Origin of the sequence: Microbacterium awajiense (assembly GCF_039536545.1) — a bacterium.
Lineage (GTDB): Bacteria > Actinomycetota > Actinomycetes > Actinomycetales > Microbacteriaceae > Microbacterium > Microbacterium awajiense.
Map to the genome: position 1 here is coordinate 1,373,681 of NZ_BAAAYU010000005.1, position 57,671 is coordinate 1,431,351.

Annotated in this window: 49 protein-coding genes (2 of these 49 running past the window's edge); 36 read left to right on the top strand and 13 right to left on the bottom strand. The window is 66.7% G+C overall.

All coding sequences use genetic code 11. The features are described from left to right. Both ABD663_RS13055 and ABD663_RS13060 read right to left on the bottom strand, forming a co-directional pair. On the bottom strand, positions 1 to 530 hold the 5' portion of the coding sequence (locus ABD663_RS13055; RefSeq protein WP_344739244.1) for a sulfatase family protein. The gene continues 889 nt to the left of window position 1, outside the view; the window shows 530 of its 1,419 coding nt (coding positions 1-530); its start codon is at positions 528 to 530; the stop codon falls past the left edge of the window. Next, the gene (locus tag ABD663_RS13060; protein WP_344739246.1) at positions 530 to 1,561 is read right to left on the bottom strand and encodes a LacI family DNA-binding transcriptional regulator; all 1,032 of its coding nucleotides are present in this window, start codon (positions 1,559 to 1,561) and stop codon (positions 530 to 532) included. The genes ABD663_RS13055 and ABD663_RS13060 overlap by 1 nt, the downstream gene beginning before the upstream one ends. Positions 1,562 to 1,838: 277 nt before the next feature. Here ABD663_RS13060 and ABD663_RS13065 point away from each other — a divergent pair, with 277 nt between their 5' ends. From ABD663_RS13065 to ABD663_RS13140, 16 genes are all read left to right on the top strand, one after another. Then, a complete protein-coding gene (locus ABD663_RS13065; protein ID WP_344739248.1) occupies positions 1,839 to 3,164 on the top strand; it encodes an ABC transporter substrate-binding protein in 1,326 nt (441 codons plus the stop codon). A gap of 68 nt (positions 3,165 to 3,232) precedes the next feature. Further along, a complete protein-coding gene (locus tag ABD663_RS13070) occupies positions 3,233 to 4,234 on the top strand; it encodes a carbohydrate ABC transporter permease (RefSeq protein WP_425561782.1) in 1,002 nt (333 codons plus the stop codon). Continuing rightward, positions 4,231 to 5,049: a carbohydrate ABC transporter permease gene (locus ABD663_RS13075; RefSeq protein ID WP_344739251.1), complete on the top strand. Its 819-nt coding sequence runs from the start codon at positions 4,231 to 4,233 to the stop codon at positions 5,047 to 5,049. Before ABD663_RS13070 ends, ABD663_RS13075 begins: the two co-directional genes overlap by 4 nt. Next, positions 5,046 to 7,520 carry a glycoside hydrolase family 2 protein gene (locus tag ABD663_RS13080; RefSeq protein ID WP_344739254.1) on the top strand — a complete coding sequence of 825 codons (2,475 nt, stop codon included), beginning with the start codon at positions 5,046 to 5,048 and terminating at the stop codon, positions 7,518 to 7,520. Before ABD663_RS13075 ends, ABD663_RS13080 begins: the two co-directional genes overlap by 4 nt. After that, positions 7,517 to 8,479 carry a glycoside hydrolase family 113 gene (locus ABD663_RS13085; protein ID WP_344739256.1) on the top strand — a complete coding sequence of 321 codons (963 nt, stop codon included), beginning with the start codon at positions 7,517 to 7,519 and terminating at the stop codon, positions 8,477 to 8,479. Before ABD663_RS13080 ends, ABD663_RS13085 begins: the two co-directional genes overlap by 4 nt. Then, the gene (locus tag ABD663_RS13090; protein ID WP_344739258.1) at positions 8,476 to 9,420 is read left to right on the top strand and encodes an N-acetylglucosamine kinase; all 945 of its coding nucleotides are present in this window, start codon (positions 8,476 to 8,478) and stop codon (positions 9,418 to 9,420) included. Before ABD663_RS13085 ends, ABD663_RS13090 begins: the two co-directional genes overlap by 4 nt. 81 nt (positions 9,421 to 9,501) lie before the next feature. Next, positions 9,502 to 11,535 (top strand): cellulase family glycosylhydrolase, encoded by a 2,034-nt coding sequence (locus ABD663_RS13095; protein WP_344739260.1) that lies wholly within the window; start codon positions 9,502 to 9,504, stop codon positions 11,533 to 11,535. Between the two features lie 63 nt (positions 11,536 to 11,598). Next, entirely contained in the window at positions 11,599 to 12,642 is a 1,044-nt protein-coding gene (locus ABD663_RS13100) for a LacI family DNA-binding transcriptional regulator (RefSeq protein ID WP_344739262.1), read from the top strand. Positions 12,643 to 12,905: 263 nt separating this feature from the next. Beyond that, positions 12,906 to 14,333: a glucuronate isomerase gene (uxaC, locus tag ABD663_RS13105; protein WP_344739264.1), complete on the top strand. Its 1,428-nt coding sequence runs from the start codon at positions 12,906 to 12,908 to the stop codon at positions 14,331 to 14,333. Positions 14,334 to 14,338: 5 nt separating this feature from the next. Further along, positions 14,339 to 15,670 carry a mannitol dehydrogenase family protein gene (locus ABD663_RS13110; RefSeq protein ID WP_344739266.1) on the top strand — a complete coding sequence of 444 codons (1,332 nt, stop codon included), beginning with the start codon at positions 14,339 to 14,341 and terminating at the stop codon, positions 15,668 to 15,670. Further along, a complete protein-coding gene (gene manD, locus ABD663_RS13115; RefSeq protein WP_344739268.1) occupies positions 15,651 to 16,889 on the top strand; it encodes a D-mannonate dehydratase ManD in 1,239 nt (412 codons plus the stop codon). Before ABD663_RS13110 ends, manD begins: the two co-directional genes overlap by 20 nt. Before the next feature lie 160 nt (positions 16,890 to 17,049). After that, positions 17,050 to 18,135, top strand: coding sequence for a LacI family DNA-binding transcriptional regulator (locus ABD663_RS13120; RefSeq protein WP_344739272.1), 1,086 nt, complete (start codon positions 17,050 to 17,052; stop codon positions 18,133 to 18,135). 193 nt (positions 18,136 to 18,328) lie between these two features. Then, a complete protein-coding gene (locus tag ABD663_RS13125) occupies positions 18,329 to 19,168 on the top strand; it encodes a sugar phosphate isomerase/epimerase family protein (protein WP_344739274.1) in 840 nt (279 codons plus the stop codon). Further along, positions 19,165 to 20,205: a Gfo/Idh/MocA family protein gene (locus ABD663_RS13130; RefSeq protein WP_344739276.1), complete on the top strand. Its 1,041-nt coding sequence runs from the start codon at positions 19,165 to 19,167 to the stop codon at positions 20,203 to 20,205. The genes ABD663_RS13125 and ABD663_RS13130 overlap by 4 nt, the downstream gene beginning before the upstream one ends. A gap of 15 nt (positions 20,206 to 20,220) precedes the next feature. Continuing rightward, complete coding sequence (locus ABD663_RS13135) at positions 20,221 to 21,414, top strand: Gfo/Idh/MocA family protein (protein WP_344739278.1); 1,194 nt, start codon at positions 20,221 to 20,223, stop codon at positions 21,412 to 21,414. Continuing rightward, positions 21,411 to 22,268, top strand: coding sequence for a sugar phosphate isomerase/epimerase family protein (locus ABD663_RS13140; RefSeq protein WP_344739280.1), 858 nt, complete (start codon positions 21,411 to 21,413; stop codon positions 22,266 to 22,268). Before ABD663_RS13135 ends, ABD663_RS13140 begins: the two co-directional genes overlap by 4 nt. Here ABD663_RS13140 and ABD663_RS13145 read toward each other — a convergent pair whose 3' ends face one another. Genes ABD663_RS13145 through ABD663_RS13155 form a run of 3 tightly spaced genes read right to left on the bottom strand, consistent with a single transcriptional unit; the run spans position 22,269 to position 26,655 of the window. Then, entirely contained in the window at positions 22,269 to 24,071 is a 1,803-nt protein-coding gene (locus tag ABD663_RS13145; protein ID WP_344739282.1) for an ulvan lysase-like protein, read from the bottom strand. Positions 24,072 to 24,085: 14 nt separating this feature from the next. Next, a complete protein-coding gene (locus tag ABD663_RS13150; protein ID WP_344739284.1) occupies positions 24,086 to 25,168 on the bottom strand; it encodes a LacI family DNA-binding transcriptional regulator in 1,083 nt (360 codons plus the stop codon). Then, positions 25,165 to 26,655: a sulfatase family protein gene (locus ABD663_RS13155; protein ID WP_344739286.1), complete on the bottom strand. Its 1,491-nt coding sequence runs from the start codon at positions 26,653 to 26,655 to the stop codon at positions 25,165 to 25,167. The genes ABD663_RS13150 and ABD663_RS13155 overlap by 4 nt, the downstream gene beginning before the upstream one ends. Between ABD663_RS13155 and ABD663_RS13160 the strand changes: the two genes are divergently transcribed. The 6 genes from ABD663_RS13160 (at position 26,645) to ABD663_RS13185 (ending at position 33,197) form a co-directional block, all read left to right on the top strand. Next, positions 26,645 to 26,803, top strand: a complete 159-nt coding sequence (locus ABD663_RS13160; protein ID WP_344740277.1) for a hypothetical protein — start codon at positions 26,645 to 26,647, stop codon at positions 26,801 to 26,803. The genes ABD663_RS13155 and ABD663_RS13160 overlap by 11 nt on opposite strands. Before the next feature lie 106 nt (positions 26,804 to 26,909). Further along, positions 26,910 to 28,457 carry an ABC transporter substrate-binding protein gene (locus tag ABD663_RS13165; protein WP_344739288.1) on the top strand — a complete coding sequence of 516 codons (1,548 nt, stop codon included), beginning with the start codon at positions 26,910 to 26,912 and terminating at the stop codon, positions 28,455 to 28,457. An 85-nt stretch (positions 28,458 to 28,542) separates the two neighbouring features. Beyond that, positions 28,543 to 29,484 (top strand): ABC transporter permease, encoded by a 942-nt coding sequence (locus tag ABD663_RS13170; RefSeq protein WP_344739290.1) that lies wholly within the window; start codon positions 28,543 to 28,545, stop codon positions 29,482 to 29,484. Next, entirely contained in the window at positions 29,481 to 31,334 is a 1,854-nt protein-coding gene (locus ABD663_RS13175) for an ATP-binding cassette domain-containing protein (protein ID WP_344739292.1), read from the top strand. Before ABD663_RS13170 ends, ABD663_RS13175 begins: the two co-directional genes overlap by 4 nt. Then, the gene (locus ABD663_RS13180) at positions 31,327 to 32,181 is read left to right on the top strand and encodes an ATP-binding cassette domain-containing protein (protein WP_344739294.1); all 855 of its coding nucleotides are present in this window, start codon (positions 31,327 to 31,329) and stop codon (positions 32,179 to 32,181) included. The genes ABD663_RS13175 and ABD663_RS13180 overlap by 8 nt, the downstream gene beginning before the upstream one ends. Further along, positions 32,178 to 33,197 (top strand): hydroxyacid dehydrogenase, encoded by a 1,020-nt coding sequence (locus ABD663_RS13185; RefSeq protein ID WP_344739296.1) that lies wholly within the window; start codon positions 32,178 to 32,180, stop codon positions 33,195 to 33,197. Before ABD663_RS13180 ends, ABD663_RS13185 begins: the two co-directional genes overlap by 4 nt. Positions 33,198 to 33,240: 43 nt before the next feature. Here ABD663_RS13185 and ABD663_RS13190 read toward each other — a convergent pair whose 3' ends face one another. After that, positions 33,241 to 34,863, bottom strand: a complete 1,623-nt coding sequence (locus ABD663_RS13190) for a sulfatase family protein (protein ID WP_344739298.1) — start codon at positions 34,861 to 34,863, stop codon at positions 33,241 to 33,243. Positions 34,864 to 35,058: 195 nt separating this feature from the next. Between ABD663_RS13190 and ABD663_RS13195 the strand changes: the two genes are divergently transcribed. Further along, positions 35,059 to 35,613 (top strand): gluconokinase, encoded by a 555-nt coding sequence (locus ABD663_RS13195; RefSeq protein WP_344739300.1) that lies wholly within the window; start codon positions 35,059 to 35,061, stop codon positions 35,611 to 35,613. A gap of 62 nt (positions 35,614 to 35,675) precedes the next feature. Here ABD663_RS13195 and ABD663_RS13200 read toward each other — a convergent pair whose 3' ends face one another. The 3 genes from ABD663_RS13200 to ABD663_RS13210 form a co-directional block, all read right to left on the bottom strand. Next, positions 35,676 to 37,913 carry an LLM class flavin-dependent oxidoreductase gene (locus tag ABD663_RS13200; protein ID WP_344739302.1) on the bottom strand — a complete coding sequence of 746 codons (2,238 nt, stop codon included), beginning with the start codon at positions 37,911 to 37,913 and terminating at the stop codon, positions 35,676 to 35,678. 87 nt (positions 37,914 to 38,000) lie between these two features. Beyond that, positions 38,001 to 38,429, bottom strand: a complete 429-nt coding sequence (locus tag ABD663_RS13205) for a nuclear transport factor 2 family protein (RefSeq protein WP_344739304.1) — start codon at positions 38,427 to 38,429, stop codon at positions 38,001 to 38,003. Between the two features lie 27 nt (positions 38,430 to 38,456). Further along, on the bottom strand, positions 38,457 to 39,290 hold the full coding sequence (locus ABD663_RS13210; protein WP_344739306.1) for an SDR family NAD(P)-dependent oxidoreductase: 834 nt from the start codon (positions 39,288 to 39,290) through the stop codon (positions 38,457 to 38,459). Positions 39,291 to 39,405: 115 nt separating this feature from the next. Between ABD663_RS13210 and ABD663_RS13215 the strand changes: the two genes are divergently transcribed. The 9 genes from ABD663_RS13215 (at position 39,406) to ABD663_RS13255 (ending at position 50,418) form a co-directional block, all read left to right on the top strand. Further along, on the top strand, positions 39,406 to 39,855 hold the full coding sequence (locus ABD663_RS13215) for a MarR family winged helix-turn-helix transcriptional regulator (protein WP_344739308.1): 450 nt from the start codon (positions 39,406 to 39,408) through the stop codon (positions 39,853 to 39,855). Between the two features lie 146 nt (positions 39,856 to 40,001). Further along, positions 40,002 to 41,045 (top strand): LacI family DNA-binding transcriptional regulator, encoded by a 1,044-nt coding sequence (locus ABD663_RS13220; protein WP_344739310.1) that lies wholly within the window; start codon positions 40,002 to 40,004, stop codon positions 41,043 to 41,045. 86 nt (positions 41,046 to 41,131) lie between these two features. Further along, a complete protein-coding gene (locus tag ABD663_RS13225) occupies positions 41,132 to 42,079 on the top strand; it encodes an ROK family protein (RefSeq protein ID WP_344739312.1) in 948 nt (315 codons plus the stop codon). Further along, entirely contained in the window at positions 42,076 to 43,893 is a 1,818-nt protein-coding gene (locus tag ABD663_RS13230; protein ID WP_344739314.1) for a class I mannose-6-phosphate isomerase, read from the top strand. Before ABD663_RS13225 ends, ABD663_RS13230 begins: the two co-directional genes overlap by 4 nt. A gap of 167 nt (positions 43,894 to 44,060) precedes the next feature. Next, positions 44,061 to 45,341 (top strand): ABC transporter substrate-binding protein, encoded by a 1,281-nt coding sequence (locus tag ABD663_RS13235; protein WP_344739316.1) that lies wholly within the window; start codon positions 44,061 to 44,063, stop codon positions 45,339 to 45,341. Between the two features lie 134 nt (positions 45,342 to 45,475). Further along, positions 45,476 to 46,285 (top strand): carbohydrate ABC transporter permease, encoded by an 810-nt coding sequence (locus ABD663_RS13240; protein ID WP_344739318.1) that lies wholly within the window; start codon positions 45,476 to 45,478, stop codon positions 46,283 to 46,285. 2 nt (positions 46,286 to 46,287) lie between these two features. Next, complete coding sequence (locus ABD663_RS13245) at positions 46,288 to 47,100, top strand: carbohydrate ABC transporter permease (RefSeq protein ID WP_344739321.1); 813 nt, start codon at positions 46,288 to 46,290, stop codon at positions 47,098 to 47,100. A 10-nt stretch (positions 47,101 to 47,110) separates the two neighbouring features. Further along, on the top strand, positions 47,111 to 49,240 hold the full coding sequence (locus tag ABD663_RS13250; protein WP_344739323.1) for a glucosidase family protein: 2,130 nt from the start codon (positions 47,111 to 47,113) through the stop codon (positions 49,238 to 49,240). Then, positions 49,237 to 50,418 carry a GDSL-type esterase/lipase family protein gene (locus tag ABD663_RS13255; RefSeq protein ID WP_344739325.1) on the top strand — a complete coding sequence of 394 codons (1,182 nt, stop codon included), beginning with the start codon at positions 49,237 to 49,239 and terminating at the stop codon, positions 50,416 to 50,418. Before ABD663_RS13250 ends, ABD663_RS13255 begins: the two co-directional genes overlap by 4 nt. Here ABD663_RS13255 and ABD663_RS13260 read toward each other — a convergent pair. Together ABD663_RS13260 and ABD663_RS13265 are read right to left on the bottom strand one after the other, a co-directional pair. Continuing rightward, a complete protein-coding gene (locus ABD663_RS13260; RefSeq protein ID WP_344739327.1) occupies positions 50,405 to 51,454 on the bottom strand; it encodes a DUF4185 domain-containing protein in 1,050 nt (349 codons plus the stop codon). The genes ABD663_RS13255 and ABD663_RS13260 overlap by 14 nt on opposite strands. A 56-nt stretch (positions 51,455 to 51,510) precedes the next feature. Beyond that, entirely contained in the window at positions 51,511 to 52,689 is a 1,179-nt protein-coding gene (locus ABD663_RS13265) for a glycoside hydrolase family 183 protein (RefSeq protein WP_344739329.1), read from the bottom strand. A 184-nt stretch (positions 52,690 to 52,873) separates the two neighbouring features. Here ABD663_RS13265 and ABD663_RS13270 point away from each other — a divergent pair, with 184 nt between their 5' ends. From ABD663_RS13270 to ABD663_RS13285, 4 genes are read left to right on the top strand one after another with little or no spacing between them, the layout of a single operon-like run. Beyond that, the gene (locus tag ABD663_RS13270; protein ID WP_344739331.1) at positions 52,874 to 53,812 is read left to right on the top strand and encodes a DUF4432 family protein; all 939 of its coding nucleotides are present in this window, start codon (positions 52,874 to 52,876) and stop codon (positions 53,810 to 53,812) included. A 34-nt stretch (positions 53,813 to 53,846) separates the two neighbouring features. Further along, the gene (locus ABD663_RS13275) at positions 53,847 to 54,719 is read left to right on the top strand and encodes an SMP-30/gluconolactonase/LRE family protein (RefSeq protein ID WP_344739333.1); all 873 of its coding nucleotides are present in this window, start codon (positions 53,847 to 53,849) and stop codon (positions 54,717 to 54,719) included. A 22-nt stretch (positions 54,720 to 54,741) separates the two neighbouring features. Then, the gene (locus tag ABD663_RS13280) at positions 54,742 to 55,539 is read left to right on the top strand and encodes an SDR family NAD(P)-dependent oxidoreductase (protein WP_344739335.1); all 798 of its coding nucleotides are present in this window, start codon (positions 54,742 to 54,744) and stop codon (positions 55,537 to 55,539) included. Continuing rightward, on the top strand, positions 55,536 to 56,570 hold the full coding sequence (locus ABD663_RS13285; RefSeq protein ID WP_344739337.1) for a mannonate dehydratase: 1,035 nt from the start codon (positions 55,536 to 55,538) through the stop codon (positions 56,568 to 56,570). The genes ABD663_RS13280 and ABD663_RS13285 overlap by 4 nt, the downstream gene beginning before the upstream one ends. 27 nt (positions 56,571 to 56,597) lie before the next feature. Here ABD663_RS13285 and ABD663_RS13290 read toward each other — a convergent pair whose 3' ends face one another. Together ABD663_RS13290 and ABD663_RS13295 are read right to left on the bottom strand one after the other, a co-directional pair. Continuing rightward, positions 56,598 to 57,146, bottom strand: coding sequence for a Pvc16 family protein (locus tag ABD663_RS13290; RefSeq protein ID WP_344739338.1), 549 nt, complete (start codon positions 57,144 to 57,146; stop codon positions 56,598 to 56,600). Continuing rightward, positions 57,147 to 57,671 carry the 3' portion of a class I SAM-dependent methyltransferase gene (locus ABD663_RS13295; RefSeq protein WP_344739340.1) on the bottom strand. 816 nt of this gene lie beyond the right edge of the window, so only the last 525 of its 1,341 coding nucleotides appear in the window; the start codon falls outside the window, past its right edge — the gene reads right to left on this strand; it ends in the stop codon at positions 57,147 to 57,149.

Below are 57,671 nucleotides of genomic sequence, written 5' to 3' on the forward strand. Positions count from 1 at the left end.
TGGACGATGTCACTCTCCACTGACATGGCCTGCTGCCACGTGTCCGCGGCCGGCGGTAGCCCACTGCTCAGCTCATCCAGTGCCGCGGGGCAGGTGGCACGCACCCACGCGCGGTAGTCATCTTCGTACACGCCCGGTTCGTCGGACAGCGCGAGCACGTCGAAGCCGTAGCGAGGGTGCGGAAGCGAGTGGTCGCGGTTGGCGTGGGGCAGAAAGTGAAGCTTGCCGACGTTGGCCGTGTGCCATCCGCGTCGCGACAAGGTCGAAGCCACCGTCTCGATCGACTCGGGAACAGGTACGCCCATGTGCGTGATGCCGAGATTCGACGGGTAGCGGCCGGTCAACATCGACACACGGCTGGGCATGCACACCGGGGACTGCACGAATGCGTGGTCGAAGAGCGTTCCGCGCGCGGCGAGCGCATCCAGATGGGGGGTCTGGGCAGGCGAGCCCATGCTCCCGAGGGCGTCCCAACGCCACTGGTCGGTATAGATGACGAGGACATCGCGGATCGGCATGTTGTGCTGCATCAGAAGTTCCTCCATGAGGGTCGGAGTCGGTGCGGTGCGCGTTCACCCGTGCCGCGTTCGATGACACGGGTGGGCAGCACCAGCTGACGGGACGTGCCCGTGAGGTCCGTCATTCGCTCGAGGGCGACGCGAGCAGCCTGACGGCCGAGTTCGTGCGGGTCGTAGGTGATGACGCTGACATCGAGGACGTCGGCGGTGTCGAAGTCGTCGAAGCCGATGAGCGCGGTGACGGTGTCCGCGTTTCGGCGCATCGTGCGCAGCGCGCCTATGGTCATGCGATTGTTGCCGCAGATGATTGCGGTGGGTGGCTCCGAGAGCGCGAGCAGATCGGCGATCAACTTCTCTGGCGCGAGCGATCGGTCGTCCTCGAGGCGTTCCCAAGGCGTGGGGTCGGTGCCGTGATCTCTCATTGCGCGGCGATAGCCGGCGATGCGTTCAGCCTGCGAGTAGATCGAAGCGGGGTTGCACACGTACGCGATGTGGCGGTGCCCGCGCTGAAGCAGACGTCGGGTTGCGTCATGAGCGCCGGCGCCGTTGTCGAGCACCACGGAGTCGGCGACGAGGTTGCTCGCCGGGCGGTCGATCGAGACGATCGGAGTACCGAGCTGGCGTTCACCCTCGAGATAGGACTGATCGTCGGATACCGGGATGATCGCCAACGCGCTGATCCGCTGTGAGAGCAGGATGTCGGCGACCCGCTGTTCGCCTTCGACGGTGTCGTCTGTCGTTGCCACCACCAGTCCATAGCCATGCTCTGCCAGCTCGCGCTCGAGGCCGGAGGCCACCTTGTAGTAGAACGGGTTCCCCAGTTCGCCCACGATCAGTCCGACCGTGTTCGTCCCGCCGCCGCGGCGAAGCCCGCGCGCGAGGGTGTTCGGACGGAACCGGAGGCGTTTGGCCGCTCTCATCACTCGCTCCGCCGTTTCGGGGTGCACGAGTTCCCGCTGATTGAAGACACGCGACACGGTCTTCGCGCTGACTCCCGCGAGCGCGGCGACGTCTTCGGCGGTGGCGCGAAGCTGCCCGGCCATGGGGGTTCCTCTCTGGACGACTCGCACCCTCACAGGCACGACGGGCTGATGTCGACGATGGACATTCGGTGGACATCGACGGTGATGACTTCGTGAAGCGTGGGCGGAATCCCGGGAACCTCCGCGAAGTCCGGTACGGGACAACCCTGGACAGACTTTACTAAAGCGCTTTACAAGATCGCAAGACCTGTCCTACGCTGACATCCGCTACCCCAACGGTGAGGGCACTTCGCCGGGACTTGGCTGGGGAGCTTGATTCCAATGAGGGAGTAATCACATGGCTACACGAAAGGCGATGATCGGCCTCGGTGCCATCGCGGCGACAACCACGCTGTTGCTGACAGCGTGCGCGGGTTCGTCCGGAGAAGCATCCGGAGGCGACAGCGACGAGGTGTCCGGCGACATCACGTTCCTGACCAACCGCACCGATCTCGAGACCGACGGCACGTGGGACGCTTACATCGAGGAGTTTCAGCAGACCTATCCCGATGTCAACGTCACGGTCGAGGCCCTGACGGACTATGCCGGCGACGTGACGACGCGCATGAGTACGCCGAACGGCTACGGCGATGTTCTGCTCATCCCCGACAGCGTGCCGGCGGATCAGTTCGCCGACTTCTTCGAGCCCCTCGGCGACGTGGATGAGATGGGAGAGACCTATCGGTTCCAGGCCCCGGCGAGCTTCGACGGGGCGCAGTACGGCATCGCGCTCGGCGGCAACGCCAACGGCGTCCTCTACAACACCGCCGTGTTCGAGGCGGCGGGCGTCGACGAGTTGCCGAAGTCCGAGGATGAGTTCCTCGACGCGCTCCGCGCCATCGATGCGAACACGGACGCCACCCCCTACTACACCAACTACAAGGACGGCTGGCCCCTCGGCGGTCAGTGGTCGAACAACATCGGCGCCGTCACCGGAGACCCCGACGCCCAGAACCTCATGGCCAACGACGAGTCGCCGTGGGTGGAAGGCACCGACATCTATGCCATCGACTCGCTGATGTACGAGATCGTGTCGGAAGGACTCAATGAGGCCGACCCGCTGACGACGAACTGGGAGCAGTCGAAGAACGACTTCGCCACGGGCAAGATCGGTGCGATGGTGCTCGGCTCCTGGGCCATCTCGCAGTTCCAGGATGCTGCGACGGCCGCTGGTGCGTCCGAAGACGTCGTCGGCTTCATGGCCTTCCCCGCGAACGTCGACGGTCAGCAGTACGCCACGATCGGCGGCGACTACAACCTTGCGATCAACAAGAACTCCTCCAGCAAGGCCGCTGCGCGGGCGTGGATCGACTGGCTCGTCGAAGAGTCCGGATTCACCGAAACCCAGGGGATGATCTCGGCGGTGAAGTCGGCACCGCTTCCCTCGAACCTCAGCTCGCTCTCGGACGAGGGCGTGGAACTCATCGAGTCGACGCCCGCGCCGCTCGGCGAGGAGGGGTTGTTCAACAGCGTGGCTGATGAAGCTCAGATCGACATCTGGGGGAACATCTACCGCCAGAAAATGATCGATATCGCCCGCGGCCAGGCCGACGGCGACAAGGACACGTACTTCGCGTCCCTCAACGAGCGCTGGGGTGCGGCGGTAGCCGAACTCGCCGGCTGACGCACCCGTCGTCCGACGCCACTGCAGTACTGCCCCCGGCGGGGGCCGGAGATCACCCAAGGAGCATCGTGTCCGTATCAAGCGCAGGACCCGACCCCGTGGGCATCTCCGGCCCCCTTCACGGCGTGGCACGCGACAACCGGGCAGCGCGCAAGCCCCGCAGCGTCCGCCGCGACCGGGGCCGCAGCGGCGGACCGGTGGGGCAGCGATGGCTCGGCCGGATCAGCCCGTACCTGTTCATCGCCGCGGCCGTCGGCCTGTTGTTGTTGCTGACCTACCTCCCCGCGGCGAACATGCTGTGGTACAGCCTGAACGACTGGAACGGCTTCGGACCGGTCGAGGACTTCATCGGCGTGGACAACTACATCGAGGTCTTCACGAACCCGGAGATCTTCTCGGTGTTCTTCGTGAGCTTGTACTACTTCGCGGGCGCTTTCGTGCAGATGGCGATCGCCTTGTACTTCGCAACCATCTTGAGTTTCAGCACACGCTTCTCCAACTTCTTCCGCGGGGTCATCTTCTTCCCGTATCTCCTCAACGGCGTCGCGGTCGGCTTCGTGTTCCTCTATCTCTTCCAGCCCGGCGGAACCCTGGACACCGTGCTCGGCTGGTTCGGCCTGGCCGACCCGCCGCAATGGCTCGGGGACGCATCCGTCGCCAACTTCTCGCTCGCGGCGACGTCGGTGTGGCGCTTCACGGGACTGAACTTCATCCTGTTCCTGGGTGCGATCCAATCGATCCCAGCCGAGCTGTATGAGGCCGCCGACATCGATGGAGCCAACCGGTGGCACCAGTTCCGGTTCATCATCCTTCCCGGCATCCGCCGCATCATCGGCCTGTCGTTCATCCTCGCCGTCGCGGGAAGCCTGTCGGTGTTCGAGATCCCGTTCATCATGACTTCGGGCGCCAACGGCACCGCGACGTTCGTCATCCAGACCCTGCAGACCGCATTCAGCTATCGGCAGGTCGGGCTCGCCTCAGCGATGGCCGTCGTGTTGTTGGTGATCGTGCTGGTGGTCACGTGGATACAACGACGAATCTTCCCCGACGAAAAGGTTGACCTGTCATGACCCGCGCAATGCCCGGCGTCCTCAAGTACGGTTCGCTCGCGATCGCAGCCGTCGTGGTGCTGCTGCCACTCTCGGTCGTCCTGTTCGCGAGCTTCAAGTCACGCGAAGAGTATGCGACGACCGGGCCGCTCACCCCGCCGCAGAACTGGCTCAACTTCGACAACTTCATCGATGCCGCCGTCCAGGGCGACATGGTCGCCGGCTTCGTCAACACGACGATCGTGCTGGTCATCTCGCTCGCAGGCACGATCATGATCGGCACGATGGCCGCCTACGCGGTGGACCGGTTCGCGTTTCGAGGCCGACGCCTCGTCTTGGCGCTGTTCCTCATCGCCACGCTCATCCCGAGTGTGACGAGCCAGGTCGCCACGTTCCAGATCATCAGCGGGCTGGGACTCTACAACACCAAGGCCGCTCTCGTGCTGTTGTTCATGGGCACCGACATCATCGCGATCTACATCTTCATCCAGTTCATGCAGTCCATCCCCGTGTCACTCGACGAGGCCGCGATGCTGGACGGCGCGAACCGCTGGACCATCTACTGGCGCATCGTGCTGCCTCTGCTCAAGCCGGCCATCGCGACCGTGGTGATCATCAAGGGGATCGCGATCTACAACGAGTTCTACCTGCCGTTCCTCTACCTCCAATCCGAGTCGGTGATCTCCACCGCGCTGTTCCGATTCAAAGGACCGTTCGGCGCGCAGTGGGAGCTCATCGCCGCTGCCACCATCCTCGTCATCGTCCCGACCGTCATCGCCTTCGTCTTCCTCCAGAAGTGGATCTACAAGGGCCTTGTTGCAGGAGCAGTCAAATGACCGCGATCGTCCCTCTCTCAGCGCCCCTGACGCGCCGCACCCTCGACGACGGCTGGCACGCCCGGGCGGCTGCCGGGCCCACCGAAGTGGGCGCGAACCCGGTGCCCGCTACGGTCCCGGGCGTCATCCAACTCGACCTCATGGCGGCCGGGCTCATCCCCGATCCCTACCTCGACGAGAACGAAGCCAGACTCGCGTGGATCGGGCTCGTCGACTGGACGTACGAGACGACGATTCAGGTCACCGATTCCGACCTCACCGCCTCTGATCGCCACGAGCTGGTTTTCGAGGGGCTGGACACGGTCGCGTCGGTGTCGATCAACGGGGCGAAGCTCGCCGATGTGGCGAATCAGCACCGCTCCTACCGCTTCGACGTCACTGACCGACTGCGCTCAGGAGAGAACACGCTGACGGTCGAGTTCCGCAGCCCCATTCGTCACGCGAACGCGCAGAGTCTGGTGCTGGGCACGCGGCCGCGGCCCTATCCGCTGCCATTCGACGCCATTCGGAAGTCTGCCTGCTCCTTCGGATGGGACTGGGGCATCGCGACGTTCGCAAGCGGAATCTGGCGCCCGGTCCATCTCGAATCGTGGTCGGTCGCGCGTCTCGGGGCCGTCCAGGTTCACGCCTCCGCGAACGGCACCGGAGGCAGCGTCACGGTACGAGCCGACATCCTGCGCGCGGAGAACGCCCCCGCAACCGTGACAGTGACGGTCGCGGGCCACAGCGAACTGGTCGAGGTCGGCGCCGACTCGGACTCGGCCACCGTCACGGTCGAACTCGACAGCGTAGACCGGTGGTGGCCGACCGGCTACGGCGACCAGCCTCTCTATGACGTGCGGGTAGAGCTCGGCGTCGAGTCGACGGTGATCGATCACGCAACCCGCCGAGTCGGGTTCCGGACACTGCGCTGGGACACGACCCCGGATGCCTCAGGCACGCCGTTCCAACTCGTCGTCAACGATCAGCCGATCTTCGTCAAGGGCGTCAACTGGATCCCCGACGACGCGTTTCCGAGTCGAGTGGATGCTGCTCGCTATCGCCGCCGCCTGGAACAGGCGAAAGCTGCGAACGTCAATCTCATCCGCGTCTGGGGCGGGGGGATCTACGAGGCAGAAGCGTTCTACGACGCCTGCGACGAACTCGGCCTGCTGACCTGGCAGGATTTCCTATTCGCGTGCGCGGCCTACTCCGAGGATGAGCCGATGCGCTCCGAGATCGAGGCGGAGGCTCGCGAGAACGTGGGTCGGCTCGGCCATCGTACGTCCCTCGCCCTGCTGACCGGCAACAACGAGAATCTCTGGGGCTACGAGGACTGGGGGTGGAAGGAGCGGCTCGACGGCAAGTCGTGGGGAGCCCACTACTATTACGAGCTCCTCCCGCAGATCGTCGCCGAGGTCGCTCCCCATGTGCCCTACGCACCGGGAAGCCCCTTCAGCCCCGGCGGACAGCATCCGAATGCACAAGACCACGGTTCCATGCACCTCTGGGAACAGTGGAACCGGCGCGACTGGCTGACATACCGCGAGCACACCCCACGGTTCGTCGCCGAGTTCGGCTGGCAGGGACCACCCACCTGGACCACCCTCAATCGGGCTGTCCACGATGAGCCCTTGACCCCTGAGTCGCCGAGCATGCTCGCCCACCAGAAGGCCGTCGACGGAAACGTCAAGCTGACCACCGGGCTGGTCCCGCACTACCGGGTGCCCGAAGACATGGAGACCTGGCACTGGGCGATGCAGCTGAACCAGGCGAATGCCGTGAGTTGCGCGCTCGAATGGTTCCGCTCGCGGTCGCCGCATACCGCCGGCGCCGTCGTCTGGCAGCTGAACGACTGCTGGCCGGTGACCTCGTGGGCGGCGATCGACGGGGATGGGCGGGAGAAGCCGCTCCTGCTGGCAATGAAGAGGGCGTTCGCCCCCCGAGCGGTGTCGATCCAGCCGTGCGGGGACGGCCTGAGCGCAACCCTCATCAACGACACCGCCCAAGAGTGGCGCGGCGAAGTGCTGTTGCAGCGCCGGCGGTTCGATGGTGCCTTGCTCGCCGAGCACTCCGTCTCGATCGGCGTGAAGGCGTACGCCAGCGCGACCGTCGACATCCCTGACGCGGTGGCCGTTGCGGATACCCTCGCGGCGGAGCTGCTCACCGTTTCCGCGCTCGAGACACGGGCACACTGGTTCTTCGCCGAGCCACGTGACAGCGATCTCGTCGCGCCTCGGCTCACAGCAGATGTCTCACGGGTCGACAACGGTGTGTTCGACGTCCAGATCACTGCCGGGACGCTCGTACGGGACCTCACGCTGCTCGTCGACAAGCTCGATCCGGCGGCGACCGTCGATGTGGGGCTGGTCACACTCCTGCCCGGCGAGTCGACTGTCTTCCGGATCGCCGGCATCACGGACATCCGCGCGCACGACATACTGCGCCCCGAGGTCGCTCGCAGCGGCAACCAGCTGGTGTCTGACGCATGACCGCGGCGACGATCACTGGTGCGCCGGTGTGTGGAATGACCTGGGGGTGGGTGGGCACGCGCGGCACGTGGAACACCCCGGGGGCGGCGGAATCGATGCGCGTGATGGCCGAGCACTCGGTCACCTGGACTGCGCTGGCCTACGCGGCGCTGCAGCCCACCCCGTTCTCGACCGATATCGCGTTCCGTGATGAGCCCACCGTCACCGACGACGAGCTCGTCTGGGGAATACGGCAAGCGCACTCGCTCGGACTCAAGGTGTGTCTCAAGCCGGTCGTGAACGTCGCCGACGGAACCTGGCGCGCCCACATCGGCTTCTTCGACTGGGATGTGCCGGGGGAGCCGTCGTGGACGCAGTGGTTCGCGTCGTACACCCGCTTCATCCTGCACGCGGCGCAGATCGCCGAGGCTGAAGGATGCGAGATGCTCTGCATCGGATGCGAGATGGTGCGCGCCGACGGTCAGGAGGAGCACTGGCGTCGACTCATCACCGACGTCCGAGCGGTCTACCGCGGTCTGATCACCTACAACTGCGACAAGTACCAAGAGGACCACGTCACCTGGTGGGATGCGGTCGACGTCATCGCATCGAGCGGTTACTACCCGATCGACAGCTGGGAGCATCAACTCGACCGCATCGAATCGGTCGTCACCGCCGCCGACAAGCCCTTCATCTTCATGGAGGCGGGATGTCCGTCCAGGGAGGGATCACCCGCCCTCCCCAACGACTGGACCCTCGAAGGCGCGCCCTCGGAAGACGCGCAACTGGCGTACTACCAGGAGATGTTCCGCGCCTGCCGGAATCGGCCCTGGATCGAAGGGCTCATGCTCTGGGACTGGCCGGCGGAGTTGTACGACGAGCATCGCGCCGCCGACGATGACGACTACTGTCCCTACGGCAAGCTGGCCGCACCCTTCATGGCACAGCAGTACGCGGCGTGGAGCGGCAGCAACCGATGATCGCCGAACAGAGGCGAGCAGGCACGACCCTCGCTCTCGACGCCGGACAGACGGCGATCAAGGTCCACCTGACGCGGTCAGGTGGCGACACGATTCAGAACGTGTTCCCCGGAATCAGAACGAGCCAGCGGCTGCTGCCGCAACTGGCAGGCGTCGTCGCCGCCGTCGGAGCCGAGCTGTCGGACCCCATAGATGTCGTCACGCTCGGAGTCTCCGGGCTCGCCGAATCCGACGCGGATGCCGCCGAACTGCTCGCACTCTTCCCATCCACCCGTGTGCGGGAAGTGCACCTCGCCCACGACTCTGTGACCTCGTTCCTCGGTGCGCTCGGCGACCGCCGAGGGGCGGTGATCGCATCCGGCACCGGGGTCGTCACTCTCGGAGTGGGCGCCGCACGCGTAGCGCGCGTCGACGGCTGGGGCAACATCATGGGCGATGCGGGCAGCGGATACTGGATCGGCCGACGGGGGCTGGAATCGGCGATGCGCTCGTACGACGGCCGTGAGGCACCCACGGCGCTCGTCGATGTCGTGCGCAGCAGGTGGCCCGACCTCGAGAATGCCTATGTCGATCTGCAGTCCGACCCGGATCGCGTTCGCGTCGTCGCATCGTTGGCAGAAGCCGTCACCCAGCTTGCTCCGACCGATGCTGTCGCGGCGCAGATCACGCTGCACGCAGCTCGCGAACTCGCCCACTCGGTGATCACGGCGCTGCGCCGGGTGTCAGACGCAGAGGATCATCACGAGGAAGTCGTAGCCGCGATCGGCGGCGTCTTCCGCTCTGACAGCGTTCGTAGGCGATTCGAGGAGCTCGTCACGGAGGCGCGACCGAACGCCCGGATCGAGCCTGCGCACGGAACAGCCCTCGACGGCGCTCGGAGCCTCTCGGCGCTCGCCGAGCAGCACCCGTTGAAGGCACACGTCTTCGTCGCTGCCACGTAGCGCGTCGACCACAACCGTCTCGGCGCCGAAGCCGAGCACCGCTCCGCGAGAACCGCGGAGATCCATGACAGGAGGTCAACGATGACACGAAAGCCCTCGATCGCCCGCAGATGGGGCGCCATTCTCATCGCCGCCGGGGTTGCGGTCGGCATGGTGTCGGCGATCACGCCTGCGCATGCGTCACCTGCGTCGCACTTCGTCACCGCGAAGGGCGGAAAGCTGCAGCTCGCCGGCAAGACGTACGAGTTCGCAGGCACGAACAACTACTACCTCGGCTACAAGTCCGAGTCGATGGTCGACGCCGTGCTCGACGATGCCGCGGAGGCCGGGTTCGATGTCATCCGCACCTGGGGGTTCCAGGATTACCAGAACGCTGACGGATCGGGATCCGTCCATCAGAACTTCGAGGGCACGTGGTACCAATCCTGGGACGAGAGCGCGGGCCGACCTGTCGTCAACGAGGGGGAGAACGGGCTGCAGAAGCTCGACTATGTGATCGCCGCGGCGGAACAGCGCGGGCTTCGGCTCATCATCCCGTTCGTGAACAACTGGAACGCTTTCGGCGGGATGGACCAGTACGTGCGGTGGGCTGGACTCGACGAGCACGCCGACTTCTACACGGACCAGAGAATACGCGCGTGGTACAAGGACTGGGTTGCCACGTTGCTCAACCGGACGAACTCCGTCTCCGGGATCGCATACAAGGACGACCCGACGATCATGGCGTGGGAACTGGCCAACGAACCGCGCTGCACCAGCGCCGGCGCCTACCCGGACGGGGCGTGCGACACCCAGACCGTCACTTCCTGGGCCGATGAGATGAGCCGGCACGTGAAGTCGATCGACTCGAACCACCTGCTGTCGGTCGGGGACGAAGGATTCTTCTGCCGAGACGAGAGCGCGTGGTCTCTCACGAAGAAGTACGGTGCGTCGGGATACGGGCCGGGATTCGGCGAAGACTGCGCCGACGGCGTCGACACCGTTGCGCTGGCCTCGCTCGACAACATCGACATGATGTCGATGCACCTGTACCCCGACCACTGGAAGGTCTCGGTCGACTGGGGCACGGGCTGGATCAAGGAGCATGCGCTGGCGGCGCTGAAGATCAGGAAGCCGGTCTATCTGGGTGAGTTCGGCATCGTCGACAAGTCGATGCGCATGCCTGTCTACGCGGACTGGCTGCGCACCATTCGGCTTACCGGGGTGGACGGCGCACTGTACTGGATCCTGTCCTCCGAGCAGGATGACGGCACGATGTACGCGGACTACGACGGGTTCACCGTCTACTGCCCGAGCCCTGTCTGCTCGTTGGTCAGTGCACATGCTGCGCTGGTGCCCGTCTCGATGAGTGGTGCGAGGACGTTGCGGCTCACGATCGCTGACAACGACGCGGTCACCATCGAGCGTGACACCGCGGTCGAAATCGACGTCCTCGCCAATGACGTCTCGCTGTCGTCGCCGGTACACGCCTCGACGCTGGATCTGGATCCGGCCGCGCACGGACGGCAGACGAGCATCACTCTGCCGGGCGGAACAGCCACCATAGTCTCCTCCGGACGCGTGTCCTTCGTACCGTCGGCCGGCTTCACCGGAGTCGTCGCGTTCCCCTACTCGGTCAGCAACAAGCTGACGACATCTGAGGCGACCGTCAGGATCACGGTGCGTCCCGCGCCGGGCGACCCGGTGGTGCTCGCCTCCTGGGAGGACGGTGTCGCGGGGTGGACGCCGGCGAACTGGCAATCCGATCCGGGGACTCTCGCCACCGGCGAAGCCGGGGCAACAGATGGAGAATCCGCGCTCCAGATCACATCCAACGGGGCGTGGTTCGGGTCACCCGCGGACAGCCCGACCCTCGATCTCGCGGCGCGCGCATCCGTGGAGTTCGACATCACCACGAGGGCGACCGGCACCAGCGTCTCGATCGCCGTCAGGTACGGGGACTCATGGACGTGGTGCCAGTCGCCGTGGACGTGGATTCCCGAGCACTCGTCTCAGACGGTATCCGTTCCGCTGGACACCTTCGGATGCGCGGCGGCCGACCTCACGGCTGTGCACGACGTGTTGATCTACTTCAACGCCGGCAGCTACAGCATCGATCGCCTCACCATCAGATAGGAGTGGAGTGGATGCCGTGCCTGCGCCCGGCATCCACTCTGTTCGAAAGCGTAGGGTGCAGAGGTGACCTCAGTCTCGGACGGACCGTCTCGTGTGACGATCAGCGACATCGCGGAGCGTGCCGGCGTCTCGATCGGGGCCGTGTCGTTTGCGCTGAACGGTCGGAAGGGCGTCTCCGACAAGACCCGGGAGCGCGTTCTGCGCATCGCCGATGAGATGGGATGGGCGCCAGCGAGCGCAGCCCGATCGCTCGCTGAGTCGCGGACCGAGACTTTCGGGATGGTGCTCGCTCGAGACCCGCGCAACCTCGGTGCGGAGTCGTTCTACATGCAGTTCCTCGCAGGTCTCGAGACCGAGTTGGCGCAGCGAGGCTACGGTCTTCTGCTTCAGGTCGTCCCTTCCCGTGAAGAGGAACTCGCCACCCTGCAGAAGTGGCGTCGCACGCGCCGCGTCGACGGGGTGCTGCTGATGGATGTCACGCTCGACGACCCGAGAGTGGAGCTGCTGGCTCAGCCGAACGCGCTCCCCGCTCTGGTCGTGGGTGACCCGAGCGTTGCCGGCACGTTGTCGTGTGTCTGGACCGACGATGCGTCATCGATGGAGGAGGCGGTGCGCTATCTCGCCGGGCTCGGTCACACCGCGATCGCGCGAGTCGGCGGGCTGGCACACTTCGCCCATACGCGTATTCGTGACGACGCGTTCACGAAACAGATGAGTCGGCTGGGACTCTCGCCCACCGTGCTGCGCACCGACTACACGGCTGCCGAGGGTGCGCGCGCGACGCGAGAGGCTCTGGCCTCCAGTGTCGCCCCCACCGCATTCGTCTATGACAACGACATCATGGCAGTGGCGGGACTTGCCGTCGCGATGGAGCTTGGGCGCCGCGTACCCGACGAGATGTCGCTGATCGCCTGGGACGACTCCGTGCTCTGCGAGCACACATTTCCGCGGCTGACCGCGCTCAGCCATGACGTGGTCGCCTTCGGGTCGCACGTGGCCAGACGACTCTTCGGCGTCGTGGATGGCGCCGAGCCCGGCCACTTCAAAGACTCGACGCCAGTACTGATCCCGCGCGCTTCGACAGCCCCCGCGCCTGGGTCGGCGTAAACGGTCGAGCGGGCGCATTGCCGCCGGCCGCGTGCCACGTTTCTGCCACGAATCGAACTCGGCCCACCTGATCGCGGGGGCGCGCACTCGACGTCAGAACCCGTGACAGCGAGGCTCATGTCTCGCAGGGCCCTGCTCGCCCCCGCCATGGGCGAGCAGGGCGGGGAGGCCGCGACGTCCGGGGCAATCGGTTGCCATCGTCGGTCAGTTGTGATTGACTTCTCGGCGGCTGGCGGACGCAATGTGGCGAGGAGAAGATCAGAGTGCTGAGGCAGGATTCCCCAGACGCGCCTTCGAGCACCGAGGTGGGCCCGGACGGCGATCGACTCTTCCCGGGTGACCCGAGCACCCGTGCGATCGCGCGGGCACTGTACGAACGGATCGCCGACGCGCCGATCGTGTCGCCGCACGGCCACGTTCCCGCCGAGTGGATCGCTCGCGATGTGCCCTTCACGGATCCGGCGTCTCTGCTGGTCACCCATGACCACTACGTCACGCGGCTGCTGCACGCGTCGGGCGTCGACCTCGACGATCTCGGGGTCGGCGGCAACGCCGTCGATCCCCGGCAGGCGTGGCGGGAATTCGCGTCACGCTGGCACCTGTTCGCGGGCACCGCGTCCGGGTACTGGATCGAGGACGAGCTGCGGCACGTCCTCGGCATCGACGCGACCTTGTCGGCCGAGACGGCCGACAAGGTCTACGACGCCGTGCGGGCGAGACTCGCCGAGCCCGCGTTCCGACCGCGCGCGCTGTTCGAGCGCTTCGCGATCGAGGTGCTAGCGACGACCGATGACCCGCTGGACGATCTGCACTTTCACGACGAGATCGCCCAGAGCGGTCTGCCCGGTCGCGTGCTCCCCACGTTCCGCCCGGACCGGTACCTCGATCCCGACTGCTCCACCTTCGACTCCGATCTCGCGGCTCTTCTGGGCGCCACCTCGCAGCCCGGGACGTTCGACGGGTATCTCAGCGCTCTCAGGGAGCGTCGTGCCCACTTCATCGAGCACGGCGCGACGTCGGCTGATCACGGGATCGAAGACCCAGCGACCGTCGACATGACCGATGACGACGCGCGAGACCTCTTCCAGGTGATCGTGGCAGGACGTGCGACCGCCCGGCAGCGCGCAGCCTTCCGAGGGCACATGCTCGTCCGGATGGCGGAGATGAGCGTCGACGACGGACTGGTCATGACCATCCATGCCGGGGTGGTGCGAAATCACAGCACCGCGACACTCCGGCGATTCGGGCCCGATAGCGGTCACGACTTCCCCCGCTCGACGGACTTCGTTCGCGGGCTGCGGCCTCTCCTCGAGCGGCACGGTCTGGCGAGGGGTCTCCACTTGGTGCTCTTCGCAGTCGATGAGACGGTCTACTCGCGTGAAATCGCACCGATGGCGAGCTTCTACCCATCGGTGTTCATTGGGGCGCCGTGGTGGTTCCTCGATGCACCCGACGCCATGATGCGATTCCGGGCGGCGGTCACCGAGTCCGCCGGGTTCAGCCGGGGATCCGGGTTCATCGACGATACGCGGGCGTTCCTGTCCATACCGGCACGCCACGACACAGCCCGGCGAGTGGATGCGTCATTCCTCGCCCGTCTCGTGGTTGAAGGTCGCATCGGTGAGCAGACCGCGGGCACGATCATCGACGACATCGTCGGACCGCAGCCTCGCCGGGTATTCAAACTGTGACCCCCGTGCGCACACGACCCGCGCCCCCCGTCCGCATCGTCCACGTCGGCCTCGGCGCGTTCAGCCGCGCCCACACCGCGTGGTACACCGCGCGGGCGGAGGATGCTTCCGAGTGGGGGATCTCGGCGTACGCCGGTCGCAGCTCCGATCTCGCCGACGCGCTCACGGCGCAGGACGGTGTCTACACGCTGGTGGTCCGCGACGAGGACGGCGACCACATCGAGCAGATCGAGAGCATCGTCCGCGCCCACCCGGGGGCCGATGTCGCGCAGCTCGTCGAAGAGATCGCCGCATCCACCACTGCGATCGTCACGCTCACGATCACTGAAGCCGGCTACCGCACGACGATGGCGGGAGAGATCGACCGCGACGACCCGCTCGTTGCCGCCGACCTCGAGAGGCTGGCTCGGCTCGATGCCGCCCCGAGCCTGGCAACGCTCCGGCCCGCGACCGCGCTCGGTCGGATCCTGCTCGGTCTGGAACTGCGTCGTCGCCGAGACGGCCGCCCGGTGGCGATCGTCTCGTGCGACAACCTTCCTGACAACGGCGGCCACCTTCGTCGGGGACTGTCTGCGCTCGCGTCGGAGACGTCGCCGACAACTGCTCGGTGGATCGACGAGAACGTGTCGTTCGTGTCGACATCGATCGACCGCATCACGCCGCGGGTTTCCGCTGACGAGTTGCGGCGGCTTTCGGACGAGTACGGCGATCGTGTACCGGTGGTGACGGAGCCGTTCCACGACTGGGTCATCGCCGGAGAGTTCCCTGCAGGACGCCCGAAGTGGGAGAGCGCGGGCGCGCGATTCACCGATGATCTCGAGCCGTGGGAAGTGAGGAAGCTGTGGCTTCTCAATGGTGCTCACACACTTCTCGCCTGCCTCGGTCCCCTTCGCGGTCACGCGACCGTCTACGAGGCGATCTCCGACCCGGAGTGTCGAGAAGCGGTTGACGCGTACTGGGACGAGGCGGCTCGGCATCTGCCCGCTGAGCTCGGCATCCCGGCGTATCGGGCGGCGCTCGTGGACCGGTTCTCCCGCCGACGCATCGTGCACCATCTTGCCCAGATCGCCCTCGACACGGCGACGAAGCTCCGCGTGAGGATCGTTCCTGTGGCAAAGCGGGAACGGCAGGCGGGACGCACAGCGACGGGGTGCGCGGCGGTCTTCGCGGCATGGATCGCATCGCAGACCGACGTCGTCGGACGCGATGGCATGCGCTCTGCAGTGGCCCCGATCAGTGAGCGACTTGCCGCCGACGACGGCTTCCTGGACCAGATCGAGCGGGCGACGGAACGGCTTCGGAAAGAAGGAATCACTCATGATCATCGAAAAGGCTGAGGTCATCGTCACCAGCCCCGACCGTAACTTCGTCACGCTGAAGCTGACGACCGACGAGGGCCACACGGGGCTCGGTGACGCGACGCTCAACGGCCGTGAGCTCTCCGTGGTGGCCTACTTGACCGAGCACGTGGTGCCGCTGCTGATCGGCTCGGATGCCGGGAAGATCGAGGACACCTGGCAGTTCCTATACCGCTCGGCGTACTGGCGTCGGGGACCCGTGACCATGGCGGCATCTGCTGCGGTCGACATGGCGCTCTGGGATATCAAGGGCAAAGCGGCAGGGATGCCTGTGTACCAGCTGCTCGGCGGCGCCTCCCGTACGGGTCTGCTCGCGTACGGACACGCGTCGGGTAAGGAGCTGCCCGAACTGTTCGACTCGGTGCGCTCGCACCTCGAGCAGGGGTACAAGGCGATCCGCATCCAGACCGGCGTGCCGGGGTTGAAAGCGATCTACGGCATCGCGTCGCAGTCCTCCGACACCGGCGGCGGCGAATCCCGCTACGACCATGAGCCGGCGCGCCGCGGTGCGAAACCGGTGCAGGAGGATTGGGACACGCGGGCGTACCTGCGGCACCTACCCGGGGTGTTCGAGGCAGTCCGCAACGAGTTCGGCCCCGAGATCCCGCTACTGCACGACGGGCACCACCGGATGACCCCGATTCAGGCCGCCAAACTCGGCAAGTCGCTCGAGCCCTACGACCTGTTCTGGCTGGAGGATTGCACCCCCGCCGAGAACCAGGAAGCTCTCCGCTTGGTGCGCCAGCATACGACGACCCCGCTCGCTATCGGCGAGATCTTCAACACGGCGTGGGACTTCAAGGACATCATCCGTGACCAGCTCATCGACTACGTCCGCGGGGCGGTGACGCACATGGGCGGCATCTCGCCGCTGAAGAAGACCCTGGACTACGCGGCGATGTACCAGATCAAGTCGGGCATGCACGGTCCGACCGACATCTCACCGGTCGGTATGGCAGCCGCCATGCACTTGGGCCTCAGTATCCACAATTTCGGAATCCAGGAGTACATGAAGCACGGTGCGAAGACCGACCAGGTCTTCGAGCAGTCGTTCACCTGGAAGGGTGGCCTGCTGCATCCTGGCGACAAGCCCGGCCTCGGCGTCGAACTCAATGTCGACGAAGCCGGGACGTACCCGTACGAGCAGGCCTACTTGCCATACAACCGCCTCGCTGACGGTACGGTGCACGACTGGTGAGATCGGGGCGACACGAGTCGCAAACGATTGACAGGCGGATTCTCGCGGTATTCAGTGGGGAGTGATTCCTCGCCTCGCATCCGGCGGCGATGGGCTCCACGCGCTGGCGTGGGAGAGACCGCCGGTACCGCCGGGATGAAGGATGTCACCGAGGAGAGGAATGGCGCGCGTGCCGATGGGAGAGGTCCAACCTTCCGAACCGAGCCCCGAGGCCTCCGAGATCCCCGGGGAACTCGCGGAGCGCATTCGTCGTCGCGGAGGGCGGGCGACGATCTACGACATCGCCGAACTCGCGGGTGTCAGCCCGTCGACGGTGTCCAGAGCGCTCTCCAAGCCCGGGCGCATCAGCGCGAAGACGGAAGCACGAATTCGCGACGCGGCGAGTCGACTGAGCTTTCGCATCAATCCGATGGCGCGCGCCCTCCCTACCGGTCGGAGTCAGACCCTGGCGCTGCTGGTCGCGGACATCACGAATCCCGTCGTGTTCGGGATCGTCAGAGGTGCCGAGCACGAGGCAGCTCGAGCCGGCTACACCCTCGTCGTGGCGGAGTCGCAGGAGTCAGGCGAGACTGAGGCGGAGACCACGTCACGTCTCATGCCGAGCGTGGACGGCATCATCCTCGCCTCTACGCGCCTCAGCGACGACGCCATTCGGCTCACCGCGGCGCGCACGCCCGTCGTGCTCATCAATCGCGCGGTCTCCGAGGTCGACAGTGTCCTGCCCGACGTCGAGAAGGGCGTCGCCGAGCTCCTGAATCATCTGCACGCCCTCGGCCACAGGTCCATCGTCTACCTCGCCGGACCGCAGATCTCATGGGTGAGCGGCCGACGATGGGAGAGCCTGCTCGATTCATCCGAGGCGCTGGGGATGGCGATCGTCGAGATCGGCCCCACCACCCCCACGATCGACGGTGGTCGTGGAGCGCTGCGCAGGGTTCTCGCCTCGAAGTCGACGGCGGCGGTCGCGTTCAACGATCTCATCGCGATCGGGCTCATGCAGGCTGCTGCCCGACAGGGCGTCGAGATCCCGGGGGAACTGAGCGTCGCGGGCTTCGACAACGTGTTCGGCAGCGAGCTGATGTGCCCTTCCGTCACCACCGTCGGTTCGGAACTCGAACAGGCCGGACGTCGAGCGGTGCGTGTGCTGCTCGCTCGACTCGGCGGAGACGACGTCGAAGACGCATCGGAGCTGCTCGACACCGAGTTGATCGTCCGCGAGTCGACGGGCCCGCCTCGCGACGTCTGATCGAGGGCATCGCTCCCGTCGGCTCGCTCTGTTGGCTGGCGGCAGACTGGCAATCGGTTGACATTTGAGGTGATCCGCTGGAGACTCGAGAAGCGGTTCCGTTGCCACGCCGCCGATGACGAGGGTCGCCTCGATCGCGAAGGCGAGGCAGCCGGTCACGCTCCAGCCCCCAGCGACGAGAGGTCAGGCATCCATGGGTCACGCGAGTTGGACTCTGTCCGGGTTCGGAGACGAGATCGACCCTGATCCGTCGGTGCAGATCGCCGTGCTGCAGGCACTCGGTGCCTCGAACCTCGAGGTGCGAAGCGCCTGGGGCGTGAACGTCGCCGATTTCGACGACGCACAGGCTCAGGAGCTCGCACGGCTTCTCCGCGAACGCGCGATGACCGTTTCCGCCGTCGCGTCGCCCATCGGCAAGGTCAGCTCCGACACTCCGATCGACGACGAACTCACCCGCCTGCGCCGGGTCATCTCCCATGCGCACGCACTCGAGACAACGTACATCCGGATCTTCTCGTTCTATCCACCGGCAGGACACTCGGCGGACTCGGCACGCGACGACGTGCTGGCGCGGCTGCGGGCCCTGGCCACCCTGGCGGAGCGCGAAGGCGTGGTGCTTCTCCACGAGAATGAGAAGGGCATCTACGGAGACACCCCGCAACGTGTACTGGACCTGGTCGAGTCCGTCGGATCATCGGCCCTCCGTCTCGCGTGGGACAACGCGAACTTCGTGCAGGTGGGGGTGATCCCGTACACCGACGGCTGGGAGCTTCTGAGCTCGTACGTCGACTATCTCCAAGTCAAGGACGCGCGAGCTGCAGATGGCGTAGTCGTCCCCGCCGGCCACGGCGATGGGCAGCTGCGCGAGACCATGATCGCACTCCGCGACTCGGGGTACCGAGGCTATGCATCGCTCGAACCGCACCTGGCTTCGGCGCACGAGCTGGGAGGCTACTCCGGCCCGGTAGCCTTCGGCGAGGCGGCCCGCGCCTTCCGCGCCCTGGCCGACGAACTCGGGGTCACGCTCTCGTGAGTCGGCGCCGCGTTGCCGTGATCGGATGCGGAGACGTCTCATCGGTTCACTTCGCCGCGATCGCGGCGAACCCCGGCGTGGAACTCGTGGGCGTATGCGACACCGACGACAGCCGTCGGTCGCAGGCCGAAGCATCGACCGGAGCTCCCGGCTTCGCCGACCACCGCGCGCTGCTCGAGTCCGTCCAGCCCGACATCGTGCATGTCTGCACCCCGCATCATCAGCACGCCGAATGTGCGGTCGCCGCTCTCGACAGCGGCGTCCATGTTCTCTTGGAGAAGCCGCTGGCGGAATCGTCGGCTGGGGTCGACACGGTCATCGCGGCGGCAGAACGGTCGTCTGCGACACTGGGCGTCTGCTTCCAGAATCGATACAACCCTCCCGTCCAACGGCTCCATGAACTGCTGTCCTCCGGCCAGGCGGGCGAGATCCGCGCGGTGAACGCGACGGTGATGTGGAGCCGATCCGGCGACTACTACGCCGCGCGGCCATGGCGGGGTCGATGGGAGACAGCCGGAGGCGGCCTGCTCATGAATCAGGCGATCCACACGATCGATCTGCTGATCTGGATGTTCGGCGATCCGGTGTCGGTGCGCGGCGGTGTCGCGACCCGCGTGCACCCCCAGATCGAGGTCGAAGACACAGCCGACATGGTGATCACACACGACGGTGGTGTGCGCTCTGTGTTCTTCGCGACGGTGGCGAACGGCGACAATGATCCCGTCACACTCAACATCACCGCAGAGAACGCGACCTTCCGGCTGGCAGGGGGGCTGCAGGTGAGCTGGGCGGACGGGCGCGTCGAGAGCGTCGACGCGGATCCCGCGTCGGGTGCGCGCTCGTACTGGGGCTTGTCGCACCGTGCCCTGATCGACGACTTCTACCGCAGCATCGACGCGCAGATCCCGTTCTGGATCGACGGTGCGGCTGCCCGCACGTCGGTCGACGTCATCCAGGAGGTCTACCGCCAAGCCAGGCGCAACCAGGATCCGAGCCTCGCGCCCCGTGAGGCCGACACGCACGACGTTCGCGCATAGAGAGGATTCACATCAATGAGCGACAAAGTCAGACTCGGGATCATCGGGTACGGCACCCAGGGATCCATCTATGCGCAGCTCATCGCGCAGGGCCTCGTCCCCAGCATGGTCGTCGCAGCCATCGCCGATCCCGACCCCCGCAAGCGTGAGCAGATCGCCTCCGAGCATCCAACCGCCCACGTCTTCGCGCACTACATCGACATGCTCGACAGCGGCGAGGTCGATGCCGTGGTCACGTGTGTCCCCCACTATCTGCACCCCGAGCACGGGATGGCGGCGCTCGAGCGCGGCATCCATGCCTTGGTGGAGAAGCCGGCGGGGGTCTTCACCCGGCAGGTGGCCGAACTCAACGCGTTCGCCGCACGTCGTCCGGAACTGTCGTTCGGCATCATGTTCAACCAGCGCAACAATCCGCTGTACCGACGCCTGAAGGAGATCGTCGACGCGGGCGATATCGGCAGAGTGCTGCGCACCAACTGGATGATCACGACGTGGTGGCGGCCGCAGGGCTACTACGAATCGAGCGCCTGGCGGGCGACGTGGGGCGGCGAAGGCGGGGGCGTCCTCGTCAATCAGGCCCCGCACCAACTCGATCTGTGGCAGTGGATCTGCGGGACCCCCGAGAAGGTCTTCGCCAAGGCCGCGTACGGATTCCAGAGGGACATCGCGGTCGAGGACGAGGTCACCGCTCTCGTCGACTTCGGCGGAGGTGTCACCGGCACCTTCACCACGTCGACGCACGATCTGCGCGGCACGGATCGCCTGGAGATCGTCGGAGAACGGGGCAAGATCGTCGTCGAGGGCAGCCGCGTCGCCGAGGTCACGCGCTACGAACGGTCTGAGAGGGAGATCAGCGCCTCCATCGACGCCGACGCCGTCAAGCGAGTGTTCTCCGGGGAACTGGATCCGGCCCGGTTCTACACGACCGAGAGGATCGAGTTCACGTCGAAATGGGGTGAGCAGCACGCGGGCGTGCTCGAGAACTTCGCCCGCAACATCATCGACGGCACGCCGCTGATCGCTCCGGGATCGGATGGGATCGCGGGTGTGCGTCTCGCCAACGCGATCCACCTGTCGAGTTGGCTCGGCGTGGAGGTGGAGATGGACTTCGATGAGGACGTCTACCTCGCCGAGCTGAGCCGGAGGATCGACGCCGAGGGTGATGACGCCCCGCTGGGACGCGCAGCGATCGAAGGAGCGAAGCGATGATCATCGGGGCGCAGGCGATGATGCTGAAGGAGGAGTTCGCGGCCGACGGTGTGTTCGCGACCCTCGAGAAGCTGAGCGCGATCGGGTACAGGTCCATCGAAGTGAGCCAGGTGCCCATGGTGCCCGAGACGGTCGCCGAGCTGTCCCGAGCGCAAGTGGAGCTCGGGATGGATGTGACCGCGATCTCGTGCCTGCTCTCCGCGCCCGAGGACTCTCCGTTCGACGCGCTGGACGCTGACTACGACAAGATCGTCCGGGACGCGCACGCACTCGGTGCCGCACACGTCCGCATCGGGATCCTCACCTACGAGGCTCTCGCTTCCCGGGCCGACCTCGAGGACTTCTGCGACACGATCGAGGCCCATGGGCGCCGTCTCGCCGATGCGGGACTCACTCTCAGCTACCACAACCACCACGTCGACTTCATCCGATTCGAGGGGCAGACGGTGCTCGACGTGATCGTCGAACGCTGCCCGAGCGTGTCGTTGGAGATCGACGTGCACTGGGTGCAACGCGGTGGTCTGGATCCTGTGCGTACCCTCGCCATGTACGACGATCGGGTGGCGCTGGTTCACCTGAAGGACTACCGCATCGGCCATGTTCCCGAGGAGGCGTTCGCCCGGTACCACGCCGGCGAGAGAGGTGCGGTCCACGAGACGTTCTCGACCCTCGTCCAGTTCGCCGAGGTCGGTGAGGGATCTCTCGACTTCCCTGCCATCATCGCCGAGGCGGAGCGGATCGGAGTGCGGCATGCGTTCGTCGAACAGGACCAGCGATACGGGCGCACACCGCTCGAGGCACTCGAGACGTCCTACGCGAACCTCACGAAGATGGGATTCGGCGACAGGTTCTGACTAGCTCGTCAGGACGCTCATCCGGAGGGTGACCGTCGCCCCGGCGGAGCCGGCGAACTCCATCCGCAGCGGCACCGCTTCAAGCCCCGGCACCATGTTGAACACGCGCGGCGACACCGACATCGGGCACGAGCTCTCCAGGACGAGCGTGCCCCCCAGCCTGTCGATCTCCGTCCGCCGGGTCGACACCCGGCGGACGCGTTCGCCGGATGCGGAGATCACGGGCACCACCAGTGCGAGATCCATGAGCGGGTCGACCTGGTCGCGTGATGCGGTGATCGTGAGAGTGTCGGCGTCGAGACGGTAACCGATGGCGATCGCGGCGCTCGGCCCGGCGAGGTGCGTGCGGTCGGCTGTCTGGAGCGTCGCGCGCGCGTCCATCACGATGGTCGATCCATCGTCGGTCCAGGTCACATCCGCGAGCGGGTCGTACAGATGGGTGTACCACGCGCCGTCTGCGAAGCATTCGACGCGGGGCGTGAGGGCGTCGTCCTCGGCGGGATTCGGCTGCTGATTGCGCGGCTCGAACACGACGTATCGCGGCATGCTCCCCGCGGCGACCAGGCCGAGATCCTGATGATGGACCACGCCGAGTGCGCCGCCCATGGTGTGCAGCACCTCGTCGTGCGCGACCTCCGACAGGTATGCCCCGTCATATGCGGAGACCGTCGCGCGCCAGGGTCCCCGTGCGGCGAGCCAGACCGCCAGCTCCGGGAACTCGCGCACCCCGTCTGCGTCTTCGCGCGGCAGCACCGACTCCGCGCTGATGCCGGGCGCGTCAAGGGCGTTGTCCACCACGAAGGCAAGGGCCTTTGCATGGGCGAAGGTGTGGTGGACGCAGGGGGCGATGCCGGCTGACTGATAGTGCGGGCCGCCGTGCAGCAACCCCCCGTGCGTCAGGGATGCCAGCAGCTCCAGGTTGCGCATGGCGGCGAGTCCGAAGGTCGGGTTGCGCGATGCCAGGGCGAGGTACGCCGGCTGGCAGCCGTCGGACGTTCGGCTTCCCCAGTACGTCCACTTGAATTGTCGGGTCCCCCAGCTGTTGTCCCAGCCGCCGTCGGGCAGCATGAACTCCAGGTGGCTCGCCATCGAGGCGCTGAGTGCCGACAGCAGCGGCTCGTCGCCGTTCGATAGGGCGTACAGCACGACTCCGTTCAGGCTCTCCTCGACGTTGTAGCCGAGGTCGACCGGCCGCAGGCCACGTTCGCTCGTGTTCCGAGCGGGTTTTCCCTCCCCGAACAGCAGACCGTTGGGCTCGGTGAGGAACCCCGTGACCTCCCTCGACAGAACGTGCGCCCGCTCTCGCAGATCATCGCGCTCCAGAAGTCGTCCGATGAGGTCGAAGGCGTAGATCGCGGAAAGTCCGTAGTTGACATTGGTCACGTCGACCGACGTGAAGGTGTTCCACAGGTAGCCGTCGGCCGCCAGCGTCAGCCTCGTCGTCCACTCCGATCGCTGCGACGGGGTGAGCAGGTCACCGTGATGGTGAAGAGCCTCTGCGAGAGCGATCGCCCCGAAGACCGTCGTTCCTCGCCACGAGGCCGGGTCGAGATCGTTGGACCACGCCCCATCGGGCGTGCTGACGTTCGCGGACCACTCGTACAGCCGCACCGCCGCAGCGACCCATCGTTCGTCGCCGGTGATGCGTGCGCGCGAGAGGAACGGATAGAGCGCTTCCCAGCAGCGCCCGTGGATCCGCGGGCACGCGGGGCACACAAGCGCGCCGTCGCGCCGCGCGTCCTCGGGGTCGGTGATCTGGAGGGCGATCAGCCCTTCGCACCACTCGGCGAGAAGGGACGTCACCTCTGACGGCGCCGTCACTGTGAGTGCCCGCCCGCTTCCGCAGGCACGACGAGCGGGTCGCCGATGCATCCGCAGGACTGACGGACCACGAGCGTCGGGGTGACGGGGGAGAGGTCGTCGGCGCGGGCGGGTTCGCCGGCGATCGCGTCGAGGAGGATGGCGCCGGCTCCGCGTCCCAGTTCATCGGTGCCGATGGCGATCGTCGTCAGCCCGGGCGTGGTCATCGCCGAGGTGGCCAATCCGTCTATCCCGACGACCGCACATTCCGACGGCGACGCATCGACCTCGTTCAGGGCCTTCAACACGCCGATCGCGATGCTGTCGCTGTGGCAGACGACCGCGTCGGGCGGCGGCCCCTGCGTGAGAAGTTCACGGAACGCGCGATACCCCGCTTCGGCGGTCGGTGCGGTCGGCCTGCTCCACGGCTCGAGGTGGGTCACTTCCCGGCCGCTGATGATCTGCTCGAACCGTGTCCGGCGAGCGAGGTAGGGCGAGGCGGAGGCGATTCCGCCGAAATAGGCGACCGTCTGCGGGTGATGGTGATCGAAGAGGTGCGCGAGAGCCAGATCGACGATCTTCTCATCAGCCGCACCGACATAGGGTGCGGTTGCACCTTCTATCGATCGGTTGAGGATGACCAGGGGAACCGCCGCCGACGCGGGGATCGCCAGATCTTGGCGCTTCGTCTCCAACGCCGGGATGAGGACGATCCCGGCGGCGCGATCCTCGGTCAGCGCGCGGAGGACCGCGTGTTGCGCGTCGACACTCTCCAGCGTCGACGTCGACACGACGAAGAGGCCCTCGCTCGCGACCGAGGACTGCAGGCCAAGCGCGATGTCGGCGACGACGGGGTTCGCCACGTCGGGCACGACGAGACCGACCAGGTGACGCCGTTGCGTGCGCAGGTTGGCCGCTGCGCGATTGTAGACGTATCCGAGCTGCTCAGCCTTCGTGACCACTCTGGCGCGGGTGGCCTCCGAGATGACTGAGTGGCCCCGCAGGGCGAGTGAGACAGTCGATACCGAGACCCCGAGTGATGTGGCCAGATCCTGCATCGTCGGCGCTGCGGCGACCTCGCCGGGCGCGCTTCGTCTCATCGCTCCACCGTACTGGGGGCCCAGGGGCCTCCCCGTACGACGAGTGTCGATGACTCGGGGTCGCGCTCCAGGGCCTGCAGTGCCCGGGTGAGGTCGACGCTAGGCCTCTCACCGAGGCGGAGCGGCACGTTCGAGCTCAGGGCCGCGAAGTCCGTGGCATGCAGATCTTCGAAGTGCTCGCTCGCGAGCGCCCTCATGGTCGCCAGCACGTCAGCGCGGCGGGGGTTGTAGGCGACATTCATCGTCTCGCGGGAGTCATGGACGCGGTCGACGAGGAACTCCGCCCGATCGAACGCCGACCAGATGTACTTCCACTCGGCCGTGATGACCGCGTACAGGCCGAGCTCGCCGTCCTGGAACTGGCCGTAGACCGCGCGGTTCTGTGGGGGATTCGGCAGTAGAGTCGCGCCATCGCGAGTCTCGTGTTCGACACCCGCGAGGCTGAGCAGCGTCGGGCGGACGTCGAGCAGCGTCACCGGCTCCTGCCGGGACTCGTGCGCGATACCGGGCCCGCTGATGACGAGGGGGATCCGCGCGGCGGCGTCCAGGAACGATCGCTTGCCATAGGCGCCGTAATCGCCGAGGAACTCGCCGTGATCGGCGGTGACCACTACCACGGTGTTCTCTCGGAGGCCGGCGCGGTCCAACTCCGCGGTGATTCGTGCGATCTGCGAGTCGAGATAGCTGACAGACGCGTAGTAGTACGCCGCGCGAAGCTGTTCGAGGCGTCGATCGGTCCCGCCGTCGCGGTACTTGTAGCGATTCTGGAGACGATTGAACACCGTGAGCAGACTGTCGCTGCCTTCAGGGATGAACGGTGCCGGCATCACCGACGGTTCGAATCGCCGGTGCCACGGTGATGGCGGCGCGAAGGGCGGGTGCGGGGCGATGAAGCTCGACCAGAGCAGGAACGGCTGATCGTGGTCGTGCCCCGCGAGGAACTCGATGCTCTTGTCGGCCACCCAGTGGGTGTGGTGGAGGTGCTCGGGAACGGGGGACAGTTGCGGGACGTAATACATCTCGTCGCGCAACCCGTGGGGGTGTTCCACGTGCTCGAAGCCGTGGGATGCCACGAACCCGAGGTAGTCATCGGTCTCGGAGGTCCCGAACTCCTCACCGGTGTCGCGCGTCTGGAATCCCCTCAGCGCAGAGCCGTCCGGCGTGAAGTGCATCTTGCCGACCCCGTGCGTGCGGTACCCGGCCGCCGAGAGGTCGTCCATGAATGTCGAAGCCTGCGACATCGGCATCTCGTTGTCGAAGCACTCGCCGTGCTGCGGTTCGAGCCCCGTGATGAAGGACGAGCGTGCAGGCACGCACACCGGCGACGGCGTGTACGCGGAGTCGTACCGCGTTCCTGCCCCCGCGATCGCATCGATCGCGGGGGTTTCTGTCATTCGATTGCCATAGCAACCCAGGGCATCGGCCCTCAGCTGATCGGCGAACAGAATGACGATGTTCGGTCGGACGGCTGCTTCCATGCGCGCCATCACCTCGCTTTTCAAACGATTGAATTGGCGCTATCGTATGACGAACCGCGCGTCGGAGCAATCCACTGGCGCGAGGCGCCGCACCAGAGATCGCCGTTACTCGATCGTGACCGCCGTCGCCATTGACACGATTCATTCCCTGGAGTGACAATCGGTTGCACACCTCGGCACTCCCTCAACGCGGGAGATGTCGAAGCTCGAATGGAGAGCGAATCCCACTACGCGGCGTGGATGCCGTGCCAGAGGAGGCAACAATGAAGTTCCCAACCCGAAGAGCTGCGCTCGCGACCGCCGTGTCGTTGGCGTCGATCGCCCTCGTCGTCGGATGCACGGCTGCCCCCGAGCAGCCGGCAGGCGACGGCGGAACCGACACCGTCAGGGGCGAGTCCCTGACCCTCGGCACCGTGCTCGAGGTGAACTCGTTCGACCCGGCGCAGGCGCACTTCGCGCATCACCGCCAGTTCTTCCAGCCGACGTATGACTCACTCCTGCGCCAGGAGCCGGACGGGACGATCGTCCCCATGCTCGCGACGGAGTGGGAGTACAACGACGACTCGACCGAGCTGACCTTGACGATCCGTGACGATGTCGAATTCACAGATGGGACCGAGCTGGATGCGGACGCCGTCAAGTTCAATCTGGAGCGGCTCAAGGACGGCAACGGTCCCGCTGCGTCGACACTTGCGCTCGTGTCCTCGATCGGGGCGCCTTCCGACGACACCGTCGTGATCGAGCTCGATGCCCCGGACCCCGGACTGCTGTACAACATGTCGGTCCAGGCGAGCTTCATCGGCAGCCCCACGGCGATCGAGGCCGGCAGCATCGACACCCAGCCGGTAGGCAGTGGGCCGTACGTGATGGACGTCGCGGCGTCCGTTCCCGGATCCGAGTACACGTTCACCATCAACGAGGACTACTGGGACCCGTCGCTCCAGCACTACGACGAGATCGTGCTCAGCGTCATCCCGGATGCGACTGCGCGCCTCAACGCTCTGCTCGCCGGGCAGATCGACGGTGCGCTCCTGACGCCGAAGTCCCAGAAGCAGGCGGTTGACGGCGGGCTTGTCGATCATCTGGCCGAAGTCAACATCGCGGGGATCATGCTGCTCGACCGTGCGGGATCGGTGCTCGAGCCGCTGGGCGACAGCCGCGTCCGACAGGCGATCAACTACGCGATCAATCGCGAAGAGCTCGTCGCGCAGGTCGAGGTCGGACTGGGCACCCCGACTTCCCAGATCTTCCCTGAGAGCTCACCCGCGTTCAAGCCGGAGTATGAGGACTTCTACTCGTACGATCCCGACAAGGCGCGCGAACTGCTCGAGGAAGCCGGGTACGCGGACGGATTCGACTTCGAGATCCCGGCCGTGCTCGTCGACCCCGCGTTCCAGGCGGCCGTCAGCCAGTATCTCGGCGACGTCGGCATTCGCGTGACGTGGAACGAGCGTCCCGCGAGCGAGGGCATCGCCGTCGCGTCCTCCGGGGACTACGTCGCGTCGGTGAAGCCCAACGCTCAAGGCCCGACCTGGATCATGGCGAACCAGCTGTTCACCCCGGACGCGGTCTACAACCCGTTCCACAGCACCGATCCGCGGATCGAGAGTGCTATGGAGACGATTCAGTTCGGCTCGGAAGAGGAATCCGTCGCGGCTCAGCAGGAGCTGAACACCGTCCTCACCGAGGACGCATGGTTCGCGCCCTTCTACCGCCCGTCGCTGGTCTATGTGACCAACGCGGAGACCGACGTGGAAACGCAGGTCGGACAGGCCGTGCCGTCGCTGTACTACTACACGCCTGTCGGGTAGCAGTTCCTGCACGGCGAACGGGATTCGCCGGTAGGCGTGGGTCGGACTTCGGTTCGGCCCACGCCTCGGAATCAGATTGACACTCATGCTTCTCTTCTTGATCCGACGGGCCGTATCCGGGATCGCGGTCCTCTTCGTGGTTTCGACCCTGGCCTTCTTCATGCTCTACTTCTCGTCGCAGAACGTCGCACGCAACATTCTCGGGGAGGTCGCCACCGAAGAGCAGGTCCAGCAGAAGACAGTCGAGCTCGGGCTCGACCAGCCTCTGGTCGACCGCTACTTCGACTGGCTTTCGGCGGCGCTCACGGGTGATTTCGGCACGTCGTGGTTCACAAGCCAGCCCGTCCTCGACAGCATCCTGCTGCGACTGCCGGTGACCCTCTCGCTCGTGGTCTTGACGACCATCGTGACGGCGATCGTCGCTGTGCTGGTGGGCGTCACGGCGGCCGTCAGGCGCGGCGCGATCGACCGCTCGCTTCAGGGTGTCGCGATCGCCGGTGACGCGGTGCCGCAGTTCGTCATGGCCGTCGCCCTGGTGACGGTGTTCGCGATTCAACTGGGCTGGTTCCCCGCCATCGGCTACGAGCCGATCGCCGACGGGATCGGCCCCTGGATCTACTCGCTCACTCTTCCCGTCATCGCCCTGGCCATCAGTGCGATCGCGTCCACTGCTCAGCAGATCAGGAGCTCGATGATCTCCATGCTGAGCATGGATTGGGTGCGGACACTGCGAAGCAGGGGCCTGTCGCGCAACGAGATCCTCTATCGTCACGTCCTCCGGGCCGCTGCGCCGGCGGGCCTGACCATCCTGTCGCTTCACTTCATCAACATGCTGAGCGGCGCAGTGGTGATCGAGCAGATCTTCGCCCTCCCCGGCGTCGGCTTCCTGGCGTTGCAGGCGTCGATCATCGGTGACATGCCGTTGCTCATGGGCGTGCTCGTCTACGTCGTACTCGTCGTGATCATTGTGAACCTGCTGGTCGATCTCCTCGTCGGCTGGCTCAATCCGAAGGCGCGCGTCGCATGACCATCCCCGATGAACTGACCTCACCGGCGGTACCGGCAACGCCGCGCCGCATTCGCTCGGGTCTCCTGTTGCGGATCCTGAAGAACCCTCTCGGGGCCTTCTCGATGAGCTTCCTGCTGCTCGTCGTCCTCGCGGCGATCTTCGGGCCGTGGCTCGCACCGTACGATCCGAACTTCGCCCAGTTGAGCCTTGCCTTCCAGGGCCCGAGCCCGGAACATCTCCTCGGAACCGACAGCGCGGGGCGAGACATCCTCAGCCGACTGATCATCGGCGCGCGCAGCACCCTCCTCGCGGCAGCGCTCGCGGCCAGCGTCGCAGTGATCATCGCGTTGCCCACCGGGCTGAGCGCCGGGTACTTCGGCGGCTGGTTCGACGCGGTCGCCAGTTGGGCGACGAACATCCTGATGTCGCTGCCCGCGATCATCGTGCTCCTCGCGGCGAGCGCGTCGTTGGGCAAGTCCGTCTGGATCTCGATGACCGTCTTCGGGATCATGATGTCGGCGGGGCTCTTCCGACTGACCCGCACAACGGTGCGAGCCGTGCGAAACGAACTCTACGTCGATGCGGCGAGGGTCTCGGGGCTCAGCGATCTCAGCATCGTGGGACGGCACGTCCTCTTCGCGGTCCGGGCGCCGCTGGTCATCCAGGTGGCCCTCCTGTGCGGCGTGGCCATCTCGATTCAGGCCGGACTCGAGTTCCTCGGCCTGGGCGAACCCAACGTGCCCACCTGGGGTGCGATGCTCAGCGAGGGCTTCCTCAACATCTACACGGCTCCGATGCTCGCCTTCTGGCCGGGGCTGATCATCTCGCTGACCGTCGGCTCGTTCATCGTGCTCGGCAGCGCCATCCGGGATGCGCTCGAGGACTCTCCGACGGTGTCGACGCGCGCGCGGAAGAAGGCGCTCGCCGCGGCCGACAGCACGCTGGAGCACCCGTCCACCGCGCCCGCGGCCGATGACGCCGAGCGCGACCAGGCGAATCCCGACGCCCTGCTCGACGTTTCGGGGTTGCGGATCTCTTACACCGAACCCAGCGGCAGGCAGAAGACGGTGGTCAAGGACTTCACCTGTCATGTCAACCGCGGGGAAGTCGTCGGGGTTGTGGGCGAGTCCGGCTCCGGCAAGTCGCAGTCGGCGTTCGCCATCCTCGGCTTGCTCCCCGGTGGCGCCTCGATCGACCACGGATACGTCCGATTCGGGCAGGACTTCCTCGTCCGGCCCGGAGGGCGTCTCGGTTCCGCCGGCGCGGTGCAGGCGCTGCGCGGGGCCCGGATCGCGTATGTCCCGCAGGAGCCGATGAGCAACCTCGACCCGAACTTCACGGTGGGGCACCAACTCGTGCGGCCTATGGTGCGCGTGCTCGGTATTTCGCGATCCGAGGCCAAGAAGCGCGCGCTGGAACTGCTCGACACGGTCGGGATCCGAGACCCGAAGCGCACGATGTCGGCATATCCCTTCGAAATCTCGGGGGGCATGGCGCAGCGCGTGCTCATCGCCGGGGCGGTCAGCTGCAAGCCGGACCTCCTCATCGCAGACGAGCCGACCACCGCGCTCGATGTCACGGTTCAGGCCGAGGTGCTGGCACTCCTGCGGCGGCTGCGCGACGAACTCGACATGGGCGTCCTGCTGGTGACCCACAACTTCGGCGTCGTCGCGGACATCTGCGATCGTGTCGTGGTCATGAAGGCTGGAGAGATCGTGGAGCAGGGGGACGTCCGCGGGGTGCTCACCGCGCCGCGCGAGGCGTACACCCGCCAGCTCTTGGATTCCGTACTGGAGGGCAAGCCGCCCATGACCATGCTGCTTCCACCGTCGCCGCACTCGATCCAGGAGGGGGAAGGTGATGAGTGACGCAGGCCAGGCCGGCTCGCCGCTTCTCGACTTGGAGAGTGTGAGCGTGGAGTATCCGCGCAAGCATTTCTACGCCAAGCCCTTCCGCGCGCTCTCCGACATCGACCTCAGGATCGAGGCGGGCCAGACGCTCGGCCTCGTGGGCGAGTCCGGCTCAGGCAAGACGACCCTGGGTCGGGCGGTGCTCGGGCTGGTCCCCGTTCACGAGGGACGGCTGATCTTCGACGGCAAGGACATCACGCACGCGACACGACGGCAGCGCCGGTCGCTCAGCAACGACATCCAGGTGGTGTTCCAGGATCCGTACACGTCGCTGAACCCGTCGATGACGATCGTCGAGATCCTCTCCGAGCCTCTGAGGGTGCAGGGGATGGGGAAGAACGAGTCGCGCATGCGGGTGCAGGAGGCCCTCGATCACGTTGGGATGCCGGCAGACAGCGCCCATCGTCGACCGCGTGAGTTCAGCGGCGGCCAGCGGCAGCGCATTGCGATCGCGCGAGCGCTCGTCATGTCGCCGCGGTTGATCGTCTGCGACGAAGCGGTCAGCGCACTCGATCTGTCGACACAGGCGCGCGTGCTCGACCTTCTGCTCCAGATCCAGCGTGACACCGGTGTGTCCTACCTGTTCATCTCGCACGACCTGGACGTCGTCGCGCATCTGAGCCACCGCGTCGCCGTCATGCTGAAGGGCGCGATCGTCGAGGAGGGGCCCGCGACACAGGTGACGAGCAGTCCCCAGCATCCCTATTCGCGTAAGCTGCTGCTGGCCTCGCCCGTGGCGGACCCCGATCGTCAACAGGCGCGTCGGGAGCGATATCTCGCGCTCGCGGCCGCGGAGGCCGGATGACGGTGATAGCCCGTGACCGCGCGTCGGCGCTCGTCGTCATGGAGACCGCCTCACGCGAGGAGGTCTACCCGCAGCATGTCGTCGCGGCGATCGAACGCGAATGCCGATGGGTGCACCCGCCGGTCGATCGCGCCTTCCTCTTGGCGAACCCCGGCCTTCTCGCTGACGTCGAGTACCTCCTGGTCGGATGGGGGGCGCCGGTGCTCGACGACCGGCTGCTCGGTCACGCGCCAAGGCTGAAGCTCGTCCTGATGGCGGCCGGCAGCATCCGCGGGATCGTGACCGACGACTTCTGGGCTCGCCGCATCCCCATCGTCAGCGCGGCCGCGGCCAACGCGATCCCCGTCGCCGAGTACACCGTCGCGCAGACGGTGCTCGCCTTGAAGAACTCGCATCGCATTGCGAGGGAGATGTCACGCGGCGCGCCCTGGCCGCCGCCCGCCCGGTCGTCGATCGCCGGTGCGTATCGCCGCACGGTCGGGCTCGTCGCGCTCGGAGCGATCGGCCGGCTCGTGGTCGAGCGCCTGCGGGCCCACGACCTGAACGTCATCGCCCACGACCCCACATTCGATCCCCGCGATGCGGGTCTGAGCGGTGTCACCCCGGCGAGCCTCGCCGAGGTGTTCTCCTCGAGTGACGTGGTCAGCTGTCACCTTCCGCTCCTCGACCAGACGCGGGGCATGATCAACGGCGCCCTGCTGCGCTCGATGAAGCAGGGGGGTGTCTTCCTCAACACCGCTCGTGGCGCGGTCGTCGACGAAGGCGCTCTCGTCGAGGTCCTGCGAGAGCGCGACGACCTCACAGCGGTGCTGGATGTCACCGAGGACGAGGTGCTGCCTCTGACGTCACCTCTGCGTGCCCTGCCCAATGTGTTCCTGACCGCACACACCGCGGGCTCACACGGGCAGGAACGCTGGCGGTTGGGCGAGCTGGTCCGCGACGAGATCGAACGGCATCGCCGAGGCGAGCCGCTCCGGCACGCGGTATCGGAAGCAGCGTCGGCCACGCGGGCATAGCCCACCGTCACGCAGGGTGAATGGCGGCCTGGCAGCCGCTCGATCACCCGATCTCGACCGTCTCGCTGGCTTCGAACCCGAGGCGCCACGCGCGCGTCCACACTCGTCCCACGTCGGGAGGGATCGGGGCGGTGTAGACGTTCCACGGCGAATCAAGCTGAATGCGCTGGCCCAATCGCGTTTCGAAGTCCTGCGGGGGGCGACGGTCGGGCGCGTCGAGCCTCCAGCCGATGGAGGCGCCCTCGGTGGCGCACGTGAGATGGATGCCCTCGTCGGTGGAGACGGCGACCGGAGCGTTCGTCCGGGGGCGGGCGCCGTCGGGGCTCCACCGGGCGATCAATTGGCACTCGTCGATCAGCCCCAGGTCTCCCGTCGCATCGATCCAGTCGTCAAGCGCGCGAGAGAGACCTGACTTCACGGCCGCGTATTCCGGGCGTGACGCGAGGTTCGTCGTCTGATGCGGATCGGCGACGAGGTCGTAGAGCTCTTCGGGGTCCTTCGTCGTGGCGACCAGACGTCTCTGAGGTGGCGAGAGCAGGCTCGGAAGCTCGCCGTCGGCGAGCTGACGAGCCTCCGCGTATCGCATCTGCCGGAGCTGCCGGGTCGGGGGGAACTGGTCGGGATACTTGCCGTACTGCAGCGGCGAGCGGTCAGGATGGAGATGGCGCGTGTAGCGATACTGGACGTCGCGGACCGTGCGCGACGTGTCCTCGTCGTCCATCATGCGATCGCGCGCTCCGAACGCGAGACCGTCGCTGACGAGGTCCTGGCCATCTTGCGTGAACAACGGAGCCGCGTCCATGTACGCGGGGACGTCCAGGCCCGCGAGCGACAGCACCGTGGCTGCCAGGTCGAGCGTCTCGACGACGTCCGTCCTCGCGCGACCCCCGGCGATCGCCGCCGGCCAACCGACGATCAGCGGTACACGCAGCCCCGCCTCCGCTGCCCAGCGCTTGCCCCCGGGCATGCCGATGCCGTGGTCGCTCCAGAAGATCACGACGGTGTTCTCGCGCAGGCCGTCCGCATCGAGCTGGTCCAGCAGACGACCGACCCAGTGGTCCATGGCGGCGATGAGGTCGAGATAGTTGGCCCACGCCGTGCGGAACTCGGCCGTGTCGGGATAGTACGGAGGCAGCTGCACCGCCGCGGGATCCTGACGTGCATCGGGTGGCACCTGGGACTTCGCGTCCACGAGCGCGGCGCCGGTCTCGTAGAGCTTGGATTCGTGAGTGATCAGGCTGTGGAACGCGGCGAAGAACGGCATCGACGGATCAGGGCGGTCCCTCCAGTGCGCGTCGTCGCTGCAGTAGTCGAAGGCGGTCGGTGGAACATCGAACTGGAAGTCGGTGAACCAATTGTTGGTGGTGAAGTACCCCGCCCGCCGCAGGATCTCAGGCACGAGCTCGACTTCCGGCGGCGGGACCGCATTCGCCCGCATGTGCATCGTTCCGACCTTCGTCGGATAGGCCCCGGTGAAGATCGCCGATCTCGACGGCGCACACACAGGAGAGGCGGCCAGCGCGGTGTCGAAGCGCACACCGGACCTCGCCAGATCGTCCAGTCGTGGGGTGACCGCCTGCTCAGCTCCCGGCCACACGCCTTCGTAGCATCCCAGGTGCGGGTTGATGTCGTGGGTGGAGATGAACAGGAAGTTCGGTCGCGCCATCGCTCGCTACTCCTTCGTCGGCGTTGTCGTCCCGTCGCACCTTCCCACAATCGGGCGCGTCGCGCAACCGATTGCCAGATTGCTCCGGCCCACCTGCTCGTTCCGGAGCTACCGTGCTGAGCGGAGGCGAGCGAGACGCGGTCAGGAAATGTCAACCGACTGCCATTGCGACATGTGCTTCGGTATGTTCGAGTGATGACCGAGGCGCCAGCCCCCATGCGGTGCTCTCACGACGCAGCAGCGGCGCCGCGGGTCGTCGTGATGGGGGTCTCGGCCGTCGGCAAGAGCTCGGTTGCGATCGCGCTGGCGCAGCGACTCGCGATTCCCCTGTGCGACGCCGACGACCTGCACCCCGAGTCCAACCGCGCGAAGATGCGCGGGGGTGTCCCGCTCACCGATGAGGACCGGTGGCCCTGGCTCGACGACGTCGGCCGCACGATCGCCGACGCCGACGGCGGGATCGTCGTAGCGTGCTCTGCGCTGCGGCGTGTGTACCGCGACAGGCTTCGCGCCCATGCGCCCGACGTCGTGTTCGTGCATCTCACCGGCACCGCGGAGCTGCTCGCCGAGCGCGCTGCGGGCCGACGCGGTCACTTCATGCCGCCCGCCCTGCTGGCCTCGCAGCTGGCGACCCTCGAGCCGATCGCACCCGACGAGACAGCGGTCGTGCTCGACGTCACGGCATCCGTCGACGAACTGGCAGACGCCGCGGTCGCGTGGATCGGCGCGCGATCGGAGCGCGGAATCTGACGTCGACTCGACCGGAACGCCGGAGAACGCGGCTGTCTCTCGCGCCGTGCACCGCGCGCGTCCTACGTTGCCGAGGTCGGGATGATCGAGAAGTTGTCGCGGAACAGGCCTTCGGGATCGACTCTTCTCTTGATTTCGCGCAGTCGTGTCAGTGTGGCCGGCGGGAACGCGTCGTGAATTCTCGCCGGGTCCAGCGAGGAGTCGAAGCTCAGGTACGTGCCACTCAGATAGGGCTTGAGTTTCGCCCATTCCTGCGCGAGACGTTCACGGTGCGCTCCGCCGGCGCTGATGGCGAAGTTCGCCGAGCGATGCGCGTAAGCGGTCGCGTCATCAGGCACATCTGACACGGCCCCGCCCACGCACCGGATCTGCACGAATGGGCTGGCGCCGGTGTCGATGAATCGCGCGAGCGCCTCAGCGACGTCGGGAGTGATGTGATCGATCAGGCCCGAGGCGGATGCGGGTTCCCCCTGGCCGGAGTGCGGGGCCGGGTCGGCGTTGGCCATGACCGCGCTGTAGGGCACGAGCTGCACGGACTGACTGATCAAGGGCGAGATCTCAGCGAGAGGCTGCAACTGACGGACGATCTCATCAGGGTCGTCCGAGTCGACGACCCCCATCACATGTACGCCGCGGGGAGTGGTGGGTGTGCCGCGCGTGACGACGAGCTCGGTGGTGAGATCCCGTGGCGACCCCTCCATGGTGGCTCCCCAGCGTTGCAGGAAGTCTCCGAGGTCGCTCGGCTGAAACCCGAGTTGGGCGAAGCCCACGTCGCCGACCTCCTCGACAGCGAAGTCGAAGCTGACAACGATGCCCATGTTCGCGCCCGCGCCCCGAATCGCCCAGAAGAGGTCGCTGTTCTCCATGGCGCTTGCGTGCACCAGCGAACCGTCTGCCAGCACGATGTCGGCCGCGATGAGATGGTCGATGGTCAGCCCTTGCTTTCGTGCGAGCCACCCGACCCCGCCCGCAGTTGCCAGGCCGCCGACGCCGACACCGCCGTAGTCGCCCGAGCTGAGAGCCCACCCTTCCTGTGCGAGCGCCACCGCGACGTCGAGCCACCGAGCGCCCGGTCCGATGCGCACAGTGCGCTGATCGCGGTCGATGACGTCGATCGTATTGAGATGACGCAGGTCGATGACCAGGCCGCCGTCGTTGGTGCTGCGGCCGCTGATGCCATGGCCGCCACTGCGAATCGCGAGGGGCAGATGGCTGTGCCGTCGGGCGAAGGCGACGCTGTCGATGACTTCGTCGATCGTCTTCGGCTGCAGCACGAGCCCGGGTGAGCCGCCGCGCATGTATGTCGACTTCACGTTGGCGTAGTCGAAATCGCCGGGTTCGACAACACGCACGCCTGTGGGTACCGAAGCGTAGTCAATGCCCCCGCGCCGCTGCGCGAGTGCGGCGGCCTTCCTCGGCTCGCCGACGTCGATGCCCATCCGTGCACGTTCGGCGTCGAGCATCTCGCGTACGGCAGGCATCACCTCCTCAGCGAAGACCCGAAGGGCGAGGGGATTGTCGGTGGCGAGTATGAAGGTGCTTGCGCCATCTTCGATGGCGAGGGCAGCGAGACTCTCCGCCCACCCGTCGAGCCCGGTCTGCGGCACCGTGATGTTCAGCAACCGACGGATCTCCCGAGGATCACGTCCTGCCGCCCTCGCAGCTCTGTCGATGGTGGCGTTGCCCGTGGCGAAGTCTCCGGGCTTCATATAGCCGTAGGAAGGCAGCCAGCCGTCGGCCTTGCGGCCGATCAGACGCAGGCCGCGCGGCTTGAGCGCTCCGATCCAGATCGGGATGTCGTGCGCGGGGAGTGGTCCGCGTTTTGCTCCCGCAACGCTGTGTACGGTGCCGTCGAGGCGAAGCGGGGCACGATTTCCGGCATCCCAGATGCCGCGCATCACATCGATGGCTTCTTCGAGTGCGGTGACTGATTGTGCGGGAGTGAGTCGAGGAACGCCCATGGAGACGACGGCGTCCCAGAACGCCCCAGCCCCGAGCGCCATGTCTATGCGTCCGCCCGACAGCAGATCGAGACTGCTTGCAGCCCTCGCCGCGACGGCGGGGTTGCGCAGCGGCACATTCATGACATTCGGAGCGACATGGATGCTGTCGGTACGCGCCGCGACATAGGACATGAGCGTCCACGTGTCGTGGAAGGAAGCCTGGTAGGGGTGGTCTTGGAACGTCACGAGGTCGTATCCAAGCGACTCCACCAGCTGGGCGGTCTCAACGGGTGCTTGCGGGGTGACGTTCGTCGGCGTGACGAACGCGCCGAACTTCAGTGGGTGTCCGTAGTCCACGAGAGTCCTTTTCTGTACGTGGGCGAGTCGCGTACGAGATGCGCTGGAGCGACACGTTCCGTCGCTCCAGCGCATCACGCATGCGGATCAGAGCATGCCGTGCCCGTTGACCGGGCTCACTTCCGCGGCCACCGGCTGCAGGACATCCCAGTGCTCGAGGGCGGTGCCATCGGCATCCATCTTCCAGATGTCGACGCCGGCGACGCCCAGGTCGGTCGGGTCGTCGGTGTAGAGGTTCAAGAAGTTCACGTGCGCCCACACCCAGTCGCCTGAAGCGATGATGCGGTGAATCACCACGCGCGCGTTCTTGCGCTGGGCGGTGAGTGCAGCGAATGCTGCGCCGAGACCGGCGGCACCGTCTGGCAGCTGAGGATTGTGCTGGATGTAGCCCTCGGCCACGAGCCGGTTGGCGGCTTCAACCGGGTTCTTCGCGTTGATCGCCTGGTCGTAGAAGGCGATGAGGTTGTTCTTGTTGCGCACGGCGCGCTCGTCGGCGGGGTCGAAGATCTCGATCATGACTCTTCTCTTTCTCTTGGTGGTGGATCAGGTCAGGCTCACGCGCATCGCGTCGAGCTGCTCGGGGGTGGACGTGCGAATCGCGTGCGCGATTCGAGCGGCATCGTCTCCGATGGTGACGATGCTCGCGGCCGGCTGCCGCTCGGCGATGTCGATGACCTGTCCTGCAGCAACCTCGGAACGCATGCCGTTCGCCTGCCCGCTGTTGAAGCCGGCGGCGAATCTGGCGAATGCGTCGCCGTAGAGCGCCTCTTGCTCGGGCGTGAATGCCTCGTTCAGCTGCGACACCAAGGCGGCTGACTTCGCGGGTCCCCCCGTGAGCATGCTGCCCGGCTGGATGATCGTGACGTCGATGCCGAAACGGTGGAGTTCTGCACGGTAAGCGACCATGAGCGCCTCGGCCGCAGCTTTCGACGCTGCCGACGGAGCGTTGAACGGCATCGGGAATGCCGCCGATATCGAGCTGATCTGCACGATGCGCCCTCGGCCTTCGCGCAGCTGCGGCAGGAAAGCGTTGATCACGGTGAGCGGAGCGAACGTGTTCACCTCGAACTCGCGACGAATCTCCTCGAGCGACAGCACTTCGAGTGGACCAGGAGTGAGAATGCCCGCGTTGCTGATGAGCAGATCGACGCGGCCGCCCGTGTGCGCCCTGACCTCGGCCGCCCACGCTTGTACGGCGGCGGCATCGGTGATGTCCACGCGCTCCAGGTGCACGTCCTGAGCGACCGGGACCTCGGTGTCGGAGAGTGTCGTTCCATACACGGTGTAGCCCTGGGCGGCGAGGCCTGCGGCGATGTCCTTGCCCAGGCCGCTTGCCGCGCCCGTGACCACTGCGATCTTGCTCTTACTCGCGTTCATCTTCTCGGTGCGCCCATCTCGAATCTTGTTCGCCGTCGTGTACTTGACTGGTCAACCATATCAGATACTTGACGGCTCAAGTACAATCGAGGCTATGAGAGATCGAAGGACGACGATGAGCCCCGAGGAAAAGGCGCTGATGCAAGCGCTCGCACGCGTCATCAACGTCGTGCCGCGCGCGCTCGATGCTGACCTGCGGCGCGATCAAGACCTGCCGCTGACCGAATACTTCGCGCTCGCCTATCTCGCTGAGACCGACGGTCATCGAGCGCGCATGAACGAGCTCGCCGCGCGACTGTGGATGACCATCAGCGGTGCGACACGCACCGTGATCCGCCTCGAACAGCTCGGCTTCGTCGCCCGTGAACGGTCGGCGACCGACGGGCGAGGGGCCGATGTCGTGCTCACCGACAAGGGGCTGGAGCGACTGCGCCGCGCGTGGCCCAGTCATCTTCAGAGTGCGCGTCGCCGCGTGCTCGATCACCTCGACGAAGACGAAGTGAGGATTCTCACTCGGGCGTTGGGAAGCATCGGCAGCAATGTCGATGACGCAGAGGTGTGCTGACGCAGAGAAGCTCAGTCAGTGGCGGGAGTGCCCGACGCCCACGCGGGGGATCACCGTCGCGCCGCTGCCGCCCACCGTCGGGTTCCACCGGACGACGGCCGTTGCATCCGCTACCGTGAAACCGCGTCGGGAGGGAGGGGATCGATATGTCCGGTGCGACCGGAGCGAGCAAGAAGCCGACCGTCAAAGAGGTCGCGTTGCGCGCCGGTGTGAGCCCGATGACGGTATCGCGCACCCTTGCCGGCGGTGCCAACGTCAGTCCCGAAGCGCAGGAGAAGGTCCGCGCGGCCGTGCGTGAACTCGGCTATCACCGCAATGAGAACGCACGCAGTCTGCGGCCCGGCCAATCGAGCGGGCTCATCGGCGTCGCGATCACGAACCTCGGCAACCCCTACTACGGGAACTTCGCGCTGGGGGTCGAGGAGGTCGTGACCGAGACCGGGCGTCGCATCATCCTCGGCAACACCGGGGGCGAGTCCGCCCGGGAGCGCCAGCTCGTCGCCGACCTCAAGGGGCGACAGGTCGAAGGACTCATCCTCGTTCCCGCGGGCGGCCCCACGGAGCACCTCATGCCCGAGCGACTGGGCGACATGCCGCTGGTGCTCGCGTCGCGTCGCATATACGGGCTCGACGTCGATGTCGTGCTCTTGGACGACGTCGGCGGAGCGTACCGGGGCACGCGTGCCCTGCTCGACGCCGGCCACACGCGGATCGGGTACCTCGGCAACGTGGGTTCGGCGTTCACGGGCGGCCGTCGCTTCGAAGGATTCGAGCGCGCGCTGACGGAGCGCGGGGTCGAACTGGATCCGGAGCTGATCGTGCGAGAGCAGCAGGATGCGGCATCCGCCTCGGCGGGGGAGGCCACCAAACGCCTTCTCGACCACGATCTGCCACCGACGGCCATCTTCACGGCGAACAACCGCAACAGCGTCGGTGCGCTCCGCGAGATCGGCCGCCGTCTTCGCGCGGGTGCCCGCGCGGCCGACATGCCCGAGATCGTGAGCTTCGACGACTTCGAACTCGCTGAGCTGATGCCCGTTCCGGTCACGATCGTCGACCACGACGCGCGTCAGCTGGGACGGGAGGCCGCCCGGCTGCTGCTGTCGCGACTCGACGGGGGCGATAGAGCGCAGGACCCACCCAGGGTGGTCGAGATGCCGGTGCGCGTCGGTCGCGCCGTGCACGTCTGATCTGCGGGACGAGATCTTGCGGCGCGGCAACCGATGAGCTATGGTAACGTTACCACCTGGATCCACCACAATGAGGCGGAGGAAGCATGCGCATCGCGGCGATCGACTTCGGCGGAACTTCCGTCAAGATCGGCGTCTTCGACGGCCTTCGCCTCGTCGCCGTCGAGGAGGCCCCCATCGAGAGTGGTCGGGTCGACCTCGACTCGGTTGCCCGCAGCGTTGACTCACTCCTGACGGGCGTTCAGCCCGACGCCGTCGGCGTCGCCGTCCCGGGAATCGTCGACGAGACGGGCAATCGCCTCCTCGCCGCCCACGGCAAGTACGCAGACCTGCACGGTGTCGATCTGCCGGCGTGGTCTGTCGGACGATTCGGAGCGCCCGCCGTCGTCGAGAACGACGCCCGCGCGGCACTCATCGGCGAGATTGCAGACGGCAGTGCGCGGGGCGCGCGTGACGCCGCCCTGATCATCCTGGGCACCGGCATCGGCACCGCAGCGGTCGTCGACGGCCGGATCGTCCGGGGAAGCCATGGGCATGGCGGCATCCTGGGTGGTCATGTCACCGTCGACGTGTCGGGCCCGCGATGCATGTGTGGCAACATCGGCTGCGCCGAGGCGCTGGCGAGCACCTGGGCTCTCACTGCCGATGCCCTGGCCCAGCGCATCGCCCTCGGTCCCGGGCTCTCGGATCGGCTCGCCTCGCACGGCTCGATCGGCATCCGCGATCTCGTAGAGACCGGCGATGAGCCCGAGTCGGCGTCGCTTCTCGACCGGTACATCGCTGCGTGGGCTGCTGCGATCGTCACGCACTGCCACGCTTTCGACCCGGAGGTGGTCGTCGTCACCGGCGGTGTCATGCGCTCGGCCGAGACGATCCTGCCGTCTCTGCGCGAGAGCGTGCACGAGAACCTCTGGTCGTCCTCGTATCGGCCCCCCTTTGTCGTACCCGACGATCCCGCGACCTCGGTCCTGCGGGGAGTCGCCACCCTCGCCATCGACCTCGACGGCAGCAAGACCAGTGAAGGAAAGTCATGACGACCGTTGACTCGCGGGGCGTCCCGCTCGAGGACTACATGCTCGACGATGGGAGCAGCTATGTGAAGCTGCCCACCGTCCCGCTGCCTGCGGGCAGTGAGATCCTCGTGGGCGACGAGGCGTGGCGCGCGGCGATGGACCTCGCGAAGTCGCGCGCCGAGCGGCCCGTCATCGCGGTCGATGTCTACCCCGGCGGGGACGTCGATAGCCTGATCGCGCGCATCCAGTCGGCTCTGCCCGGCATCGAGATCATCGATGTCGAAGACGCCGCTGGTGCGACACCCGAGGCGATCGAGGCGCTGATCGCGCGGAATCTGACGAGCGACCGCGTGTTCGGCGTCATGAGTCACTTCGAGCTCGACGAGTTCTACGACGTCGATCGACGGGATGCCCTGCGCGAGCGCATCGGCGAGCGCACCGGCCCGGTCGTGCTCGTCGGCTGGGGTGCCGACCTCGCCGCGGATCGTGACGCCGACGTGCTCGTCCTCGTCGACATGGCGCGGTGGGAGATCCAGCAGCGCCAGCGCGCGGGCGCGGGCAACTGGCGCGCGGGCAACGGAGACCTCGACATCCTGCGCAAGTACAAGCGCGGATTCTTCGTCGAGTGGCGCACGGCCGACCGCCACAAGCGCGACATGTTCGAACGCGTCGACTTCGTCGTCGACGGCAATGCCGCCCCGGAGGGAGCGGGCGCCGTGCTCGGTGATGACTTCCGCGGCGCGCTCGCTGCCGCGACGACCGGCCCGTTCCGTGTCGTGCCGTTCTTCGATCCCGGGGTGTGGGGCGGTCAGTGGATGAAGTCGACGCTCGATCTCGACCCCACCCCCCAGAACTACGCGTGGTGCTTCGACTGCGTTCCCGAGGAGAACTCGCTGCTGCTCGAAGCGGGTGGCCGCGTTGTCGAGGTGCCTGCGATGGACCTCGTGCTGAGCCAGCCTCGGGCGCTGCTCGGCGAGCGCACGTTCGCTCGATTCGGCGCGGAGTTCCCGATCCGATTCGACTTCCTCGACACGATGGGCGGCGGGAACCTCTCGCTGCAGGTGCATCCCCTCACCGATTACATCCGCGACACGTTCGGCATGTCGTACACGCAGGACGAGAGCTACTACATGCTCGACGCCGGCGACGACGCCGTCGTGTACCTCGGAGTCAGGAACGACGTCGATCCGGAAGAGATGGTCGCGGCACTGCGCGCGGCGACAGACGGCGAGCACCCGTTCGATGCCGAGAAGTACATCAACACGTATCCCGCTCGCAAGCACGACCACTTCGCGATCCCCGCGGGCACCGTGCACTGCTCCGGAGCGAATTCGATGGTGCTCGAGATCTCGGCGACGCCCTATATCTTCACCTTCAAGCTGTGGGATTGGGGTCGCGTCGGTCTCGATGGCATCCCGCGTCCAGTGCATCTCGATCACGGCGTGAAGAACATCCAGTGGGACCGCGACGCCGACTGGGTCGACCGCAATCTCGTCGGCCAGGTCGAAGAGATCCGTCGTGAGTCCGGTCTCGTCGAGGAGCGCACGGGGCTGCACGAGCTCGAGTTCATCGAGACGCGTCGTCATTGGTTCGACCAATCGGCCGCCCACGATACGGAGGGCACGGTCAATGTGCTCAACCTCGTCGAGGGGGATGAAGTCGAAGTCGTCAGCCCCACCGACGCCTTCCCCCCCTACACGGTCCACTATGCGGAGACCTTCATCGTCCCCGCGGCGGTCGGGCCCTACGTGGTCCGCCGCACGCCGAATTCGCGCAGCGAGCGTTTCGCGACAGTGAAGGCGTACGTGCGGGGAACCCGGACAACCGACGACTGAGTGTCGCCGGCCTCACAACTGAACACGCACGACCGACAACTCAACACTCATCACAGCACTGCGGCGCCCTCGCCGCAGCCGGCAGCCGGCCTTGCACCTGCTCCCACGAGTTGATACCGTGAGGACGGCTGTTGGTAACGATACCAATCCTGGACAAGGGAGTTCCAATGAAGTCACGACGCATGATCGGGGCGGGTCTTGCCACCCTCGCGTCAGCCACGCTGCTGCTCGCAGGATGCTCGGCCGGCGGTGGCGGTGGCGGCGGTGAAGAGGCCGAGGCCACGACCGGCACACTCGATTTCTACACCGACAAGGCCGCCTGGGAACCCGACTTCGACGAGCTGAACGCGACCAGCGAAGAAGACGTCGACATCACCCTCAATACGACCGGCTACTCGGATGCCGCGCAGTACGACGCATTCATCAAGCAGTCCTTCCGCACCCAGAAGAGCCCCGGCCTGTTCACCTGGCACACCGGCGACGCCCTCAAGCAGATCGTCGACGAGGGCCTCGTCGCCGAGACAACCGACCTCTGGACGACGGCAGTCGAGGAGGGCTGGGCGACCGAGGGACTGCGCGACGAGTACACCTACGATGGCAAGCAGTACTGCGTTCCCATGAACATCGCCTACTGGGTCATGTACTACAACAAGAACATCTTCGAGGAGTACGGCATCGATGAGCCCACGACGTGGGAGGAGCTCGACGCCGCCGCGACCACGCTCAAGGACGCCGGTGTGACTCCGTACTACCAGACGAGCGTGCTGTTCACGTTCCAGTGGTTCCAGCAGCTCGTCGCGGGCACCGACCCCGACCTGTACCGGGGCCTCTCGACCGGCGATGTCAAGTACACCGACCCCGAGATCGTCGAGATCATGGACATCTGGCTCGACCAGCACGAGAAGGGCTGGTTCAGCGACGCGGGGAGCACGATGGACCCGGCCGTCGGCCTCAAGGAAGGCGAGTTCGCCATGATCAACTTCGGGTCGTTCTTCAACGGCTCGCTGGACGGCGCCGGGATGGTCTCCGGCGAGGACTACGACATGTTCGTCATCCCTGCGGTCAACCCGAACCTCGGCACGACACCGGTCGCCGTCGAGACTGGTCCGCTGTGCGTCGCAGAGAATTCGCCGCAGAAGGACCTCGGCTTGGCCTACTCGGAGTGGTGGATCTCGCCCGAGGCGCAGACGGCGTGGAACGCCGCGCGCGGCGACGTCGCGTTCAACCCGCTCGCGACTGTCAACGACCCGATGCTGTCCGACCTCGGCACCACGGTCGCCGATGGAAACCATGAGCTGGTCACGCGCTACTTCGAGGCGACGCCCACGCCGATCCTCACGGTGGCGCTCGAGCAGTTCGGCGCATTCAACGCCAACCCCGGTGACCCCCTGCCGTTCCTCGAGGCCATCCAGGCCGAGGCCGACAGCTACTGGGCCGACCAGGAGTAAGTCGCGTGGCCGTCCTTCACACACCTGAGCGGGAGCGGACGGAGGCCTCCACCCGGAGCCCCGGCCGCCCATCCCGCCGAAGGACGCCATATCAGGGTTCCGCCCGGGGCTTCATCGCCCCGGGCGTGTTCCTGGTGGCCGTCCTGCTCTACCTGCCGCTGCTGTGGACCACCTTCCTCAGCTTCACGGAGTACAACGGGCTGGGCGACCCCGAATGGGTCGGGATCGACAACTACATCGAGATGTTCGAAGACCCGGCTTTCGTCGGGTCGCTGCTGAACACCCTGCTCTGGGTGATCGGCACGCTTCTCATCCCGGTCGGCGTGGGACTCATGATCGCGCTGCTCACATGGAATCTCCCCGGCGGCGTCTGGCTGCGTCTTCCGTTCCTCATCCCCTACGCGGTTTCGGGTATCGGTGTCGGCGTCATCTGGTCGTTCATCCTCTCGGCGAACGGTGCGCTGGACCAGGCGCTCGAAGCGGTCGGGATCGTCGATCCGCCGCGCTGGCTCCTGGACGCGCCACTCAACACGATCGTCATGATCCTCGCGGCGTCGTGGCAGGGTGTCGGCGTGAACGCGCTCCTGTTCACGATCGGGCTCCAGTCGATTCCCAAGGAGCCGCTCGAAGCCGCACGCGTCGACGGAGCGACCGGCCTCCGCCTCTTCGGCAGCATTCTGTGGCCGATGCTGCGCCCGCTCACCGCGGTCGTCGTCGGCCTGTCGATCGTGGCGAGCCTCAAGACGTTCGACATCGTCCTGTCGATGACCCGCGGCGGGCCCGGGCGTGCCTCTGAGACGCTCGCGCTCACGATGTACCGCGAGACGTTCGTCAACAGCGACTACGGGCTTGGGTCGGCCATCGCCGTCTTCCTTTCGGTCGTGACACTGGTCGCGTCGGTGCTCTACCTCCGCCAGCAGCTCTCCCAGAAGCACGAGATGTGACCATGTCCAGAATTCTCCGCACTGCGACCCTCATCATCCTGGGCCTGTTCTGGCTCCTTCCGATCTATCTGCTCGTGGTCAACGCGAGCAAGTCGCCCGCCGAGTTCGTCTCGAGCGAGGCGTGGATCCCCAACGGGCTCGCCCTCATCCCGAACATGCTCGACGCCCTGCAGCTCTCGGGACTCGCGGACAGCGTCGTCAGCACGATCATCTACGCCGTCATATCGCCGATCGTCGCAGTCCTCGTCGGTGCTGCTGCGGGCTACGCGATCGTGGCCCTGCGCCTGAAGCGTGGCTTCCTGTGGTTCGTGATCATCTTCGGGGGCACGATCTTCCCGCTCCAGATGATCCTGCTCCCGCTGTTCGACGCCTATTCGCGGGTCGGGCTGTATGACACCCAGCTCGGAATGATCATCGTCTACACGGCGATCTCGATCCCGTTCTCGGCATTCGTCATGCGCAACTTCTTCACCGGCGTCGCGTACAACGTGTTCGAGGCATCCGTGCTGGACGGCGCGTCCACGTGGCGGATCTTCACGCGGATCTACCTGCCGATGGCATCGAGTGCGCTCGTGGCGATCTTCATCCTTCAGGCGACGTTCATCTGGAACGACCTGCTGCTGGGATTGACGCTCACGCAGTCCGACGAGGTGCGGCCGATCGTGACCACCCTCGCGGGCATGCAGAGCACGTACGGCGGCGCCCAGATCTCGACGGTCCTCGCCGCTGCCGTACTCGTATCGCTGCCCACGGTCATCCTGTTCCTGTTCACGCAGAAGTTCTTCGCGCGCGGTCTCGCGCTCGGCCAGTACTAGGAGACAGTCCGTGTCCACCCAGACGCGCCACATCCCGACCGTGGCCGACCTCGCCGCTGCGCCGGTCACGCACCACTACGACGACATGGTGGCCCCGACCGGCCTGACGAACAATCTCGGGACCGTGCGGGTCGATCATGACCTCACCGCCATCACAGCGGTGCAGTTCCCTCCCGTCTCGCAGGGCCTTGCAGCGACTGCAGTGGCATTCGTCGATGGACGGATCTTCCGGTCGTACGGAGCGCCGGTCACCCACGAGTGGCGTCCCGACCGGGTGGTGCGTCGCGCAGGGCTGCCGGGGCTCGAACTCGAGACGACGACGGTGGCCGTCCCCGGTGAAGCCGCTGTCGCGATCGACGTCCGTGTGCGCAACACGGGCACAGAGCGCCGCTCGGTCGAGGTCATGCTCTCCCTTGCGGCGCGCGTGGTCGCCCTCGGCGATGCGTGGCTCGCGGCGGAGTCGCCCGGCGCGCGGAACGAGGCATCCGTCGACGGCTCTCGGCTGCTCTTCACCGACGCAGCGCAGACCGCGTGGAGCGTGCAGGGTGTCGACGTGCCCGCAACCGCGCGGCTGAGCGGAGTGGCCCCCGCCTCAGACGCGTTCTCGATCGGCGTCGGCGGGATGGGCCGCGGCGGCGACGTGACCGTGCTCCTCGAGGTTGCCGCCGGCGACGAGGCGCGTTTCGGCTACGTGCAGGCCGTGGGCCGCACTCGAGAGGCGACCGTCACGGCGTTCGACCGCGTCGCCGCCGACGTCCCTGCCGCGATCGCGGCCGCCGAGGCGTACTGGGACGCGCAGATCGAAGCCGCAGTGACTCCCGACAACACGCAGTTCTCAGGTCACCTGCCCGTGCTCGAGACGACGTCCGAAGCGCTGCGGCGCCTCTACTGGTGGGGCATCCTGGGCATCCTGTACTTCCGACGCGACTACGAAGGCAACGTGCTGGGGCGCACCTACGACACCCTCATGCCCAGCTACTGGGGCACCACGACCTTCCTGTGGGACTACAGTCTGAGTTCGGTCACGCACGCGCTCCTCGACCCGGCGCCGATGAAGCGGCAGCTCTCGCACTGGATCACGAGCGACATCCACACCCTGTTCGGCACGTCGTCGCTCACCGGCGGGCCGGTCGGCCAGTGGTACTCCGTCAACGACTACGCAATGACGCGACTCGTGCGCGACTACGTACGCTTCACAGGCGACGACGCGTTCCTCGATGAACAACCGGGCGGCGATCGCACGGTGCTCGATCACCTCCGGCTCTGGGCCCGCGCCTGGAAGGGACTTCGCCGCACATCGAAGCTCGCCGACTACGGCGAGATCGAGAACCTTCTCGAGTGCGTGAGCTCCTACACCCACGAGGTCGCGAGCTTCAATGCCGCGAATGTCTGGAACCTGCGGTCCACGGCGGATGTGCTGGAGTGGCGGGGGGATGCCGCGGGCGCAGCCGAGCTGCGCGCCGAGGCCGATGAACTCGTCGCGGCGGTGCTCGAGCTCTATCTCCCCGGCGAGGGCTACTTCGCGGCTGGTCAACCGGACGGCACGAAACTCCCGGTGCGCCACTGCTACGACTTCAACATCGTCGGCACATCCATCGCCGAGGATCTCGACGATCAGACTCGTGGCGACATGGTCGCCTTCTTCCAGCGGGAGCTGCAGACGCCCGAGTGGCTGCGCGCGCTCTCACCGTGGGATCCTGATGCGTCGTACAGCGTGCGACCCGACCATCAGTGGAATGGTGCGTACACCGCGTGGCCGGCCGACTCGGCTCGCGCGCTGGTGGCCCTGGGGCGCCCCGATGTCGCGCTCGAGTGGCTCCCGGGACTGGCGCGGACGGCGAACCAGGGTCCTCCCGGTCAGGCGCACTTCGTCGAAGAAGCGCAACCGCTCCTGGGTGGCGGAGCGCGAAAGGCACCGCCGCAGCTTCCGTACATCAATGACTGGGCGTGCTCGTCGTCGGGTGCCTACGTGGCGCTCGTCATCGAGTCGCTCTTCGGCGCCCAGCCGGGCCTCGAGGGCATCGGTCACGTGGAAGGCTGCGTGGCGGCGATCGATCCGACCGCCGTGCTTCGCGGGCTCCGCGTCGGGGACCGACTGGTCGACGTGCACGCCGACGGCCGCGTGGTCGACCGGACGTGAGCGGGCGACTTCGCGACGTCGGTCTCGACGCGGTCGATGTGCGCGGCGCCGTCGAGATCGAGCGCACGAGTCGCGGCATCCTGCCGCACCGACTGCCGGCCTGGGCGCGGGCGCAGGTCCCCGACACGTTCATGGTCCAGACCGCGGCGGAGTCGGCCGGCATCCGTCTCGCCTTCCGCACCGAGGCGACGACGATCGAACTCGATGTCTCGGCGCGCCGGATGGCTCCGGACGTGGATTTCCCGCTCCCGCCGAGCGTGTACGAGCTGACCGCCGAGGGCGCGGTCGTCGCGGCATCCGGTGCGGTGGCCGGTTCGCGGTACCTGTTCAGCTTCGAGAACCCGAGCGGCCGCGTCGTCGACGGCCCCGCCGCCACGGTGCGGTTCGAAGGCCTCCCGCCCGGTGACGCCGCGTACGAGCTCTGGCTTCCGTACACCGATGCGGTGGAGGTGCTCGCGCTGCGCACAGATGCGCCGGTCCGCGCGCCGCAGAAGCGCGGCGCGGTGCGCTGGCTCCACCACGGAAGCTCGATCAGCCACGGCTACCGCGCCGACAGCACCTCGGGCACGTGGCCGGTCGTTGCGGCGCTCACCGTGGGGGCCGATCTGACGAATCTCGGATTCTCGGGCAGCGCCATGCTCGACCCGTTCACCGCGCGCACGATGCGCGATCACGCCGCGGATCTCATCACCATGAAGGTCGGGATCAACCTCGTGAACGGCGACGTCATGCGAATGCGGGCGTTCCGCCCTGCGCTGGACGGATTCCTCGACACCCTGCGGGAGGGCCACGCGACTACTCCGATCGTCGTGATCTCGCCGATCCTCTGCGCACCCGTCGAGTCGGCCGCAGGGCCCACCGTGCAGGATCCGACCCGGACGCAGGAATGGTCGATCGCCGGAGGCACCGAGGCCGACGTCGCCCAAGGCAAGCTGTCGCTGCGGGCCATTCGCACGGCGATCGCCGACGTCGTCGCTCGCCGCAGCGCGACCGACCGGCACCTGCGCCACTTCGACGGCCTCCGTCTGTACGGTCCTGAGGATGCCTCGGCGATGCCGCTGCCCGACAACCTGCATCCGGGCCCCGACGTCCAGCGACTGATGGGGGAGCGATTCGCGCGAGACGTTCTGCGCCCCTTCCTCGCGGAATCGCCATCGCGCGCGGCTACGCGAACGTGATCTCGATGAGGTGGGGCTTGTAGACGGTGGAGTCGATGAAGGTCATGTACGTGACCCTGCCACCCTCGCGAGCGAACTCGGGGTGCTCCTTGCCGGCGTTGAAGAGCGCCGCCTCGGAGGTTCGCTCGGGCCGGTAGACCACCTCCGGCTCGCTCCAGGGCCCCGTCAGCTGAGGGGCGGTGCGGATCACGAGGATGTTGTCGCGTTGATACGTGGTGAGCGAGATGAAGCACCCCAGATGGTCGTTCCACGACGTCGACATCTCGTTGGGAACATCCGAGAAGAGACACGCCGTGGGCATGAACGTCTTCGCCCATCGCACGTCGGCATCGGGCCGCGCGAGCGTGGGAGCGGACACCAGATACTCGTACGAGGCGAGGTCTTCGATCCGGTCGGGCAGAACCCGGGCGAGATACATGTCGCCGGCCGACTTCGACTCTGGCTGGATCGAGCCCCACAGGTAGAGATGCTCGCCGTGTCGCTGAACCCAGACACCGAACCCCGGCTGATCGCCCTTCCACCATTCGTAGCTGCCGTCGGGCGCTGTGAGCCGTTCGAAGTGGTGATCGGCGTCGCCGCGGGCGATGCCCATTCCGTCCAGCGTGAACGTCTCGAACACATCGAGGGCGGGATCCATCGTGATGCGGTGGTAGTAGAGGTACAGGTGCCCGCCGGTGTGGACTCCGTGGATCGCCCACAGGCGCTGCGTCGACTTGTGCTCGGGCGGGATGAAGCCGATCAGCTGGCGGGCACGCGTGCCGCTCTCGTCGGTCAGATACCGGAAGCGCTGCACCCCGTCGGCGATGTCGTGCAGCGGAACGATCGCTCCCGTGTTCGAGAGCACCTCCGTCAGCTCGAATCCGCGGATCGAGTCGAAGGGTCCCTCGACCGAATCGCCGAACACCCAGAACGTCTCTGAGCCCGGGAGTTCGATAGAGGTCACCGCGTCCTGGCCGGTGATGTCGACGTCATTGCCCGCGAACTGCACGCCGAGGTCGCGCACCGATGCGATAAGGCTGCTGGGTCGAAGAGTCATCTCGTCATCCTCCCGGCGATGGGCCCGGTCCGCACCGGGCCCATCGCCTCTGCCGGTCACGGCGTGATGGTCAGCTCGACGTCGACGAAGCGCGGGCGGTAGATCGTGACGTCGTCATACAGGTCGTCGCCGACGAAGCTGTTGACGTTGTAGGTCACCAGCAAGGTGTCGCCGTCGCGGTCCTCGGGGTGCTCATGCGCGTTGTACGTGAACACGTTCGCATTGCCGTACGAGCCGAAGATGCCGGTCTCGGGGGTGCGGTACAACTCCGCTGCGAATGTGAAAGGTCCGGTCGGCGAGCACGAGACCTGGGCGACGATGCGGGTGCTGAACAGTTCGCTCGTGTCCTGCGTGACCATGAGATACCCGTCACGGTAGGGCTCCACGCTGAACTCGTTGGCGACGTACGACGCGACTGGCACGGCATCCGCTTCGTTCGGAGCCCAGCGCTTGCCGTCCCAGAACTTCCACTTCGTGGCGAGATCGCCTCCGTTGGCACGCGCGACGAACGCGGACCGCACTCCCTCGATGTCGTTGATCCCGTAGATGTACGTCGTGTTGCCCTCCGACAGCGTGTAGGAGCCCCAGTTGATGCCGACCGCCGACGGCAGCTCGGTGATCGACTCGAGTTCGAGGCTCGTCCCATCGAGGGTCGCCAGCCGGTTCGCCGACCATCCCCAGTCCCACATCCCGGGACCGAAGCGTTCGAACTGGAGGAGCGGTATCTGCACATCGCCCTTCTTGTTCAGCTCGGGGTCGCCGATCCAGTGCCAGTTGCCTTCCGGCGTCGGAGGAATGATCGACTCCGGTGCGTCATCCGTTCCGCCGGTGACCGTGTCGAGGGTGCCGTCATCGTCGACCACGATCGAGTTGTTGAGGAATGGCGTCGACAGTGGGCGGCCGAGGTCGGCATCGACCGGCCCGAGGAACGTGTCGGAGAAGAACCACGCCTGGCGCCCATCCTCGAGGACCAGGGAGTACGTGCTGTCGCCGCCGGTCCAGCCGACTCCGGAGTTGCCGTACTCGGCGAAGGCCGCGGTCCTGGCCTCATTGACGGACGCCGCCGCGCTCATCGTGCTGTCGACCAACGTGCAGCTGTCACCCTTCGAGGAGGCGGATGCCGGGCCGGATGCCGTTGCCGCGGCCGGGACCGCGGGAACGAGCAGCACCCCCGCGGCGATCGCCGAGGCGGCGGTGACGGCGGAGATGCGACGTGACGGACGTGTAGGACTCATGGCGCTCCTTTGCGTTGGTATCGTTAACATAGTCACGAGCGACGGTATCGATCAATCCCTTGACGTGAAGCTCGGCGCTCGCTGATACCGTCCGAACACAGGAGGACGCAGTGTCGCGATACCCGGACCGGATCCGACCGCTCGACATCGGGAGGCACAGCCCCCGATGCGAGGGAGGGGGAGCATGACGCCCCTCACCCTGAGCAGTCGCCTGCTCCGCGTCGACCTGGACCCCGGGCGCGGCGCGGACATCCTTCAGATCACGGATGCCGGGTCCGGCGCCGGCATCCTCGCATCCACCCCCTGGCGTGCCCGTGCCGACATCATCCGCAACCGTGTCATGGCACCGAGTGCGGTGGATCCGACCGACCGCTGGCTCGAGCAGTACCGCGGCGGATGGCAGACCCTGTGTCCCAACGCGGGCCCGCCCCGGAAGCTCGGCGCGACCGAGGTCGGGTTCCACGGTGAGGCATCCGTCTCGGCGTGGCAGGTCAAGGCGAGCGACGACTCGAGCGCCCGCCTGTCGCTCGATCTCTTCTCCGTTCCCGTCAGGATCGAGCGCGAACTGCGCGTTGAGGGTGCAACCCTCGTCCAGTCCGATGTGCTGACCAATCTCAGCGGCGACGGGATCGACATCGACTACGTCAGTCACCCCGCCTTCGGCGGCGCGCTTCTCGACGGCGCGTGCCGCGTCGACACGGACGCGCGGTCGTTCACACTCGACCCCGACGAGCACAACCTGCCCAGCTCGGAGTGGCCGCACACTCCGGAGGCCGACGATGCCAGCGACCTGCGTGTGGTCCCCCTGCCAGGCGAGTCCGTGCGCAGGTTCGGCTGGCTCTCCGACTTCGAGGCCGGGTGGTACTCGATCACGAATCTCGATCGGGCGCTCGCGGTGAATGTCGAGTGGGATGCGCGGATCCTGCCCCACGCCTGGTGGTGGCAGGAGCTGAACGGCTCCCGCGGCCATCCCTGGTTCCAGCGCGCGCGGATCATGGCCATCGAGCCCGCGAGCACGGCGACATCGGGAGCGGGTAGGTCGGCGACGCTGGCCCTGGGGCCGTCCGCGTCGACGCAGATCGCGATCACGCTGAGTCTTGCGACGACGGCCGGTCGTTCGTAGGAAGAATTCAGTCGATGCACCACCTGGAGACGACATGAGCGGCGAGGAATCAACACAGGGAGTCCGTGCGATCGTGCGTGCGACCGCGCGCGTGGGTGAGGGTCCGGTGGTCGACCCGCGCACCGGAGAGCTGTGCTGGGTCGACATCCTCGCCGGCGCCCTGCTGCAGAGCGACCTGGATGCCGGCGCGACCGAGCGTTGGGACTTCGACACGTACCTCGGCGCGATCGCGCCACGCGCATCCCACCCGGGCTTCGCGGTCGCCGCGTCGGAGGGATTCGGCTATGCGGTCGCCGGCGAGCTCGTCATCGAGGATCCGGTGCTGCCCGATCCCGACCTCCGCATGAACGACGCCAAGTGCGATCCGCTCGGACGCTTGTGGGCCGGCAGCAACCACCTTGCTTTCGCCGAGGGGCGGGGATCGCTGCACCGGTGGGACGGACGGACGTCGAGCACGGTGATTCGACGAGGTCTCACCCTGCCGAACGGGCTCGGGTGGTCGGCAGACGCCCGCACGATGTTCCTCATCGACAGCATGGCCGGTGTGGTCATGCGCGCACCGTTCGATGTCGACGACGGCGGGGTCGGCGAGTTCGAGCCGTTCGTGACAGTCGACGAGGGACTGCCGGACGGTCTCGCGGTCGACCAGGAGGACTGCGTGTGGGTGGCGGTCTGGGGTGCATCCGCGGTGCATCGATACGACACGGCGGGTCGCCTCGCCCAGACGGTGCGGATGCCGGTCAGCCAGCCGTCGAGCTGCGCGTTCGCCGCCGACGGGGCGCTGTTCGTGACCTCGGCCCGAGACGGCCTGACGCCGGAACAGCTGGAGCGCGAGCCGCTCGCCGGCAGTGTGTTCGCCGTCGACACCGACACCCGAGGGGTGCCGATCGCGGCGTTCGCGGCATGAGGACATGAGGAGAGGCGATTCGATGAACGATCACGACGGGCGGTCCTGCCTGGTCATCGGCGGAAGCAGCGGGATCGGGCGTGGTGCCTGCCTGGCGCTTGCCGCCGCCGGCGCGAACGTGGCGGTGCACGGGCTCGACGAAGGCGAGGCCGCCGAGGTGGCGGCGTCGATCCAGGAGTCCGGGGGGCGCGCCATCGCCGTCGGCGGGGACATCGCTGATCCGGAGACGTCGCAGCGCGCCGTGGACCGGACCCTCGCCGAATTCGGAGCGCTCCACTCGCTGGTCGTCTCCAGCGGCATCCAGCGATACGGTGACGTCGTCGAGACATCCGTCGACGAATGGGACCACGTGTTCGACGTGAATGTGCGGGGCGCGTTCCTCGCGGCGCGGACGGCCTTGCCGGCCATCCGTGCCACGGACGGCGGCACCGTGGTCGTGGTGGCGTCCGTGCAGGGATCCGCGAGCCAGCCGAAGGTCGCCGCCTATTCGGCGAGCAAAGGAGCGCTCATCGCGCTCACCCGTTCGATGGCCATCGACGAGGCGGCTCACGGCGTGCGGGTGAACAGCGTGAGTCCGGGATCGATCGACACGCCGATGCTCCGCGCCTCGGCAGCGGGCGTGAACGGGTCGGACGTCGACGACGTGCTCGACCACTGGGGGACCGCCCACGCGCTGGGACGCGTCGGCCAGGCGATGGAGGTCGGGGAGGCGATCGCCTTCCTCGCCGGGCCTCGGTCGGGGTTCATCACGGGCGTGGATCTGAAGGTCGACGGCGGCATGATGGCCCGCCTTCCTGCGCCGATCGGAGTGCTGCGGTGACCGGCGACATCGAGCTCATCGAGCTGCTCCCGCCCCGACCGTCGCGGCTCTGGCCGCTGGTCAAGCAGTGCGGAGTGAACGCGGTCGCCGCGCTGATGAACGGGGCGGAACAGGACCAGCGCATGTTCCGGTCGGTCGGTGTCGCCACCGGACGCCCGGACGGCGGGGACGGAGACGGCGATCCGTGGAGCGAGAAGGCCCTCGCGAGAGACCTCGGCATCTTCTCCGACGGCGGGTTCTCGGTGCAGGTCATCGAAGACACGCCGCCGCTCGACAAGGCTCGTCTGGGATCACATGGGCGCGACGAGCAGATCGATCACGTGATCACCCAGGTGCGCGCGATGGGGAACCTCGGGGTACCGGTGCTCTGCTACAACTGGATGGCCGTCACGAGCTGGGCGCGCACGTCGATCGACACACCGTCACGCGGCGGGGCTCTGGTGACGGCCTTCGATGCCGAGCATCAGGCCGCTCGCGAAGATGTCGTCGAGCCCGGTGAGGTTACCGCCGAGCAGCTGTGGGACGCGCTGCGGTACTTCCTGCAGGCGGTCGTCCCCGAGGCGGAGGCTGCGGGAGTGACCCTCGCGATGCACCCGGATGACCCTCCGAGGTCGGTCGTGAAGGGTGTGCCGCGCATTTTGAGCTCCGTCGAGGGATTCCGGCGACTGCTCGACCTCGACCCCTCGCCCGCCAACGCGATCACCCTCTGCCAGGGCAACTTCGCTCTGATGACCGAGGACCTGCCCGCGGTCATCCGTGAATTCGGCGACCGCGAGCGCATCGGTTTCGTGCACTTCCGCGACGTCGCCGGTACAGCCGACAGCTTCGTCGAGACCTTCCACGACGACGGCCCGACCGACATGGCCGCCTGCCTCGACGCGTATGAGCAAGCCGGCTTCCAAGGAGCGCTCCGTCCCGACCACGTGCCCACGATGGCGGGCGAGACCAACGACATGCCGGGCTATGGCACGCTCGGACGGTTGTATGCGCTCGGGTACATCCGCGGCCTGCAGGACGCGCGGGCGAGGTGACTCAGGTGCTGGCGACGCGGCGGATGATCAGCCCGACTCGATGAACACAACGCCGGCCGTGCACACGACCGACAGCTGATACGGATGGTGCGACACCATCGACCACAGTCGTGACATGTCCTCGGAACTCTGGGGCGTGATCGAAAGCCGCACGCGCTCCGGACCCTGGGCGAGCTCCATGGCCTCGGGCAATCCCTCTGCGGCCGCCGCGCCCAGCTCGGCGTCGCTCAGCACCGGTGCGGCCTGGAGCGAGGCGAGGGCGAGACCGAGCATCCGCTGCGAGACGAGGCTCTGCTCCTCGCCGGTGAAACTCAGCAGGTAGTGCAGGTCGAGCGCCATCGACGGTGCGTGCGGGGGCCGCCCGCCGGGGCCGCGCGCCGGGAGGTCATTTCCGATCGCCCCAGTTCTCGGCGTCACCCCGAAGAGGAAGACCGACACCGCGCCGGTGTCCCGGCCGAGGCCCTCATCGGGGCGGCCCGCCACGACCCGCGCATCAGGGAGTTCGGCTCGGATCGATGTGCTGAGCCGACGCCGCAGCACCTCCGTCACGGCCGCGATCGCGCGATAGCTCGCCATCTACGGCGTCCACCACGGCCGCAGAGGCAGATCGCCGTCACGCCCGTCGTCGTGCGGGTTGGCCGCCAGCACCTGATGGAGCTGAATCCCGCCCTTCTCGAAAGCGAGACGGGACCCGGCCATGTACAGGCCCCAGACCTTCGCCGTCGGCAAACCGACCTCGGCGACCGCCTCGTCCCAGTGGACGACGAGGTTGGCGCACCAGTCGCGCAGGGTCAGCGCGTAGTGCGGCCGAAGGTTCTCCTCGTGCAGCACCTCGAGCCCGACATCCTGCGCCTCGGTGATGATCCGGCCCGAGCCGGTGAGCTCGCCGTCGGGGAAGACGTAGCGGTCGATGAACCCCTTCGCGGCCGGCTCGCTGCGGTTGTCGGGGCGCGTGATGCAGTGGTTGAGCAGAAGCGCACCGGGGCGCATCCGCGATCGCAGGAACCGGAAGTACGACGGGTAGTTGCGCACCCCGATGTGCTCGAGCAGCCCGATCGACGAGACGGCGTCGAAGCCGGTCTCGGCGACATCGCGGTAGTC

Excerpts from the sequence above, each read along its gene's own strand:
- ABD663_RS13060 (WP_344739246.1), bottom strand. The coding sequence starts at position 1,561 with ATGGCCGGGCAGCTTCGCGCCACCGCCGAAGACGTCGCCGCGCTCGCG.
- ABD663_RS13065 (WP_344739248.1), top strand. The coding sequence starts at position 1,839 with ATGGCTACACGAAAGGCGATGATCGGCCTCGGTGCCATCGCGGCGACA.
- ABD663_RS13075 (WP_344739251.1), top strand. The coding sequence starts at position 4,231 with ATGACCCGCGCAATGCCCGGCGTCCTCAAGTACGGTTCGCTCGCGATC.
- ABD663_RS13080 (WP_344739254.1), top strand. The coding sequence starts at position 5,046 with ATGACCGCGATCGTCCCTCTCTCAGCGCCCCTGACGCGCCGCACCCTC.
- ABD663_RS13085 (WP_344739256.1), top strand. The coding sequence starts at position 7,517 with ATGACCGCGGCGACGATCACTGGTGCGCCGGTGTGTGGAATGACCTGG.
- ABD663_RS13090 (WP_344739258.1), top strand. The coding sequence starts at position 8,476 with ATGATCGCCGAACAGAGGCGAGCAGGCACGACCCTCGCTCTCGACGCC.
- ABD663_RS13095 (WP_344739260.1), top strand. The coding sequence starts at position 9,502 with ATGACACGAAAGCCCTCGATCGCCCGCAGATGGGGCGCCATTCTCATC.
- manD (WP_344739268.1), top strand. The coding sequence starts at position 15,651 with ATGATCATCGAAAAGGCTGAGGTCATCGTCACCAGCCCCGACCGTAAC.
- ABD663_RS13120 (WP_344739272.1), top strand. The coding sequence starts at position 17,050 with ATGGCGCGCGTGCCGATGGGAGAGGTCCAACCTTCCGAACCGAGCCCC.
- ABD663_RS13125 (WP_344739274.1), top strand. The coding sequence starts at position 18,329 with ATGGGTCACGCGAGTTGGACTCTGTCCGGGTTCGGAGACGAGATCGAC.
- ABD663_RS13135 (WP_344739278.1), top strand. The coding sequence starts at position 20,221 with ATGAGCGACAAAGTCAGACTCGGGATCATCGGGTACGGCACCCAGGGA.
- ABD663_RS13140 (WP_344739280.1), top strand. The coding sequence starts at position 21,411 with ATGATCATCGGGGCGCAGGCGATGATGCTGAAGGAGGAGTTCGCGGCC.
- ABD663_RS13150 (WP_344739284.1), bottom strand. The coding sequence starts at position 25,168 with ATGAGACGAAGCGCGCCCGGCGAGGTCGCCGCAGCGCCGACGATGCAG.
- ABD663_RS13160 (WP_344740277.1), top strand. The coding sequence starts at position 26,645 with ATGCGCGCCATCACCTCGCTTTTCAAACGATTGAATTGGCGCTATCGT.
- ABD663_RS13155 (WP_344739286.1), bottom strand. The coding sequence starts at position 26,655 with ATGGCGCGCATGGAAGCAGCCGTCCGACCGAACATCGTCATTCTGTTC.
- ABD663_RS13165 (WP_344739288.1), top strand. The coding sequence starts at position 26,910 with ATGAAGTTCCCAACCCGAAGAGCTGCGCTCGCGACCGCCGTGTCGTTG.
- ABD663_RS13170 (WP_344739290.1), top strand. The coding sequence starts at position 28,543 with ATGCTTCTCTTCTTGATCCGACGGGCCGTATCCGGGATCGCGGTCCTC.
- ABD663_RS13175 (WP_344739292.1), top strand. The coding sequence starts at position 29,481 with ATGACCATCCCCGATGAACTGACCTCACCGGCGGTACCGGCAACGCCG.
- ABD663_RS13180 (WP_344739294.1), top strand. The coding sequence starts at position 31,327 with ATGAGTGACGCAGGCCAGGCCGGCTCGCCGCTTCTCGACTTGGAGAGT.
- ABD663_RS13185 (WP_344739296.1), top strand. The coding sequence starts at position 32,178 with ATGACGGTGATAGCCCGTGACCGCGCGTCGGCGCTCGTCGTCATGGAG.
- ABD663_RS13190 (WP_344739298.1), bottom strand. The coding sequence starts at position 34,863 with ATGGCGCGACCGAACTTCCTGTTCATCTCCACCCACGACATCAACCCG.
- ABD663_RS13195 (WP_344739300.1), top strand. The coding sequence starts at position 35,059 with ATGACCGAGGCGCCAGCCCCCATGCGGTGCTCTCACGACGCAGCAGCG.
- ABD663_RS13205 (WP_344739304.1), bottom strand. The coding sequence starts at position 38,429 with ATGATCGAGATCTTCGACCCCGCCGACGAGCGCGCCGTGCGCAACAAG.
- ABD663_RS13210 (WP_344739306.1), bottom strand. The coding sequence starts at position 39,290 with ATGAACGCGAGTAAGAGCAAGATCGCAGTGGTCACGGGCGCGGCAAGC.
- ABD663_RS13215 (WP_344739308.1), top strand. The coding sequence starts at position 39,406 with ATGAGCCCCGAGGAAAAGGCGCTGATGCAAGCGCTCGCACGCGTCATC.
- ABD663_RS13220 (WP_344739310.1), top strand. The coding sequence starts at position 40,002 with ATGTCCGGTGCGACCGGAGCGAGCAAGAAGCCGACCGTCAAAGAGGTC.
- ABD663_RS13225 (WP_344739312.1), top strand. The coding sequence starts at position 41,132 with ATGCGCATCGCGGCGATCGACTTCGGCGGAACTTCCGTCAAGATCGGC.
- ABD663_RS13230 (WP_344739314.1), top strand. The coding sequence starts at position 42,076 with ATGACGACCGTTGACTCGCGGGGCGTCCCGCTCGAGGACTACATGCTC.
- ABD663_RS13235 (WP_344739316.1), top strand. The coding sequence starts at position 44,061 with ATGAAGTCACGACGCATGATCGGGGCGGGTCTTGCCACCCTCGCGTCA.
- ABD663_RS13245 (WP_344739321.1), top strand. The coding sequence starts at position 46,288 with ATGTCCAGAATTCTCCGCACTGCGACCCTCATCATCCTGGGCCTGTTC.
- ABD663_RS13260 (WP_344739327.1), bottom strand. The coding sequence starts at position 51,454 with ATGACTCTTCGACCCAGCAGCCTTATCGCATCGGTGCGCGACCTCGGC.
- ABD663_RS13265 (WP_344739329.1), bottom strand. The coding sequence starts at position 52,689 with ATGAGTCCTACACGTCCGTCACGTCGCATCTCCGCCGTCACCGCCGCC.
- ABD663_RS13270 (WP_344739331.1), top strand. The coding sequence starts at position 52,874 with ATGACGCCCCTCACCCTGAGCAGTCGCCTGCTCCGCGTCGACCTGGAC.
- ABD663_RS13275 (WP_344739333.1), top strand. The coding sequence starts at position 53,847 with ATGAGCGGCGAGGAATCAACACAGGGAGTCCGTGCGATCGTGCGTGCG.
- ABD663_RS13280 (WP_344739335.1), top strand. The coding sequence starts at position 54,742 with ATGAACGATCACGACGGGCGGTCCTGCCTGGTCATCGGCGGAAGCAGC.
- ABD663_RS13290 (WP_344739338.1), bottom strand. The coding sequence starts at position 57,146 with ATGGCGAGCTATCGCGCGATCGCGGCCGTGACGGAGGTGCTGCGGCGT.